We start from the raw sequence: 57,671 nt of genomic DNA on the forward strand, positions 1-57,671 counted from the left end.
CATATGTCAGCAATGGCAAGTATAAGATCAGATAAGGAATTAAAAACTTATTTCCTAAGAAAAGTAAGTGAAGGAAAAAATAAAATGAGTGTCCTGAATGCGGTAAGAAATAAATTAGTACACAGAATAATGGCTGTCATCAATAGAAAACAGCCATTTTTACAAAAAGAAGAATTTGTGTCAATAAAAAATTCAAATTTCTCTTGTGTATTAACATAGAAATCTTTGCGAACAAAAAAATGAAACAGATCTTAATAGAAACTTTGCGAACTTCCCGTTTAAATAAAAAACGGATCCAAAAAATTGAATCCGTTTTCTTTATATTTCTATTTTGAAATTAAATCTTAGTTAGCTTTGCATATTTCAGAATTAGGTTTTTCTCTCCTTCATGGATGAAAATGACTTTTGCTTTGATATTCTGAGGATCTGTTCCGTCCAGGAAAGAAACTTCCCCTATTCCGAAACGGTCGTGTCTCACCTTATCTCCTACTTCAATATCCTGAGAAGAAGCTCCGCTTGGATTGATAATTTTAGCTGTGCTTACAGGTTTCAGTTTTCTGGTTTCCGGAGCTGGTTTCGAAGTATCACCTCTATCAATTGTCTTCTTTTCAACCTTTTTGAAGGATTTCATTTCGGAAGGATGTTCATCAAAGATATTGGACTTCACTCCCGAATTATTAATAAACCTTTTTTCCAAAGCAGGATTAAGGAATTCAATATATTCATCATCAATTTCACTTAAGAATCTTGAAGGTTCCGCATCCGTAATTTTTCCCCATTGGAAACGGGAAACAGCATAGGAGAAAAAGACCTGTTTTTCAGCTCTCGTCAAAGCCACGTAGAATAATCTTCTTTCTTCTTCAAGATCTTCTCTGGTAGCCGAACTCATAAAGCTAGGGAACAGATTTTCTTCCAATCCTACCAAATGTACCACCGGGAACTCCAATCCTTTTGAAAGGTGAATGGTCATCAAAGAAACCATATCATCTTCCAGTTCTTTATCCTGAGTATCTGCAGAAAGAGCAATATTTTCAAGGAAATTGGAAAGACTCGGATCACCATCTTCAAGCTGCATCTGCTCTTCAATGAATCCCTGCATAGAGTTCATCAATTCCTGTACGTTTTCAACTCTGGAAATCCCTTCCGGCGTCTGATCATCTTTTAAAAACTTGATTAAACCGCTTCGCTTCGCCACTTCCATAGCAACACTGTAAGCTGTATCTGTTTTCAGCAATACCTGAAAAGCCTTGATCATTGACCAGAAGTCATTCAATTTGTTTAAAACTCCGTTGTTCAGACCTAATTGCGGTGCATACATCGGAAGATTTTCCAATACTTTTGAAACGGCAAGATTGTGGGCATCTGCAAAAACGATCAGTTTATTCTGAGTTGTTTCTCCGATTCCTCTTGCAGGATAATTGATAATCCTCATCAACGCCTCAGAATCATTTTCATTGATCAGAAGACGAAGGTAACCAATAAGGTCTTTTACTTCTTTTCTTTGATAGAAAGAAAGTCCTCCATACACTTTGTACGGAATATTTTTACGTCTCAGCGCGTCTTCAAAAGCACGGGTCTGAGAGTTCGTTCTGTATAAAATAGCAAAATCACTGTATTTTCTCTGGTCACGGTTACGAAGTTCCCAGATATTTCCTGCTACAAAGTTGGCTTCATCAGCATCAGAAAGAGAGCGGTAAATTTTAATCTTGTCCCCTTCTTCATTATCACTGAATACATTTTTCTTAAATTGCTGAAGGTTTTTAGCGATAACTACATTGGCAGCATTTACAATATTCTGCGTAGAGCGGTAATTTTGTTCCAGGGATACCGTTTTGGCATCCGTATAATCTTTTTTAAAGTTTAAGATATTATAGATATTCGCTCCACGGAAAGAGTAGATAGACTGCGCATCGTCTCCTACTACACAGATATTTTCGAATTTTGAGGCCAAAGCTTTTACAATAAGATACTGTGAGTGGTTCGTATCCTGGTACTCATCCACCATGATATATCGGAATCTGTCCTGATATTTGGCCAATACTTCCGGAAAACGGGTCAACAGTTCATTGGTTTTCAACAAAAGGTCATCAAAATCCATAGATCCGTTTCTAAAACACTGATCTACATATTTCTGATAAATCTGCCCAATGAATTTCATATTCGCTTTTTCATCCGCTTCCATCAATTCTGGATTGTTGAAATAAGCTTTCACGGTAATCAGGTTATTCTTATAGGTTGAAATTCTTGCCTGAACTTTTTTAGGTTTATAAAGATCAGCATCAATGTTCATATCCTTCAGAACCTTTTTAATCACGTTCAGTGCATCCTGCTGGTCATAAATGGTAAAATTGGAAGGATATCCAAGATAATGGGCCTCAATTCTCAGAATTCTTGCAAAAACCGAGTGAAATGTTCCCATCCAAAGGCTTCTTGCATTACTGTCCCCTACTACTTTAGCGATACGGTCTTTCATTTCACGTGCCGCTTTATTGGTGAAGGTAAGAGCCAGGATATTGAAAGGGTCTATTCCGTTGTGTATTAAATGGGCAATACGCATGGTCAATACACGCGTTTTCCCGGAACCAGCTCCGGCAAGCACCATCAGAGGTCCCTGTAAAGAGGTAACGGCTTCATATTGTGATTCGTTGAGTCCTTTCAAATAGTCCATACAGCAAAAAAATTTTGGGAACACAAAATTAAGGTATTCGGAGGAGAATTCAAACTTTCGTATGGAAGTTAGGAATTTGAGGGATTAAGATTGTATTAATAGTATGTGTCAATGGTCAATTTTGCTTCACAAGTGAATGGTCAATGGTGAATAATTAACCACCAATTAGAAAATTTGTCTGCAATAATTATTCGTAAGCTCAAACCACGCAACCCGAATCCCGTAAAAATTCACAAGCGAAGCGGATTGACTATTCACCATTCACTTTTACTCTTCTAAAAATTTCCCTTTTTCAAACATATATTTCTATACATTCTGTAACATTTAATTCACTTTTCGTACTAATTGATAAACAATTTCTAAAATTTTATGAAAAAGCGACTTCTTTCTGCTGCTGCCGTAGCTTTCTTCGGGCTAATGCTGAATGCACAGCAAATCAAATTCGAAGAGTATGACCTTCCCAATGGTCTTCACGTAATTCTTCATCAGGATAACTCAGCACCGGTTGTGACAACAGGTGTTATGTACCATGTAGGTGCAAAAGATGAAGTAAAAGGCAGAACTGGTTTTGCTCACTTCTTTGAACACCTTTTATTTGAAGGAACTCCTAACATCAAAAGAGGAGACTGGTTCAAAATCGTTTCTTCAAACGGAGGACAGAACAACGCCAACACCACCAATGACAGAACTTATTATTATGAAACGTTCCCTTCCAACAACGAACAGCTTGGGCTTTGGATGGAGGCTGAAAGAATGCGTCACGCTGTAATCAATCAGATTGGTGTGGATACCCAGAGAGAGGTTGTAAAAGAAGAGAAAAGATTGAGAATGGATAACCAGCCTTATGGAAATCTTTTCTCTACTATTCAGAAAAATTTATTTACGAATCACCCGTACAATTGGCCAACAATTGGTTCTATGGAGGATTTGAACTCTGCTAAGCTAGAAGAATTCCAGGCATTCTACAAAAAGTATTACGTTCCGAATAACGCTACTTTAGTGGTTGCAGGAGATATCAAACCTGAGCAGACCAAGAAATGGATTGAAACGTATTATGGAGGAATTCCAAAAGGAACGCTTTATCCAAAAGATTTCCCGAAAGATGCTCCTATCACGCAAGAAAAAGAAGTTACTGCTACGGACCCGAACATTCAGCTTCCGGCCTATATTTTCGCATACAGAACTCCGGCTAACAAAGAAAAAGATGCTTATGTATTAGATATGCTTTCTTCTTATTTGAGTAACGGTAAATCTTCAGTTTTATATAAAAAATTAGTTGACCAGGATAAAAAGGCACTTCAGGTAGCTGCCTTCAACCAGGGACTTGAAGATTACAGTATTTTCGCATTCTTCGCAATTCCGATGGGACAAACTACGAAACAGGCTTTACAGACTGACATTGATGCTGAAATCAAAAAAGTTCAGACTACTTTAATCTCTGAAGAAGATTATCAGAAACTTCAAAACCAATACGAAAACCAATTTGTAAATGCTAATTCAAGCATTCAGGGAATTGCTGCTTCATTGGCAACCAACCACGTATTGATGGGTGACACGAATTTGATCAACAAAGAAATCGACATTTACAGATCTATCACCAGACAGGATCTTCAAAATGCGGCTAAAAAGTATCTTAATTCCAACCAAAGAATAATCATTAATTACGTACCTGAGAAAAAGTAATCATTTCAACTTTTTAGGTTTAAATATGATTATTAAAAATTAAATTTTTACAAATGAAAAAGCAATTAACATATATAGCTGCAGCATTTTTCTTTACAGGAATGGTTTCAGCACAAAAAATAGATCTTAATGCAATGCCAAAACCAGGACCTACTCCTGCGATTAATATTGCCAAGCCAAAAACTTTCCAGCTAAGCAACGGTCTTACAGTAATGGTGGTTGAGAACAACAAACTACCAAGAGTAAATGCAAGCCTTTCTATGGACAGACCTCCTTACAACGAAGGCGCTGTAACCGGAGTAAGCGGAATTATGGCAGAACAGTTCGAAAATGGAACAACCAATATCAGCAAAGATGATTTCAACAAAAAAGTAGACTACCTTGGAGCCAATCTTAATTTCTCTTCAGGAGGAGCTTCTGCTAATTCACTTTCAAAATATTTCCCTGAAGTTTTAGGTTTGATGGCTGATGCCATCATTAATCCTAAATTCTCTGCGGAAGAAATTCAAAATTCTAAAGAAAGAGCGATCGAAGGATTAAAGTCTGAGGAAAAAAATGCTTCCTCTATTGCAGAGAAAGTTTCTAATGCTTTGATGTATGGAAAAAATACATCAAGAGGAGAATTTGAAACAGTTGAGTCTATCAACAAAATTCAGCTTGCTGACGTTCAGAATACTTACAAAAAATACTACGCTCCGGATAATGCTTACTTAGTAATCGTTGGAGATGTAAAATTTGATCAGGTAAAACCTTTGATCGAGAAGGCTTTCAGCGGCTGGAAAAAGGCCAATACACCTATTGCACCATTAGAGCCAGCTTCAAATGTTGCTAAAACAGAAATCAACGTAGTAGACGTTCCTTCTGCAGTACAGTCTGTTGTTTCATTAAACAACCTGAACACACTGAAAATGAAAGATGCCAACTACTTCCCTGCTACCATCGCTAACTACATCCTTGGAGGGGGTGGTGAAGCTAGACTTTTCATGAACCTTCGTGAGAAAAACGGATTTACGTATGGAGCTTATTCAAGTATGGTTGCCAGCAAATACTCTCCGGAATTCTCAGCCAGTGCAAGCGTAAGAAATGAAGTTACTGACAAAGCGGTGAAGGAATTCATGAATGAACTTAACGCTATTTCTACGGTAAAACCAGAAGAACTAGCCAATGCTAAAGCTAAACTGAAAGGATCTTTCATCATGTCTTTAGAACAGCCTGCTACGATTGCAAGATTTGCTTTAAACCAAAAAGTTCAGGATTTACCAGCTGATTTCTATACGAATTACTTAAAATCTATCGATAAAGTAACTGCTGCAGATGTTTCCAATGCTGTAAAAGCTACGATCTTACCCAACCAAAGCAGAATTTTCATCGCTGGTAAAGCGTCTGATATTTCTGAAGGATTGGAAAAATTAGGTTATCCTGTAAAATATTTCGATAAAGAAGCGAACTCTGTTGCAAAACCAACGGTACAAAAAGTGGATGCTAATGTAACGGTTGCTTCTGTAGTTGACAAGTACATCAATGCTATCGGAGGAAAAGCTAATCTGGCTAAAATTACTTCTTATACAACGAATGCTTTCATGTCTATGCAAGGGCAGAATATCGATTTTAAAATCATTAAAGCACAAGGTGGAAAGGAGCTTACTACGGTAACAGCAATGGGACAGGTAGTTCAAAAGCAGGTATTTGACGGAAAAACCGGTTACTCTATGCAAATGGGGCAAAAAGTTGATGTCACTCCGGAAGAAATTGCTGAAAAGCAAAAGAATCCTGAACTTTTTGAAGAATTAGGTTTTGCAAAATCTGCTGATTATAAATTAAGCGGAATTGAGAAAATCGGAGGTGAAGATTCTTATGCAATCAAAGGTGGAGATACTACGTATTACTACAGCGTTGCAACAGGATTAAAGACCGGAGAAACCAAAAAAGTAAAAAATAAAGGTCAGGAGATGACTATTCCTACCACATTCTCTAATTACAAAGATGTAGAAGGGGTAAAAATGCCTTACACCATCGCTGTAAGCCAAATGGGAATGGACATGACGATGACGGTAAAGTCTTATGAGATCAATAAGGCTACTGATGCTGATTTTAAATAATAACATCCTATTTTTATAGAAAAAACGGCAACAATTGTTGCCGTTTTTATTTTTATCAACATTTGGCGACATCTTTTTTTGTCATTCAGTAAAAAAAGATTAAATTTGCCCATTCAAAAAGATATCAGAATTAATGGATACTATATTTACACTATTGATGGTTCTTATTATGGTTGCCAGTGTTTTATTGGTAATTATCGTTATGGCACAAAATCCAAAAGGAGGAGGCCTTTCCAGTACATTCGGAGGTGCATCATCTGCACAGTTCGGAGTACAGAGAACCAATGATTTCATGGAAAAAGCAACATGGACTCTAGGCGGAACTATCATCGTTCTTATCCTTTTAAGCGTTGTTATTACAGGTAAGCCTTCTCAGGTACTTCCTACACAACAGCAGCCAGCGAAGAAAGAAGCTCCTGCAAAACAATCAGCTCCTGCTTCTAAAACGGCAACTCCGGCACAGACTCCTGCTGCTCCGGCTAAATAAGAAGAATATCATCTTATATAAAACAAAAGCAACTCAAATTGAGTTGCTTTTTTATTTTAGCTTGATCTTTTCAATCTGATGGCGGAGCTTCAATCCTGCCTTTAAAAATGAATACTGTACAGGCTTCGATTCTTTATAATATTTATCAATAAAGATCTGCATGGCTCCATAAAATCTGTTGAGATAAACTTCATCCTTTATGGTACTTTCTCCTTTGTGATGAAGGATAGAAACTTTACCGTAATAGAAATTTTTATATCCGTTTCTTAAAAATGTATAGCAGAGATCAATATCTTCTCCATACATAAAGTACGCTTCATCCAGTCCTCCTATTTTCTCGTAAACTTCTTTTTTAGCCAACAAAAATGCTCCGGTGATCACTTCTACTTCTGCCACAGTATTTTCTTCTATATCGTTTCTGTAATAGGATTTAGACGTGTTCTTTTTAAAGTTGGTAAACAGCTTTTCAAAAGAGTTAAACATATCCGGAACAGAACGCTTGCTTTCGGGTAGGAAAGCTCCTGCTGCGTCATGCATTCTTACCCCCAAACATCCGAAAGAAGATTGAGCATCAGCAAAATCCAGCAGTTCTTTCATATAAAACCCTTCAAATTCCGTATCAGGATTTAAAAGCAATAGGTATTCACCTTTTGCAGCTTTGATTGCCTGGTTATTGGCTTTTGAAAAGCCTCCATTAGTTTCAGACGATATAAAATGTACGTTGGGAAATTCTGGGATAAGATCTCCCCAAGACGTATCTGTAGAAGCATTATCAATGACAATCACTTCATATTCTACTTCCTGTATGTATTTCTGAAGTGACAGGAGACAGCTTCTGAGTAATTGGGTAACATTATAATTAACAATAATAACAGACAGCTTCATATTAATCCTTTTCGTTATATGGTAATCTGTTGATAATAGACCTCCCTAAAGAAATTTCATCAGCATATTCCAGTTCATCTCCTACTGAAATTCCTCTTGCAATGCTCGAAAAATTCACATGGGAATTTTTAAATTTCTTGTAAATATAATAAGCTGTGGTATCTCCTTCCATCGTAGCACTCAAAGCGAAAATAAATTCCTTTACCTGCCCTTCATTCAACTTCTTTTCAATGCTTGGAATATTCAATTGGCCTGGCCCTACTCCTTCCATGGGAGAAATTTTTCCACCAAGAATAAGGTATTTCCCAGTGTATTTTCCAGTATTCTCAATAGCAATAACATCCCTTACATCTTCCACGATACAAATCAGTTCTCCATTTCTCTTTTCATTGCTGCATATTTCACAGATGTCAAAATCTGAAAAATTATGACATTCTTTACAGTATTTTATTTCGTTGACAAGATTAATCAGTGAGTTTCCAAGACTTACAGCTCTGGAATTGGGCTGCTTTAACAAATGTAATGCTAATCTTAAGGCCGTTTTTCTACCAATCCCAGGCAGTCCTGAAATTTCATCTACTGCCTTTGCCAACACTTTACTTGGGTAATCCATAGGTACAAAAATAAGGATTAAAGTTGATAATTAATAGTGAATAATGAATCGTCAATTCGCTTCGCTTGTGAATTTCTGTATAACATAAATAAATTTTAACGCAGTGCCCGCTAGGGAATTTTTATATTTCTTAAAAACGATCGCAAGGGCGTTGCACTCAGCAATAGACAAAGCTGATACCCTGGCTGAATGAAGTGCCCTTGCGATCGAAATAGATAAAAGTAAATATCAGCCTTGCGAACATAGCGTTTATTTTTTGACCAAAAGCATTTTCTGTATAATGTCTCATTATGATATTTTACATTTCTCCCTTGTCTGAGAACTCTAAAAAAACCTCTATATTTGCGGCTTTAATTAAATATGAAAAAAATTAACTAACATGGTACTTAACAATCTCAATTATCCTCTGGATTTCAAATTCAAAATCACTACTTTAGCAAGCGACTTCAACATTACGGACAGAAATGGAAATTATGTAGCATATGTTCGTCAGAAAATGTTCAAGTTGAAAGAAGATGTTATCGTTTTTAATGATGAGAGCAAGGCTAAGGAACTTTTCAGAATCAGAGCCAATAAATGGATTGATTTCAATGCTTCTTATTCTTTAAATGATCTTATTGACAATAAAAACTTTGGTAGATTAGCCAGAAAAGGAATGCGTTCTATCTGGAAAGCAAGTTATGATATCCTGGATGCACATGATCAGCCTAAGTTTAAAGTTCAGGAAGACAGTGCATGGGTAAGATTCTGGGACAGCTTTGTAGGAGAACTTCCTATCATCGGAATGTTCACCGGGTATTTCCTTAATCCATCATATACTGTAACAGGGATTGATGGAAAGGCTTATTTTAAACTGAAAAAAATGCCTTCATTCTTCGGAAGAAGATTCCAGCTGGACAGACTGATCGACATTGATGATGAGGAAGAAAGTCTGGTGATCCTTTCTTTATTAATGATGACTCTTCTTGAAAGAGCAAGAGGATAAACAAATAATAAAACCACAAAAACATGAAATATTTAATCATTGTATTTTCCGCATTTCTACTGGTAGCTTGTAAAAAGGAAAAAGAAACGGTTTCAGGTTCCACTGCTGCAGATTCTTCGCATGTTGCTAAGGATACGGCTTCAGCAGGTTCTTCTTCAGGAAATATTCTGGTAGGAACCATTCCTTTTCCAAAAGAAATTAAAGAATGCTCATGCTATTTTGCTGTGAGCAAAGCTGATTTTGAAAATGAGAGATACATTTATGCAGATGATGCCGGAAAAACAGCTTATATGATGCTGGATGGTAAAAGACTGGCTATGAATCTTATTTCATCAAGTGATATGGAAGTAGATGAATTGCTTACCAAGGAAATAGAAAATGACGATTACAAAATTTCTGTAAAAGGTAAAAAAATAAAAGGTGAAGAAGCTTTGCTGTTTGAAGGTACTCTGACTATAGAGAAACCAGACGGAACTACATTTACCACTCCCATCTATGGAGAATGCGGATGTTAATACAAGCAAAATCATACAAAAATGCTTCTGTAACTCAACAGAAGCATTTTTTATTTCGTAAATTTGAGAAAAATAAAATTCAATGGAATTATCTAATATAGAACCGCAGATTATCTGGAAAAATTTCTCCAAATTAAATGCAGTTCCAAGACCTTCAAAAAAAGAGGAAAAAGTGATTGCTTTCATCAAAGGATTTGGTGAAGATTTAGGACTGGAAACTACGGTAGATGAAGTAGGAAACGTTATTATTAAGAAACCTGCCACTGCAGGAATGGAAAACCGTAAATCTATTGTGCTTCAATCGCACCTTGATATGGTTTGCCAGAAAAACAATGATGTGAATTTCGATTTTGAAACAGAAGGAATCAAAATGGAAATTGATGGTGACTGGGTAAAGGCAAAAGGAACTACTTTAGGAGCTGATAATGGTTTAGGAGTAGCTACCATTATGTCTATCCTTGAAAGCTCGGATATTCCACACCCTGCATTGGAAGCTCTTTTCACCATTGATGAAGAGACAGGAATGACAGGTGCTCTAGGATTAAAACCAGGACAATTGACAGGACAAATTCTATTGAACCTTGATACTGAAGAGGATGACGAGATTGATATCGGCTGTGCAGGAGGCGTAGATGTAACCATCACTCAAACTTACGCCACAGAAGCTTCAAAAGGACAAATTGTAAGAATTGAAGTAAAAGGTCTTCAGGGAGGACATTCCGGAATGGATATCCATAAAGGGTTCGGAAATGCTAATATTATTTTAGGTAGACTTCTTTACAGCGGACTGGAAAACCAGAATATTGAATTAATTTCTATCGACAGCGGAGGGTTGAGAAATGCTATTCCAAGAGAAGGAGCAACTGTTATTTCTGTGAGAAATGCTCAGGAATTTATAGAAAAGGCAACGGCTCTTAAAAAAGATATCTTAGAAGAATTTGCGACTGTAGAACCGGGACTTCAGATCAATATTGAGAACTCTACTTCTTCAGATAAAGCTATTTCAGAAGGTGATTCTAAAAAAGTGATCTTTACTTTAAAAGCTCTTCACAATGGAGTTTACAGAATGAGTCCTGATGTGGCTGATCTTGTAGAAGCATCCAACAATGTAGCAAGAGTAGAATTAAAAGGTGGAGATCTTAAAATCTTAAACCTGACGAGATCTTCCGTAGATTCTTCCAAATATTCAGTAGCAGAGCAATTGAAATCTGTAGCAGAACTGGCTGGAATGAATGTTGAATTCAGTGGATCATACCCGGGATGGAAACCAAAACCAGGTTCAGAGATTGTACAGCTGATGGAGAAGCTTTATACTGAAAAATTCAGCGAAAAACCTCATGTAGTAGCCTGCCACGCAGGTCTTGAGTGTGGGATCATCGGTGCCAACTATCCTGAAATGGAAATGGTAAGCTTTGGGCCAACCATCAGAGGAGCACACTCACCTGACGAGAAGGCAAACATCCCTTCTACTCAGAAATTCTGGAGCTTCCTGAAAGATATTTTAGCGAATATTCCTCAGAAATAGAACATTAAAATAACTATATTGAATATCCAAAGTCTTATGATTTTGGATATTTTTAGTTTTAATCTAAATATATTTAATTGAAATAAAAAATGCTTCGACAGGCTCAGCATGGCATCTCTAATACTAATTGCTTTTTTAGAGGTCAATTTTTAGCAGCGTCATGCTGAGCCTGTTGAAGCATCTCAACAATAGCATAAAAAAATATTATACAATGAAAAGTATCACCGTATTCTGCGGCTCAAGTTTTGGTTCGCATGACATTTACAAAGAACAGGCATTTTTATTGGGACAAACTTTAGCTCAACAAGGTATACAGCTTATATATGGCGGTGCTGATGTTGGTTTAATGGGAACCATAGCAGACGGAGCATTGACCGAAGGAGGTAAGGTCATTGGAATCCTTCCCCAGTTTTTACAGTCTAAAGAAATTGCCCACAAAAACCTAACAGAGCTCATCATCGTGGAAACCATGCACGAAAGAAAAACCAAAATGAATGAACTTTGTGATGGAGTCATTGTTCTTCCCGGCGGCTACGGAACGCTGGAAGAGTTTTTCGAGATGGTCACATGGGCACAGCTAGGGCTTCACAAAAAACCTATCGGAATATTGAATATAAGCGGGTTTTATGATGACCTTATCAAACTGGTACAGACTATGGTGGATAAAGGATTTTTAAAGCAAATAAACAAAGATATGCTGCTGATCAGCAATACCATTGAAGAGCTGTTAGAAAAAATGAAAAATTATCAGGCTCCTACGGTTGGAAAGTGGATTTCTAAGGAGGAAATCTAAGTTTTATACTCATTTACATGAATAACTATAATGTTAATAAAGAGATGCTTGGAGTTGCTACAGTATTTGGAACTATGCTCTTTATTGTTCCTGCTCTTTCTTCTTATTTTATGGAAGATTGTAAGACTGCGATGGAAAGAGTCAAGAAGCAAAAATGTAAAATTAAAGTCGAAAGTATTGAAGGTATAAAATCTCTTAAATTAAAGGGAACTGCTCCTGAAAGCATTCAACCTTGTGAATGTTCTGAAGATGGCCAATGGTGGATTTTCTATAAAGATGAAATAGAACCAGGAGATTACTTTATAAAGAATGAAGGTGAAAGTTACTTAGAAATCATTAAAAAGGACACTCTAATCAGACACGAGTATATATGTTCTCCGAAATAAATATAAAAAACAAAACCCGTCCGGAAAATTCGGGCGGGTTTCTTATTAAGATTAAAAATATTTTCTAAGGATAAGGAGCAATTTCCATTTCGAGCCCTTCCATGAGGTCGGCAATATGTAAGTACACTTTTTGGGACTTTGAACAAACCAGAGCATTAAAAACTAACATGAATTGGGATAAAAAAGCAATAATAACCAATAACTTAATATACTATTTTAACACTTAAATAAAAAAGACACATTATTATTGATATCAACATAATTTGATTTTTATGATGCTGATATAAAATATCTATCCCAAACTCATGTTATATTGTTTTAAAATAATCACTAACTTGAATGGTTATGAACCAACCTCAAAATCTGCTCCGTATTTTTTAAAACCCTTTTACCGGCATTCCTGAGTAGTGTAAATGTATTAACTTCCATTTTCCGTCCTCCTTTCGATAAACATGCGTTTCTCTCCCAGCCATATCTACAGGTTTATCCCCTGCTTTAAGTTTTGCATTAAGCTTCCAATAAAACTCTACAACGGCAGTATTATCAAAAATATAAACAGCAGGCTCACGTTCATCTGTTATCATCCGCAGATTCCGGTCTTTCAGAACTTCAAATATAGGTGCATAGAAATTTTTCTTAATTTCTTCAAATCCCTTCTGGTGTCCACGGATATTAATATTAGAAACTTCCGGACTATGCTCCCAGAGCTCATCAATAATTTCCGGATGAACATCTCCTTCATTAACACTTTGGGTATACCTCTTAACCCTGTCTAAAATTTGTTGTTTTTCGCTTGCATTTGCAGGCGATATTTCATTATTTTCTTTCTTACAACCTGAAAATAACAGAAGGAAAGATGCAAAAATAAAAAGGCTTATAGATTTCATTGTCTTATATAAATTTTTATAAATTAATTTTACTTATTATCCTGAATATCATATTATTTTGAATAATAAGAATGATGTCAAAAATGCAATACATCGGAAAAATTAACAATTGAAAGTCAAACTATTACTAACAGAAATCATTTCACTTAATGTTCTATTTTCTCCATTATCCTACTTTCCAAAAATTCCTTTTGCAGCAGGCTTAAATCTGAATATACGGTATGGTGGAACTGTTTTATCCTGCCCGTTATTGAAAGCTCCTCCCAAAGGAAGTTGCGTTGCAGGCACATACATATAACCGTCCTTATTACAACTGGCTCCATCCGGCCATATCAAATCGGGATGCGAAGCATAGCGATAAGGCTTTCTGGTACCCGAAGGTATTACTTCTATACTTTTTGTTTCCAGATAAGTCAAATAAATATTTCCCGCTTCATCAATACTTGCCCCGCCATTATTTTCCTTCGATGAATAGGTTTCTACTTTACTTTCCAATACAGAAGAAGGAAGAGACTCATTAAGTACATCTTGTATTCTGACTCTGTATAATTTGGATCCGTTTAATGGGGCATAATACAACCATTCATTATTTTTATCTGTTGTAATACAGTCGGCGCCTACTAAAATAGGGGTATTAGTCCCGGGAATATTCAGTTGCCTGCCATCCACTACAATAGGTTTATTTTTTTCAGGCATCGTGCTATAATGGCTCTGTAATATCCGTCGGCTTTTTCCTGTGGTAATATCCACAATAATTAATGCTGCTTTACTGCCATTTCCGTTAGGCCCAATATCTTCATCAGCTATAATAAAAGTTTTTCCATCATTCAATATCGTAAAATCGTTAAGCTGGGAAGAAGGCAGGCTGGCTGGGGCAGGAATTTTCACTATTTTTTCCAATGTATTGGAGATCGTATTCCATCCAACAAATTTTGGGGTAATATTATTTCTGAAACCCATGTCCAGCATCCATACCACTCCTTTATGATCACTTCTAATGCCCAATACCGTACTTAAAAAATTTTCATTATCCGCTTTTGGAGTATTCCAGTCCACATTGGGAAATGCTGAAGTTTGTCCGGTAGCTGCATTATATTGCATTACTCTGATCTGTGGGTCAAAAAAGGATGATTACTAAAGACCAATTCTCCGGAATTTTTATATGCAATGTTCCCTACAGGACTTGATACTTCCGCAAATAATTCTATTTCAGCAGTGGGTAGCTTTTCAGATATATTCTCCTTTTCATTGTTACAGCTCCACAGCCAAATGGAGAGAATTGACATGGTAATGAGGTATTTCATTTTTAAATATTTAATGCATTATAACTAATAGGTTTAAAAATCAGATTCTTTTTTGTAAGTATAAAATTATCTGATATTTCATCCCATAATCAGTATATAACCGTCATATTTTAGTATATTTTTTCGTTTTAAAAATATATACATCATGAAAAAACATTCAAAAACAAAAAACTCCTGAAAAAATACATCTTCAGGAGTTTTCTTATTAAGATTAAAAAATATTTTCTAAGGATAAGGAGCAATTTCCACTTCGAGCCCTTCCATGGCATCGGCAATATGCAACTGGCATCCCAATCTGCTGTTGTCTTTCACATGGAAAGCTTCAGCCAACATGGCGTCTTCTTCATCTCCCATCGATTCCAAACCGGGATCATTAATTACATATACTTGGCATGAAGCACACATCGCCATTCCTCCGCATACCCCAATAGTACCTTCTTCTGCCAATTCATAGGCACGGATAATTTCCATTAGGTTCATGGACATATCCGTAGGAGCTACGACATCGTGGGTTACACCTTCTCTATCGGTGATTTTAATATTAACGTCTGACATAATTCTGCAAAATTAGTCAATTTTTTTCACAACCGCCTTCTCTGCTTCTTTACGGCTTCCGTCAAATCCGTCTACACCACTTACGGTTGTATATTTTAATACGAATTTTTTGCCTGGGTTTAATCTGTTATAAACACTCTGACACATTAAAGTAGCTTCGTGGAAACCACAAAGGATCAATTTCAGTTTTCCAGGATATGTGTTGATATCCCCGATCGCATAAATACCATCAATGTTAGTCTGATAATCAAGTGCATTGTTTACAACAATAGCATTTTTCTCGATATTTAATCCCCAGTTTCCGATCTCACCTAATTTTGGTGTCAATCCGAATAATGGAATAAAGTAATCTGTTTCAATATCATAAGCTTCCTGCCCTTCCACTTCTACTGTGATCGCTTCTACTTTTCCGTCACCTTTAATACCAGTAACTTCAGCAGGAGTAATTAATTTAATTTTTCCTTGATTTTTCAAATCCTGAACTTTCTCTACAGAATCCAGAGCTCCTCTGAACTCATTTCTTCTGTGGATCAAAGTCACTTCGCTGGCAACATTAGAAAGAAAAACACTCCAATCCAAAGCAGAATCTCCTCCTCCGGCGATCACTACTTTTTTGTTTCTGAAATGTTCAGGTTCTTTAACGAAATATTCAAGGCCTTTTTCTTCATAATCAGCAAGATTGTCAAAAGTAGGTTTTCTAGGCTCAAATGTTCCTAATCCACCTGCAATAGCAATCGCTTTACATCTGTGAACAGTTCCTTTGTTTGTGATCACTTCAAACCACTCATCATCTACTTTTGTGTAAGAAACTGCTGTTTCTCCCAAAGTAAATCCAGGTTGAAACTGCTTGATCTGCTCCATCAAATTATCCACCAATTCTCCGGCATTCACTGAAGGATAACCAGGGATATCGAAAATAGGTTTTTTAGGATAAAGTTCCGCTAACTGCCCTCCCGGTTGTGGAAGCGCATCTATAATATGGCACTTCATTTTTAATAAACCAGCTTCAAAAACTGCAAAAAGTCCTGTAGGTCCCGCACCTATGATCAATATATCAGTGGTTATCATAATCTTTAAGATAATTTAATTATACATGTAACTGCAAATTTACTAATTTTAATGCGAAGCATATTTAATTGATTCTAAATAAAAACCTGAGATTTGTCAAATATCTATCAATTAAGATTTTAAATTTGGCAATATTTTTGTAAATGTCTTGTTATGAAGAAAATTTCAATCCTTTTTGCAGTATTAATATTCTTTTTTGGCTCAGCCCAGATTGATAATATCGCGGACGGCGAATCCATCACTCTTAGGATCCACTACGGCTTCCTTAATGCAGGAACCGCCAACCTTACTACAAAACAAACCACTTACAAAGGTGTACCTCATTTGTACGTAAAAGGTACAGGACAGACTACCGGTGCCGTAAAAGCATTCTTCAAAGTGGAAGATTTATATGAAAGTTTCATCAATACACAAACAGGATTACCCAGTTTCTATGTCAGAAATGTGCGTGAAGGAAGCTATCGCCAACATTTTGAAACGGTTTTTAATCACGATAATAATACTTTAATTTTAACAGATAAAAAAACTCCAGCCAATGGCTCAAAGGTTTTAAAATCGGTAAAAGGGGTTCAGGATATGCTTTCCTGCTTTTATTATTTAAGAAGTAAAAGCCCTGATGAGCTGAAAGTAGGAACTATCATCAATATGAATGTATGGATTGATGACGAAATGTTTCCTTTCCAGCTCAAAGTAGTGGGAACCGAGAATTTAAAAACAAAATTCGGAACCATCAACTGCTTAAAGATAATTCCTTCTGTAAAAAGCGGAAGAGTATTCAAAGAAAAAGAAGGGGTAACCATGTGGGTTTCCAATGATGCCAACCATGTTCCTATGCTGTTGAAAGCAGAACTTGCAGTAGGTGCACTGAAAGCCAGCATTGATGATTACAAGAATGTAAAATATCCTTTAAAATTCAGTAAATAACAATATAAACTTTTAAAGATAAAGCCTGTAATTTTTACAGGCTTTTTTATATTCAATGTAATAGAATGTTAACATTAATTGTCCTTATAATAGAGGCAGACAAAGAGCTGCAGCATGTCAATACTTCAATTCAACAGCGGTTGATCCAAAGTATGGGCATAAGAAACAGACACGTGTAAATTTTTCAATAAGATCAGTTTTTAATTACGTTTTGTTTCTTAGGTCAGTAATTAAAAACAAAAAACCTCCGGAGCTCCGGAGGTTTGATTTTTTATAGTGTTTTGAACTGTTCCAGTGTTCTGATATCGTTTTCAAAGAACATTCTGATGTCACTCATCTGGTAAAGAAGCATCGTGATTCTTTCAATTCCCATTCCGAATGCATATCCTGAATATTTCTCAGAATCAATATTTACATTTTTCAGTACGGCAGGGTCTACCATTCCACATCCCATGATCTCCAGCCATCCTGTTCCTTTCGTAATTCTGTAATCTGTTTCAGAGTTTAATCCCCAATATACATCAATCTCAGCACTTGGCTCTGTGAACGGGAAGAATGAAGGTCTCATTCTGATTTTAGATTTTCCGAAAAGCTCAGTTGTAAAGAACTGAATAGTTTGCTTTAAATCTGCAAAACTTACATTCTCGTCAATATATAATCCTTCAATCTGATGGAAAATACAGTGAGAACGTGAAGAAATTGCTTCATTTCTGAAAACTCTTCCCGGAGATAAAATTCTGATCGGCGGCTGGTTTTCTTCCATATAACGGGTCTGTACGGAAGAAGTATGTGTTCTCAAAAGAATATCAGGATTCTGTTCAATGAAGAATGTATCCTGCATATCTCTTGCCGGGTGATATTCCGGAAGGTTAAGCGCCGTAAAGTTATGCCAGTCATCTTCAATCTCAGGACCATCTGCTACTGCAAAGCCAATAGATTTGAAGATTTCAATAATTCTGTTTTTTACCAGATTGATCGGATGTCTTGAACCCAATTCCAATGGAAAAGCGGGTCTTGTAAGATCTTCTTTTTCAACCACAACGGAAGATGCTGAAGCATTTTTCAAATCCTCCAGTTTTACAGCAACTGCCTGTTTTAAAGTGTTGATCTTCTGTCCGAATTCTTTCTTTTGGTCGTTAGGAACTTCTTTAAATTTTTCAAAAAAATCATTAAGAACACCTTTTTTACCATTGTACTTGATTCGGAAGTTTTCGATATCTTCCTTAGAGGTAGCATTGAAGCCATTTACTTCGACCAGTAGTTCTTCTATCTTTTCTATCATTATTTTACCCTTTCAAAATGTTTTGCAAAAATACGATTTTAAGTTGAATAATAAGTCTGTCAAAAAAAAATCTGCCTCTTTTTCGGGAGGCAGACTTCAATCACTTATTTCACTTAAATAAAAAAATTATTTCTTTTCTAAAGCTTTAACGCTGATCTGAAGAGTCACCTCATCTTTAATCACACCGTTTTCAGCAGGAGCCTGGAACTTTACCCCAAACTCTTCTCTTTTGATATCTTTTGGCTCAGTAGCTACACTCACTTCTCCATTTTTTACAGAAACATTAGCTTTAAACTGAACAGGTTTTGTAATTCCTTTAATGGTTAAATTACCCTCCAAAAGAGTATTGTAATCACCTTCCGTAGCAGGAGTAACCTTTGTAATCTCATAAGAAGCTGTTGGGAATTTTTCAACTTCAAAGAAATCACCGCTCTTCAGGTGGCCATTTAATTTTCCTAAATCTTCCGGGCTGTCTTTCAGATCCACAGAAGTTAAAGAGTTCATATCAGCAACGAATTTTCCGCTTTCCAGTTTTCCGTCTTTCACCGTCACATCTCCACTTTCAAACCTGATTGTTCCAAAATGACTCGTATTTTCAGATTTAAATACTTTATATCCCTTCCATTCAACCTTACTGTTTAGCGTATCCAAAGTGAACTGGCTACCTTCTTTTGTAGTCGTCACCTCATTACTCTCACTGGTAAGCGGTTTATCTTTTTTACAAGAAACCATTACAGCAGCAACGAATAAAGCAGGAATAGCTAACGAAAACAGTTTTTTTCTCATTTTTGATTTATTTTTATTACTCCCGCTAATATAATAAAAAAAATTGTGTTTTCATAAAAACCTTACATTTGTAATATGCTATTAGAAATAAACAATTTATTTTTCTCCCATAATAAAGAAAATCCCCTGTTTCAGAACCTTAATCTGAGGTTTGAAGAAAACAGAATCATCGCTCTTGCCGGTGAAAGCGGATGCGGAAAATCTACTCTTCTCAATCTAATCTATGGTCTTTTGGATTGGGAAAGCGGAGACATTATTTTTAACGGAACAAAGCTTTTGGGACCGAAGGGAAATCTTGTTCCCGGAGAACCGGAAATGAAATTCGTAGCACAGAATTTTGATCTTATGCCTTACGCTACGGTTGCCGAAAACGTAGGAAAATTTATTTCAAATATCAATTTAAAACAAAAAAAAGAAACCGTAGCAGAACTTCTTGAAGTGGTAGGTCTGCAGGAATTTGCTAACATACTTCCCAAATATTTAAGTGGGGGACAGCAACAGAGAGTAGCAATCGCCAGAGCATTATCAGTACTCCCAAAGCTCCTTATTTTAGATGAGCCATTCAGTAATCTGGATTTTCCGAGAAAAATTGAGCTCAGGGAAAGACTTTTCAGATATGTAAAACAACATGGAGTTTCTTTAATTATTTCCACTCATGAACTTCAGGATATCATGCCATGGCTGGATCAGATCGTCATTTTGCAGGATGGAAGACTGATTCAAAATGACAGTCCGGAAGAAACCTACAGAAACCCTTACAACTCTTACGTAGCCAAATTATTTGGAGAAGTGAATATTTTCAGTGAAAGCGAAGCGGATGATTTCAAGCTTCCGAAATTTTCTTTTTATCCGAAAGAAATCAAAATCACAGAATCCGGTCTGGAAGCCGAAGTACTTGAAAGTAGATTTGCAGGAAATTATTATTGGAATAAACTCAGAGCAAAAGGAAAAGAGCTGGTTGTGTATACTGATGAAAAAATATCAGGTACAACATTTATTTCTTTTGTTTAAAGGCTTAATCCCAAAATAGTAAAATTGCTCAGCAAACTCATAGTTTTACCTTTTCGTTATTTCACGTATAACTTATACATTCACTTACACTTATCAATAAAAAAAATACAAACATAAGAATCAGTTGTCAAACTTTTTCTTACATTTGTATCTCCAAAGCTTAAGGAAATTTTTGGTTATTTCTCTTTCTGCCTTCCAGACGGACATTAGCAATCTCGCAATTAAGTCTTATGAAAGATTACACTGTCCAATCTTTTCCTTTTCTTATTTATAGGACATAAGAAAAACAATGTTTTCTTACGCTTTCTTTACAAATTCTGATTTAAGAGCCATCGCCCCGAAACCATCAATTTTACAGTCAATATTGTGATCACTTCCTGGTCTTAAACGGATATTCTTCACTTTTGTTCCAGCTTTTACCGGTTTTGGAGCTCCTTTTACAGGAAGATCTTTTACTACCACTACAGAATCTCCATCCTGAAGTTCGTTTCCGTTTGAATCCAATATTTTCCCTTCATTTGCTGCTTCAGAAGCTGCTTCTGCTGGATCCCATTCGTAGAAACACTGGGAACATACCATCATATTATCGCTTGGGTAGGTAAACTCAGAGCTACATTTTGGACAAAGTACTGTATCACTCATATTTTTATTTTTTGCAAAGGTAGAGCTTTTTGGAGGTTGAAGTCAAGAGGGAGTAACAGGACTGTCAATAAGTCAATTTTTGCTTCGCAAAGTGAATGGTGAATTCCAACCCGGAACTTAACCCCCGAACCTCGCATCCCGAAATCTAAAATAAATTCACAAGCGTAGCGAATTGACAATTGACTATTCACCATCTTATTCATCAACTCTCCCACCCCAAATTCCATACTCTCAATTAAAAGTCGTATTTTTGCAGATTCAAACAGCGAAGCAAACTTATGGAACTTATTCACAGAAACTTGGCGATCGGAATTCACGATGCCCTACAGGAGACATTTTTTGAGAAAAACAAATATGCAGATAAAGTTATTGAAAGACTTTTGAAAGCAAACAGAAAATGGGGAAGCCAGGACAGAGCCGTTGTTTCTGAAATTTTTTACAATATTATCCGTTGGAAAAAACGTCTTGAATACTACATGGGTGAAGGCGTAAAACCCAACAATATCTATAAACTGATCATTGCATATTTACTTTGGAGTAAAACCAATTATAAAAAATTTGAAGAATTTGACGGAATCAAAATTGCCGATATTCTTACCAAACTTAAAAAGAATACCGTTCCAACAAAAGCAATAGAACACTCTATTCCCGACTGGCTGGCTGAAACTCTTGAAAAGGAAATAGGTGCCAACTGGGAAAGAGAAATGGCAGCTTTGAATGAGCAGGCTCCTACAGTTTTAAGAGCAAACTCTTTAAGAACAACACCCAAAGAACTTATTTCTGACCTTGCAGATGAAGGAGTTGTTTCCTACCCTATTAAAAACTATCCTGATGCTGTTCAGCTGGAAGAAAAGAAAAATGTTTTCCTTACCACAGCTTTCAAAGAAGGATTATTTGAAGTTCAGGATGCCTCTTCTCAGAAGATCGGTTATTTCCTTGATGTACAAGAAGGACAGAGAGTAGTGGATGCATGTGCTGGTGCTGGAGGAAAAACCCTTCATTTGGCAGCCATCATGAAAAACAAAGGTCAGATCATCGCATTAGACATCTTTGAGTGGAAACTAGCCGAATTGAAGCGTCGTGCCAAAAGAGCAGGTGCCCACAATATTGAAACCCGTATGATTTCTGACAATAAAGTGATCAAACGTCTTCATGAAAAAGTAGACAGACTTTTGATTGATGCACCATGTTCAGGTCTTGGAGTTTTAAAAAGAAACCCGGACAGCAAATGGAAAATTGACCAGGACTTTATTGACAGAATTAAAAAAGAACAGCAGCAAATCCTTCAGGACTATTCTAAAATGCTTAAAAAAGGAGGAAAAATGGTATATGCTACCTGTTCTATGCTTCCATCAGAAAATAATCTGCAGGTAGATGAATTCATCAAAAACAATCCTGGATTCAAGATGATTAAAGATGAAAAAGTAATGCCTAGCCAAGGCTATGACGGATTCTATATGGCTTTGATTGAGAGAATTTCTTAATCTAAATCCAATAAACAATACATTAAACTACTCTACTTTCTGGAGTAGTTTTTTTTTATTTAAAAACCTTTCTGAAAAAACTGTAACAAATTTTGTAACATTTCAACTCTATTGTCTACTAACTGTATAGATTAAAACCGGTTTGATGCTGTGGAAAGTTTAGAATACCTTTGCAGCAAACTCATTTATTTATGCATACAAGAATTGTTTTCAATTTTCTGGCTGTTTTCTTATACTGTCTGTTTTCTGCACAGACGTACGAAATTCAGTTCGCAAGTTCTTATAATGGAAAACCAGTAACAGATCAACCCTCTACTATTGTTTGGGTTAATGAGAAAGAAAACTTCATTCTCAACAGCACGATCAAAGAGCAGAAAAGCAGCTATCCTTATGAGATCACTAAAGTAGAAAAGCCCTCCAACACTATTGTTTCTTATGCTTTTTTAAAACCGGGATCCATTATTTCAGCATCAGATACAGAGTCTGTGGGAAAACAGGACTTTGAGCTCACTAATGAAACCAAAAAGATTTTAGGATATAACTGTAAAAAGGCAGTCACAAAAGTCAATTCAAATACGATTGAAGTCTGGTATACGAATGATCTGAAGCTTAAAGGCGGACCTTCTGTTTTGGGACAGAATTTAGGACTGGTTCTGGAAGTAGAAAGAAATAAAAATTCTTTAATTACAGCCGGATCTATTAAAAAAATCAAGAATACCGGAATTGAAAACATTCTAAAAGGAAACATCCAGACAACCGATCAGCTTGGATACAAAGATTTACTTTGGAAAAGCAGGTTTACCACTTTGAATGTTTTTGACAATGAAACCATCAATTTCTCTGATGCCTCAAAATCTGACGACCAGGTTAAGAGATATGCTAACGGAACCATCATTCTTAAAAAAGTGAAATTCCCAACGATTACAGAAGGGGAAAATATTTTTGTAGAACTGAAACAACAATCCAATGGGGATGCTTATGACAGAACCGGAACTGTATTTTTCATTCCACAGGATAAAGAAAAGTCTTTTTTTGACGGATTGGAAAAAGGAGCAAAAACTCTTCCTGTCTACGAAAACGGAAACGGAAAACAGTATTACGGAGTAACCGCTACCGAAAGCTACAATCCTGCTATGGAAATGATGAGATTCTTTACTGCTTTTGGTATTCAGAAGTTCAATCATATTCAGCTTAAAGGAAAAAACTGGCAGACTATCAGTCCTTACCGACAGGATATCACAGAATTGAAACCCGCTTTATCAGGAAAAGAACTTTGGATAGGGACATTTATTGGCAACTATGATAAAGGAGGACATAAAGTGAGCCTTGACATTACCATCCATAAAAGCGATCAAAATATTTACAAAAATAATATCGCCATTCCTTTATTCAATACTTTAAATATTATGGAAATGGCAGGACAGGACTATTCTACGATGTTCAATCAGGACAAAGGACTTCTTGTTAATTTCACTTTAAACAAAGATGTGAAAAACGCACAGCTAAGATATACCACAACAGGACATGGCGGCTGGGAAAACGGAGACGAATTCGTTCCGAAAGCTAATTCTATTTTAGTTGATGGAAATCCTGTATTCTCATTTGTACCATGGAGAACAGACTGTGGTTCATACCGTTTATACAATCCGGCCTCAGGAAATTTCCAGGACGGACTTTCCTCATCAGACCTCAGCAGATCAAACTGGTGCCCGGGAACGGTTACCAATCCGAACTTTATTCCTCTTGGAGATTTGAAAGCAGGGAAACATACGATTCAGGTAAAAATTCCACAAGGTCCTACAGAAGGCACAAGTTTCAGTTCATGGAATGTCTCAGGAACATTACTGGGAGTACAATAAAAACAAAACCTTCTTGCATGAGAATTGCAAGAAGGTAAAAACACAAATGATGAAAAAAAATTATTTCGAGCCACAAAGTAAGGGGTAAAATTTATATAATTAATTACCATAGATTAATAAATATGTCATTTTTATTTCGTATAGAAGTTCTTCTATTTTTCAGCTCAACGAAAAAAATTAATCAAACACCTGTCAATTCCAATAATTAATTAAAATTTTTAACTTAAAAAATCAAATTGATTAAAATTTTTCGTATTTAAATATTTTTTATTGTGTTTTATCAACATCCCTTCTACATTTGTCACATAAATAATAAAAATCATGTGTGGAATTGTATGTTTATTCGACGCCAAACAAAAAACTGAAGTATTAAGACCTCAGGTATTGGAAATGTCAAAAAAAATCCGTCATAGAGGACCGGACTGGAGTGGAGTTTTTCAGGACGAGAAAGTAATTTTTTCTCATGAAAGACTTGCCATTGTAGATCCTACCTCCGGAAAACAACCTTTATTTACAAAAGACGGAAAAGTAGTATTAGCTGTAAACGGTGAAATCTATAACCATAGAGAACTCAAAGAAGAATTTCCGGATTATGAGTTTCAGACCCAATCTGATTGTGAAGTGATCCTTGCACTTTACAGAAAATACGGAAAAGATTTCGTAGAGAAATTAAACGGAATTTTCGCATTCGCATTATACGACACTGAAAACGACACCTACCTTATCGCCCGCGATCACATGGGTATCTGTCCTCTTTATCAGGGTTGGGATAAAAACGGAAACTATTATGTAGCTTCGGAATTAAAAGCTCTTGAGGGTATCTGTAAAAAAATAGACACGTTCTTACCAGGATATTTCATGTACAGTCCGGACGGAACTGAGCTTCAGCAGTGGTATACAAGAGACTGGGATAGCTTTGATCATGTAAAAGAGAATACAACAGACATCTCAAAAATAAGAAAAGGCCTTGAAGATGCTGTTCACAGACAACTGATGAGTGACGTTCCTTATGGAGTCCTCCTTTCCGGAGGTTTAGATTCGTCTGTCATTTCAGCCATCACTGCGAAATTTGCCCGTCAGAGAATCGAAAGTGGAGATACACAGGAAGCCTGGTATCCGAGACTTCACAGTTTTGCGGTAGGCCTTGTTGGTTCTCCAGATCTGGCAGCCGCTCAAAAAGCGGCAGAACACATCGGATCTGTTCACCATGAAGTTAACTTTACAGTTCAGGAAGGACTGGATGCTGTACGTGACGTGATCTACCATCTTGAAACCTATGATGTAACAACCATCAGAGCATCTACCCCAATGTATCTTCTGGCAAGAGTCATCAAATCTATGGGGATTAAAATGGTTCTTTCAGGGGAAGGTTCTGATGAATTATTCGGTGGATATTTATATTTCCACAAAGCTCCTAACGCAAAAGAATTCCACGATGAAACAGTAAGAAAACTTGGTAAACTTCACTTATACGACTGTTTAAGAGCCAACAAAGCACTGATGAGCTGGGGTATTGAAGGCAGAGTCCCGTTCCTTGACAAAGAATTCATGGATATCGCAATGACCATTAACCCTCAGGATAAAATGATCAACACTGCTGAAGGAAAAATTGAAAAATGGGTATTGAGAAAAGCTTTTGAAGATTTACTTCCGGATTCTATTGTCTGGAGACAGAAAGAACAATTCTCAGATGGTGTAGGATATTCATGGATTGACACTTTAAAAGCAGTTGCTGAGAAAGAAGTCACAGACGAAATGATGACAAACGCAAAATTCAGATTCCCGTTAAACACCCCTCAAAACAAGGAAGAATACCGATACAGAACTATTTTTGAAGAGCATTTCCCAAGTGAAACCGCAGCAGCTACCGTTCCATCGGTTCCATCTGTAGCCTGCTCCACTCCTATTGCATTAGAATGGGATGAAGCGTTCAAAAAAATGAATGATCCAAGCGGAAGAGCTGTTAAAGTGCATGAAACTTCGTATTAGATAGGTATGTTGGTGAATGGTCAATCGGCTGCACTGGTTAATTCGTTGTGGGATTCGAGATTTCGGGTTTCGGGATATTTTAACGCAGAGTACGCTAAGATATTTCTTAATATTTAAGATCGATCGCAAAGGCGTTTCACTCAGCAATAGACAAGCCGATTTCTTAGCTGAACGAAGTGCCTTCGCGAACAAAAATAAAATGTTACTAAACAAACCTTGCGCACATTGCGTTTGATTAATATAAATTTTAACGCGGAGTGCACCAAGATATTTCTTAATATTTAAGATCGATCGCAAGGACGTTGCACCCAGCAATTGACAAGCCGATTTCTTAGCTGAACGAAGTGCCTTCGCGAACAAAAATAAAACGTTAATAAACAAACCTTGCACACATTGCGTTTGATTAATATAAATTTTAACGCAGAGTGCGCCAAGATATTTCTTAATATTTAAGATCGATCGCAAGGACGTTGCACCCAGCAATTGGCAAACTGATACCCTAGCTGAACGAAGTGATTTTGCGAACGAAATAGATAAGATGAAAGATAAACCTTGCGTCCATTGCGTTTGTTTTTTAATTATTTACCATAATAATTAGCTATTGACATGTATATTTTTCTCATTCAAACATTTAACTCCCTCAGTTATAATTTATCAATCCTTTAGCAATACAGGATTTTTTTTTGAATTAACAATAACAATATGGCATAATTTAACTGACAATCCAAAATAATATCTAATAAATAATTATATTTGGAAAACGAAAATATCAATTATAAAAAATGAGAAGAAACCTTACTGTTTTATTTGTCTTATTATCCATAAGTTTTGCTTTTGGACAGGGGAAATACGGCAAATATCTGAATTCAAAAAAGCTTGCTTTAGCTTATAAGAGTGTGAAAGATGCAGATAAAGATGACTACTATCAACAATTCTACTGGCTTGTAAAAGCAGAGCAGCTGAAAACGTATCCTCACCTTAAGGATATAAAGCCTATCGTTTTATATGAATTTGTAAAATATGTAAATCCTCAGAATCCAACAAAAAAACTGGATGCAAGAGGTAAAGAATTGAGAGCAACCGCAGAATTATCTTTGAATCAATATTTTAAAAATAAGAATTTTGAAAACAATTCTGTTTTAATGTATAACCTTGAAACTTATGTAGACCCATCTAAAGGACAATTCTATACGAAGGTAGATCCTGAAAAAATCAAAGAACTGGTTCCGAAAGAACTGTTTGCTTTCAACTCATTCAACAGAAATATAGGAGAAGAAAAAACATATTACCTTTGGGTGGATAAGAAAAAAGATGATCTGAACATTGTAGATATCATTCCTAGCGAAAAAGAAGATAAAGCTTTCTATACAAGACTGAGACAATATCTTCCAAGCTACAAGTTCTCGAAATATGTACCTTCTGTAAAAAAAGGAAACAAATCTGACAAAACAGACATCGAATACTACTACATCATGCCGTTTGAGCAGAACACTGATAACATCGAGTACAAAACAAAGGATTTCAAAACTTTCACTTTAAGCCAGTACAGAAAAGCCGGTGACGAATGGAAAGGGGTAGAAAAACCTAGAAAATAATTAAAAAAGTCCTGTGAAATCTCGCAGGACTTTTTTAATTTTATATGGATTTCTTTATCTAAGGATCAATCTGCTTAAAGAAAGCAGATTTTTTCAAACAAAAAAGCCTGGAAGTTTTTATACTCTCCAGCCTAAAACCAAATGACAGAAGCAAATACACAACAGACATCCATTAAGAAAATCCTTCCCCTGATTCTGGCTACCGCTATTTTTATGCAGATGCTGGATTCCACCATTTTGAATACTTCGCTGCCTTCAATAGCAAAAGACCTGAAAGAGTCTCCTCTTAACATGCAAAACGCTATCATCAGTTATGTTTTGACACTGGCTGTTTTCATGCCTGCAAGCGGATTTCTGGCAGACCGGTTCGGAACAAAAAAAATTTTCATTTTCTCACTGGTACTGTTCAGTTTAGGATCATTGTTTTGCTCCATGTCTCAAAATCTTACCCATTTGGTTATTTCCAGAGTGATTCAGGGCGTTGGAGGGAGTCTCATGACTCCTGTCGGAAAACTGGCTTTAATTAAGACTTTTGATAAAAATGAACTACTCAAAGCCATGAACTTTGCCATTATTCCTGCTCTTATCGGTCCTGTACTGGGACCTTTAGTCGGAGGTTATATGGTAGATTACCTTTCATGGCATTGGATCTTTCTGATCAATATTCCCATTGGTATTTTAGGAATTGTTTTAGGTTTAAAGTTCATGCCCAATTACAAATCCGATGATGTTGATTTTGATTTAAAAGGCTTCCTGATTTTTGCGGCAGCTTCTCTCCTGCTTTCTGTTTCTCTGGAACTTTTTGGAGATATGCAGAATATTACTCCAGTTCTTGTAGTGTTTATCCTTGGTTTCTTATTCCTTTATTATTACTATAAACATGCAAAAAAGGGAGGTCATCCTATTTTTCCTTTAAACTTGTTTCAGGTAAGAACTTTCCGGGTTGGTATTGTAGGAAATCTAGCTACCAGATTAGGAATAAGCTCTGTTCCGTTGTTGCTTCCACTGATGATTCAGATTGCGTATAAACAGTCTGCAGTAACATCAGGCTGGATTATTGCTCCAATGGCTTTAACAGCTATCTTCGGAAAATCTTCTGTTATTAAAATTTTAGATAAATATGGCTATCGTCAGACGTTAATGGTGAATACCTTCATTATCGGAACACTCATCTGCCTTCTTGCCATACCAAATATCCACACTTCATTATATTGGTTTGTTCCCATTATTGCAGTATTAGGCTTTTTCAACTCTATACAGTTCACCTCCATGAACACAATTTCTATCGCTGATCTTCGAAATTTTCAGACCAGCAGCGGAAACTCATTAATCTCTGTCAATCAACAATTAGCAATCGGTTTTGGAATTGCCTTCGGATTGATTGTTTTAAAGCTATTTGAAAATACAGATCTCATCAAAGGGGAAATTCATAATGCTTTTCGATACACTTTTCTAACCGTAGGAATATTAACGATTCTATCCGGATTTGTTTTTAGAAGGCTGCACATTTCGGATGGGAAGAATATGAAGTCGAAGGAAGATTAAGCAGATTGGATTAAATACCACTCTATCTACTCATATTCTCTCTATCCAACACAGGCTACGAACTTAACACAGATCAATGCTTTTCGCATATAACAATGGTAATTTTGTTTACATAAATTAACAATGTGATGGCAACTAAAAAAATAGAAATCGTAGTATCTCCAAAACCTGCACACTTTGTAGGTGATGGATTCAGGGTTCATAATTTTATTCCGGGTGTACCTGGATTGGATATGAAAAGAATGGATCCGTTCATTATGCTGGATTACAATTCAAAATTTCACTTCAATGGATCAGATACACCAAGAGGTGTTGGAGTGCATCCGCACAGAGGTTTTGAAACTGTAACCATAGCGTATAGCGGAAAAGTAGAACACCACGACAGTGCTGGCGGAGGCGGCGTGATCGGAGAAGGTGATGTACAGTGGATGACTGCGGCCAAAGGTGTTCTTCATAAAGAATATCATGAAACAGAATGGGCAAAAGAAGGAGGAATTTTTCAGATGGTTCAGCTTTGGATAAATCTTCCTGCCAAAGATAAAATGAGCTGCCCGAAATACCAGGCTATAGAAAACTCTAAAATGGAAAGAGTTGATTTGGGTGAAAATGGTTCTGTAGAAGTAATTGCCGGAGAATATGATGGTCATAAAGGACCTGCGAGTACTTTTACTCCAGTTCATATGATGAATGCAAAGCTAAAAGCAGGAGGAAAAGCGGAATTTAATTTCCCGGCTCATTTCAACACTGCAGCTTTAGTGATTGAAGGAAGTATTATCATTAACGGAGAAGAGACCATTAAAGCAGATCATTTTGCCCTGTTTAAAAACGAAGGCGAAACCTTCACTATTGAAGCAAAAGAAGATGCTGTTGTTTTGATTATCAGTGGAGAACCCATCAACGAACCCATCTATCCTCATGGACCTTTCGTAATGAATTCCAGAGAAGAAATTATGCAGGCTTTCGAGGATTTCAATACAGGAAAATTCGGATACCTGGAAGATTAAAAGAATTAAATTTATCTTAATCTTTGATTATTCCTTTTTTTATTAACTTTATATAATGGCAAACCTTATAGGTTTTAAAAACCTATAAGGTTTAATTATCTTAATGAGCAATTTCCTATTTACAGGAACCCTACACCCTTAGTACAAATATTATGAAAACAGAATTTGAAAATATACCTCTTATAAAAGCAGAAAAAAGATTCGAAATAGAATTCAACGGATATTACGCATTCATTGATTATCGGGAGACAACACATCAGATTTCTTTGATACACACTGAAGCAGATTCTGAACTGGCGGGAACAGGTGCAGCGGCAGCTGTAGTAGAGAAAACCTTGAATTATATTGAAGAAAGCGGAAAAAAGCTTCTTCCATTTTGTCCTTATGTTTTCGCTTTTATAAAGAAGCACCCTGAATGGAAGCGTATTGTGGATGAGAAATTTGAAGGATATGACAAACTTTAAGCCTTCATCAGAACTCATCAATTTATTTAAATAACATTTTAAAAAGTATCACATCATCATGTCAAATATTGGACTTATTATAGAAGAAAAAGCAGCAGATATCGGAAATTTCCTGGTAGGAAGACTTCTTCCTTTTCGTGAAAAAAGAGCGGTTGGCCCTTTCGTTTTTATTGACCACATGGGACCTTCAGAATTAAAAGATTATCAAAATCTTGATGTTCCGCCACATCCGCATATCGGTTTATCTACGTTAACGTATCTGTTGGAAGGTTCTATTTTCCACAGAGACAGCATTGGAAGTGCTATAGAAATAAAACCGGGTGCCGTCAACTGGATGACGGCCGGAAAAGGGGTTGTACACTCAGAAAGAACCCCTGAATATCTGAGACACAGTGATAAAAGACTTCACGGATTTCAGATCTGGGTAGGTCTTCCGAAGCATCTTGAACAGTCTGAGCCTACTTTTCACCATATTGAAGCGGATGAGATTCCGGTTTGGGAAGAAGATGGCATTCAGTATAAATTAATTGCGGGTGAAGCCTTCGGTAGAACATCTGCTGTTCCTGTACACAGCAAATTGTTTTTCATCGAAATCAAAACAAAAGAGGCGAAGAAAATAAGCATAGGGAAAGATCTTTACGGAGAAGCAGCGATGTATGTTCTGGATGGAACAGTGACCACAGAAGGAAATTCTTATGGTTCAAAACAGCTAATGATCGCCAAAGACACTAAGCTTTGCGAATTCGATATGAGTGAAAACGGAACGGTTTATCTTTTCGGTGGTGAACCCTTTGATGAAGAACGTTTTATATTCTGGAACTTCGTCAATTCTGATAAAGAATTAATTGATCAGGCAAAAGTAAACTGGAATGACCAGAATCACGAAGCATTTCCTTTGGTTCCGGGCGATGAGAACGAGTATGTTCCCCTTCCTAAGGCTATTTTAAACAGAAAATAATTTCAGTTCAGCGTATTAAATATGAAAATATTAGCATTTGCAGGAAGTTCATCTTCCACTTCTATCAACAGAGAACTGGTAAAATTTGTTCTGAAAGATTTTCAGGATGAGGAAATCAATCTGATTGACCTCAACGATTTCACGATGCCTGTTTTTTCTGTAGACCTTGAAAAGAAAGGTTTTCCGGATGAAGCCCATCAGTTTTTAAAAACTATTGAAGAATGTGACGTCATCATCTGCTCTCTTGCAGAACACAACCGTTCTTACAGTTCAGCCTTTAAAAATGTTTTTGACTGGTCTTCAAGGATTAATGTAAAAGTATTTCAAAATAAACCAATGCTTTTAATGAGTACCTCTCCCGGAGGTTATGGCGGCGGAAATGTGATGAATACAGCAAAAACATTTTTCCCTCAGTTTGCAGCAGATATCAAGGATACTTTTTCGTTACCGAAGTTTTACGAAAATTTTGATATGGAAAGCGGAATCATCAATCCGGATATGCTGAATGATCTGAAAGATAAGATACAGAACTTTAAAAATCAGGTTAAAATAAATGACTAAAGGAAGACTGGAGGCGTTCAGTGATGGTGTCCTTGCTATTATTATCACCATTATGGTACTTGAATTGAAAGTACCGGAAGGAAATAGCTGGGCCAGTCTCAAACCTCTTCTTCCTAAATTTCTGGCCTATATTTTCAGTTTTATTTATGTAGGAATCTACTGGAACAATCATCATCATCTGTTTCAGACCGTAAAAAAAGTAAATGGCAGCATCCTTTGGGCTAATCTTCATCTTCTATTCTGGCTTTCTCTGATGCCTGTGGCTACAGAGTGGATCGGAACTACAAATTTCGCCAAAAATCCTGTTGCAGTGTATGGTATCGGGCTTATCATGTCCGCCATTGCTTATACCATTCTGGAGCATGTGATCATCCGGTGCGAGGGAGAAGATTCAAAGCTGAAAGAAGCTATCCATTCGAAATATAAAGAATATATCTCTATCGTATTTTATGTCCTGGGAATCGCTACTTCATTTTTTTATCCTTATATTGCCATAGGTTTTTATTATCTAGTGGCTCTTATATGGCTGATTCCCGACAGAAGAATCGAAAAAACATTAAAAGAAAATTGATATGGAAACACACGAATATCCTAACGGAAACATCATTGTTATCTGGCAGCCTCAGAAATGTATTCACTCTGCCATATGTGTAAAAACACTTCCAAAAGTTTATAATCCCAAGGAAAGACCTTGGATAAAAGCAGAAAACGCAAGTCCTGAAGAACTTAAAAATCAAATAGATCTATGCCCGTCAGGTGCATTAAGCTATAAATTCAACACAGCAAAATAATGGCGGTAACGGTAAAAGCAAGTTTAAGAAAAACAAAATATTATACAGAAGTAACTGCCGGCGAAAATACTATCATTACGGATGAGCCGATTGATAAAGGCGGACAGAACAAAGGTCTTAACCCTATGGAAATTCTGGCTACGTCACTGGCAAGCTGTACAGCAGCTACTTTAAGAATGTATATTGAAAGAAAGGAATGGGATGTGGAAAACATCAATGTAGAAGTAGAACTGGAAAATTTTCCTTTAACAAAAAGAGCGGTTTTCAAAAGAGATATCAGCTTTGAAGGTATTCTGGATGATGAGCAGCTTAAAAGACTACACACCATTGCGGATGCATGCCCCGTTCACAAAATATTAACCAACGATATAGAAATACTAACTAAATTCTCATAACATGATCGAAGTAAAACAAAACAACGACGAAAAACACGGAAGTTTTGAAGCTTTCATAGATGGAAGACGCGCAGGAATGATGACCTATACCTGGGCCGGAGAAGAAAGATTTATTATAGACCACACCGAGGTGGAAGAAGCCTACAACGGAAAAGGCGTAGGCAAGGAAATGCTTCTGGCAGCTGTAGATTTTGCCAGAAAAATGATAAGAAAATTATTCCCCTCTGCCCTTTTGCTAAGGCAAGTTTCCAGAAAAGTGAGGAACTTCAGGATGTTTTAGTGAATTAGTCACTGTATTCTAACCTTACCATACAACCCTTTCAGAGAGATTTCTGAAAGGGTTTTTTATGCAGCTATTTTATGATTCTTTATTAACGCAAAGCTTATTTTACATTATATTAAACTTTAAGCATGCAAAGAATGAATCAATTTTTAATTGATTTGATGAAGCAAACTGTTATTATTAACTCAGAAAATAGCACCCAGCTTTAAGACAGAAGAGTAAAGTTACTTTTTACCCGTTGTCACTATAAAAAGATGAAAATATAGAGAATAATTTCTTTTATCAGCTTTATAACTTCCTGCTTCCAGCTCCTAGCTTCAAACCTTTCTGAAAATACAGGTTTTATCCCGAACTTAGATCAATTTCAAAAAAGTAATTGTTTAAAAATTGTGTCTGAACTAAATTCATCATTCACGACTGATCTTTTTTATATATTTGCTAAAATTTAAAAATCAGGCATGAATTCAGGAACGATCCTTTTGCTATTTGTTTTCATCTATTTTATTGGTCTTTTGGTCATTTCATATTTCACCAGCCGGAATTCCGATAACCAGTCATTCTTTATCGGTAACAAAAAGAGTAAATGGTGGCTCGTTGCATTCGGCATGATAGGAACCAGCCTAAGCGGGGTTACTTTTATTTCCGTTCCGGGAACGGTAGGAAAAATGACAGGCTCCGAATATATCTACGGAGGTTTCGAATATTATATGATGGTCATCGGGTTCTTCATTGGTTACTTCATTGTAGCAGCAATATTATTACCACTTTACTATAAAATGAATCTGACCTCTATTTATACCTATTTGGGAAAAAGATTCAATGTAGAAGCTCATAAAATAGGTTCTATCTTTTTTATCATTTCAAGAGCAATTGGTGCTACAGCAAGATTATATCTGGTGGTGAATGTCTTGCAGATATTCTTACTTGAAGGATTGGGAGTTCCGTTTTGGGTAACTTCTCTTGTTCTTTTGTTGATGGTACTTCTGTATACTTTTGAGGGAGGTGTAAAAACTATTGTTATTACAGACACCCTGCAGACTTCTTTCATGATTATCAGTCTTGTAGCCTGTATTGTTTATATTTTATCTAATCTGAATTTATCATTTGGGGAAGCTTATACGATTCTTGAACAGAAAAACTATACGCACTTCATCAATTTTGACCCAAATTCCAAAACCTTTTTCCTGAAAACCATTTTGGGAGGAATTTTTATTACGATTGCTATGACAGGTCTGGATCAGGAAATGATGCAGAAAAATATCTCCGTAGATAACCTTAAGAATTCAAAGAAAAACATGCTGACTTTTGCAGGAACACTTCTTATCGTAAATCTTGCATTCTTATTCCTGGGAGGATTATTATATCTTTTTGCATTGCAGCATGGTGCAGAATATGGAACGATAAAGGCTGAAACTGTAACGAATATTTTTGGATTTAAAGACTCAGCAGGAAATATTAAAAATATCATGGGAGATGACCTTTTCCCGGCATTATCGCTTCAGGGATATTTCCCAATGGCTATTTCTGTTATTTTTATCATTGGACTGATCTCTGCATTATTCCCTTCTGCGGATGGTGCTTTAACCGCTGTAACAAGTTCGTATTGTGTAGATTTATTAAACCTTAATGAAGATAAAACCAAAACTGAAAAAGAAAAGAAGCGTCTTCGTATGAAAGTACATTTAACTTTCACCGTAGTTTTCTTTATCCTGATTATGGTTTTCAAAGCATTGAATGACAAATCTATTGTTTATCTGATTATGGAAATTGCAGGGTATACTTACGGACCACTTCTAGGGCTTTTTGCTTTTGGAATTTTCACCAAGTTTCAGATTTCCAGAAAATACTCCATTCTTACAGTTACTCTTTTAGCACCGGTATTGACTTATTTCATCAATACAGCGGTTACCACTTATACAGATTATAAAATTGGAGTTGAACTGATTGTCTTAAATGGATTGCTAACCTTCATAGGTTTATGGCTGGTAAAAAACAAACAACATTTAAAAGTTGTTTAGTTCTTTATAAAATAAATAAAAAGACTGTCCTCCATTGAAGACAGTCTTTGTTTATTGGGTCAATAAAATGAATTGATTATTCTTTAATCCATTTTACGGTTTTCTCTAAACTCTTAGATTTAACCTTAATCAGATAATCACCTTTAACCAATTGAGATAAGTCAAAAGTACCTGTTTTCTCATGGTTCAGTTTGTTATTAGTCTGAGTGAATACTAATTTTCCGCTTACGTCATACACTGTAATGTCATACACATCATTGGTATTAGTAAATTTAATATTCAGAAATCCTTTACTTGGATTTGGATATACTACAAATACATCTTTATTTGTTGCCGCTTCATTTACACCTAATGTTTGGGTAATAGTGAAATTAATAGGGTTAATATTGTAGAAAACGTTTGTTTCTGCAGCCACCATAATTCTTGCCTGTGTAGTATTGACGTTAGGAATGGTAACTGTTTCAGAGCCATCGTTCGGAGTGGAAGCCAGAATCAAACTAGGATAAGTAAGTCCTCCATCTGTTGAAAGATAAATATTTACCGTAGCAGCATTTACCGGAAAAGCAGTTGTATTGGCTACATTCCATGTGATAGTCTGAGTAGAATTACCCGCCCAGCTTACCGCTGTAGTAGGTGCCGTTACAGTGAACGGCCCTGAATTTCCATCAACGGTAATGATTGCATCATCATTGGAAACTCCTGCACAACCTGCATTATTATCTCTTACCGTCAGTCTGAACTCCATCGTTCTTGCGTAAGATGGTAAAATTTCTCCCTTAGACGTAATATTATTGATAACATCTGTAATTTTCGGGAAGTATCTGTAAGGAACTGTTACAGGCATAAATGATCTGAATATCGCAGCATTTCCTGTAGGAACATTCCAGTCACTTGCCGGGCCTACATCATTCTGTTCCCAGCAGTAAGTAAGTGGATTATTATCTATATCTGAAGCAGATCCTTCTAATCTAAATGGTGTACTCTTAGGGATCGTATAATCACCTCCCGCATTTACAGTGGGTGCAAAATTGTTGGAAGGAATAGTTACCTGACACGTTGTTGACTGAACTTTTGTTGTTATAGACTGATATGATTTGGTATGGAAGATAGCAATACTGTTGGCTGCAAGGTTATTGACACTACCGCAAATTCCGGCATAAGCCATAATCGTAATTCCACTTCCCGGTTCTACAGCGTTGGCTGCACTACGGTTTCCACTACAATTTCCTGTAGTTGCGTTAAAAGTATGTGGCCCTCCAAACTGGTGTCCTACTTCATGAGCTACATAATCAATATCATAAGGATCCCCCACAGGGTTAGGTGAACCTGTTATTCCTCTTCCTTTGTTTGAATTATTACAAATTACTCCTAATCCGGCTAATCCACCACCTCCGGTACTGAAGGTATGCCCGATGTCATAATTGGCATTTCCAATCAATAAATCAATCTGAGTCTGGCTTTCATTAATCAGTGTATTGGCGTTATTATTTCCATTAAACGGATCTGTAGTAGCATTCGTAAAAACTACATTTGCTTCGTTATCCACTAATACTAATCTTGAAGCTACTTCCTGCTCATACACTCCGTTTACTCTGTTTACAGAAGTGACAATGGCTGAAAGTGTCTGTGCAACAGTAGGAGTCGCTGTACCCGTTGCCGCTACCGCATATTCTCCTGTACACGCAACAGCAAGCCTGAAAACTCTAATTTGAGTTCCTACGCTTGGAGCTGTGGTTTTTTGAGCGTTTTTTTTTCCTAATGGAGAATCATCCTCGTCATTTACTCCACATGATCTCGGATTTTTATCAATCAGATCACTTTTCTTATAAACGATATAGTTATTAATATCCAGTTTTGCATAAGGATCAATATAGATATCACCAGCTACTACAGATTTGATCTGCGCATGGAATCCCATTTCTGTAAAATCCAGTTTGATAGTGGCATATTTATCATCAATACCTTGTCCTGTAAAAGTAACAATCTGAGGAAACTGGCTTGCTAATCCCGGAGCCATTACTGAAGATTTCCAGATTCTGAACTTTGCTTTCGTACCGTCTGGCATTGGCAGAACAATAATCGGAGCATTATCTTTACGATCACTGTCTTTTAATTCCGGAACAGAATTAAAATAACTTTTCATTCCAGCCACATCCAATGTGTAGGTCATAGACTTTTCCGGTTGCACTGTCCTATTTTTAGGATCTGCTTTAATGGACCTCTCACTGATTACCGTAAAAAAGTCCTGGGCTTTCCCTGAGGAAATGGATATCACAAATATCCCCAAATAAAATAATTGTTTAATTTTCATATATAATGGTATGTAATTTTTACTATTGTAATTAATATGACCAAAAACCAAAGAATAATTAGTTAAATGGTAATAATTCAAATAATCTGGAATTATAAAATTAGTTAAATTAATTCAATTATCACATATGAAAATTCAAAAAAAAGCAAAGTTATCTTGCAAAAAAACAACGATCCTGCTACTATAAAGCATTACCCTCAATAAATATTTTTCTTTTTTTCTTTTCCGTAAAATAACTGATTTTATAGACTTTTCGTTTTGATTATCTTTGGCATGAAAAATATCAACATCATTCCAAAATTTATCAAAACAAATAATAGAAACTTAAAAACTATGAAAAAACTAATCTCAATTCTCCTGTTTTCATTAACATTTGGATTCATGAGTGCTCAGGAAAATTTTGAAGTATCAACCTTACGAATCGGGCCCTTTAAAGTTTTCATGCCTAAAGTTGAAGCCGAAAAGATAGCCGGAACAAAACTGGTAAATTCTAGCGGAGAAAAGAAAAACCTGGTACAATATAATGGAGAAACTATTCAGATTGATCTTTTTGATAATTATATTAATGAAGCCAACCCAAGTGTTCCTTCCATTACTTATATGACCACTTCGAGTAAAAAATTTAAGACCAAAAGCGGAATCGGTGTGGGAAGTACAAGGGATGATCTGATCAATGCCTATAGAAATTATGCTAACTTCAGTGTACGTCCGGACTGGGATTCTAATGGCAAACCGATTAAAGATACCGGTTATTTTAATCTTGAAGATAGCCAGGCTGGAACGCTGTTAAGTTTTAAATTTGTTAATAATATCGTGACGGAAATTTCCGTTTACCTTAATGAGGGCTGTTAAAAACGGAAAAATATTCAAATTAATCAAAATCCGGGTTTTTACATCCGGATTTTTGCATTTCCATAAGCCGGTAAAAAATTGTAAATTCGCATGCAAATAAATCAGATATAATGAGTAAAAGTATTGAAGAGTTGAAAACTCTTACTACGCAGATCAGAAGAGACATTTTAAGAATGGTTCACGCTGTGAATTCAGGACACCCGGGTGGCAGCTTAGGTTGTACAGAGTTCTTTACAGCTCTTTACGGAAAGGTAATGAACTATAAACTTCCTTTCACAATGGAAGGCAAAAATGAGGATCATTTTTATCTATCAAACGGACATATTTCTCCGGTATTCTACTCTACTTTAGCAAGATTTGGTTTCTTCCCTGTAGAAGAACTGAGTACTTTCAGAAAATTAGATTCAAGATTACAGGGGCATCCAACTACTCACGAAGGTCTTCCGGGAATCAGAATCGCTTCAGGTTCTCTTGGACAAGGACTTTCTGTTGCACTTGGAGTAGCTCAGGGTAAAAAATTAGATGATGATCAGTCTCTTGTTTACTCTCTTCACGGGGATGGTGAGCTTCAGGAAGGTCAGATCTGGGAAGCATTGATGTATGCTTCTGCTAAAAAGGTAGATAATATCATTTCTACTATTGATTACAACGGACGTCAGATTGACGGAGATACAGATGATGTATTAAGTTTAGGAAATCTTCATGCAAAACTGGAAGCATTCGGATGGATTGTTTTAGAGGAAAAAATGGTAATGATCTTGAAGCTGTAATTGCAATCCTTGAGAAGGCAAAAACAGAAACAGGAAAAGGGAAACCAGTAGCAATCCTTCTTCACACAGAAATGGGTTACGGAGTTGATTATATGATGGGATCTCATGCTTGGCATGGTAAAGCTCCTAATGATGAGCAGCTAGACACCGCATTCAAGCAATTGTACCTGGAAGCTCCGGCTGATTACTAATATCTTAACATCTCGATTAATACAATAAAAATGAAATATACATATACAGAAAAAAAGGATACTCGTTCAGGATTCGGAGCAGGACTAGCAGAACTAGCGGACAAAAATCCTAATGTAGTGGCACTTTGTGCAGACCTTATCGGTTCTTTGAAAATGGAGAAATTCATTGAGAAAGCTCCTGAAAGATTTTTCCAGATAGGTATCGCAGAAGCGAACATGATGGGAATTGCTGCAGGTCTTAGCATTACAGGAAAAATTCCTTTTACAGGAACTTTCGCTAACTTCTCTACTTCAAGAGTATATGACCAGATTCGTCAGTCTATCGCTTATTCTAACAAAAATGTAAAAATCTGTGCATCTCACGCAGGTCTTACGTTAGGAGAAGATGGAGCTACTCACCAGGTTCTTGAAGATATTGGTATGATGAAGATGCTTCCTGGAATGACAGTGATCAACACTTGTGACTACAACCAAACAAAAGCTGCTACCCTTGCGATTGCAGATTTTGAAGGTCCTGTATATTTAAGATTCGGAAGACCTGTAGTTCCTGTTTTCATTCCGGAAGATATGCCTTTCGAAATCGGAAAAGGAATTATGCTTCAGGAAGGTACTGATGTAACGATTGTTGCAACAGGACACCTTGTATGGGAATCTCTTGTTGCTGCGGATGAGCTTGAGAAAGAAGGTATTTCTTGTGAAGTTATCAACATTCACACCATCAAGCCTCTTGATGAAGAGATCATTTTAAAATCTGTTGAAAAGACAGGTAAAATTGTAACCGCTGAGGAGCACAACTACCTTGGAGGTTTAGGAGAATCTGTTGCAGGTATGCTTGCTAGAAAAAGACCTACAAAACAGGAGTTTGTAGCGGTAAATGATACTTTCGGAGAGTCTGCAACACCAGCAGAATTGATGAAGAAGTATAAAATTGATGCTGCGGCAGTAAAAGAAGCTGTAAAAAGAATTTTAGCTTAATATAAGCTATTCCAGATAGACAAAGCTCGGCGGTTTCTTCGAAACCGCCGAGCTTTTTAATTGCGTATAAACCACCCCGTCAAAAATTCTTTGAATTTCTGCCACCCCTCCAGAGGAGGGGGAATGGTTATCCTTCAATTCTTCATTGTATTAGTTTTTACCCTGCTTTTCGATACTTATTTTATTGTTCTTCCTGATTCAATGGAATTCCCACGGCAATCAGAACCGGACATAAGATTTTTTCTACATATTCATCTTCTCTTTTGTTGGAAGCTTTTGACCCTGAAAAATAATTGCTGATTCTATAGTTTTTCACAAACTGATTTCTTTTTTTTCCGATAGAATAATAATATCCACCTCTTTCATCATTCACGAAATAGGTCATTTCATCAAAATTCATCAGCTTTTTGGAGAGTAAAAGTTTTCTGTAAATGCACTTCTCAGATTTATCAAAAATAAATTTCACAGGAATTCTGAAAAAGAGGTCAAACAGAAAGTAGATTATATAAACACTCCATAATCCTATAGCAATTTTGAACTGATCTCCGGACATTTTATCCATAAAATAATAGATGATCACAGGAAGTGCAACAATTCCCAATGCCAGCCACCACACCAGAGTACGCAGGAAGCTGTAATTGGGCATAAAGCTTATTTCGCTTCCGTTTTCTTCAAACTTATAGCGGTCTCTGATGTCCATTTTCAGGAGTATTGACGTTCAAAATATCCTCTGTTTCGTTGACCATCTTCTGAATTCCTTTTTGAGTAAGCGCCTGGCCTATCGTAAGTTGTTTTTCTTTACCATCAACCTCAAAATACATAGACAGCATTACATTGGTGGTGATAAAGCCCATGTATTTTGTTGCTATCACATGAAAATTTCTGAAATTCTCAATAGGATATGTTCTTGCGGGAACAAAAATGGAGTGCTTTCCGGTAATTGTTTTTCTGTCCATATCAATGATGAATTTCTTGGTGAAGAAGTTGAGGACAATTAATGCTACTACAGCAAAAATAACATAGCTTCCGATTCTTACGCTATTAAAAATTAATCCTGCAACGACAAGAAAAATAATGCATAATACGGTTATAAATACCGGCTGATTTTTAAAGATATATTGGTTTCCTTCCTGTTTGTAAAAGTTATAGTTGTTCATAATTAAAGTGATGGTTCTTTATGTCTTGGTGTGAGATAAATTATTAGTGAATTGATGAAATTTGTACTTGATAAAAGGCTTCTGAGACAATTATTTTATCTGGCTTCATATGTATATTTAAAGTGTCTTTTTAGTTCCCCATTCTTTTAATTGCCCCAGGTAGCCATCCAGTCCAGATATTCACTTTTGTATTCATTATCATTAAGTCTGATGATGAGATCCTGCAGATCTTTTTTCTCAAACTCATAATCTGAAACTGTAAAAATCAGGAACACCTCTTTCCCTGTAATATTGGTAAAAAAGTTTTCGTTTTTAAGCTTTTCCAACACTTCAATACAGATGGAAAATAGCTTCATCTGAAAACCTTCAAACCAATGGTCATCGTCATCATGTTTATAAAGTTCTGTTCTCAACTGAGTACAGATTTCATTGAAATCTTCATCGGCACCCTCCATTTCATAAGTCCATTCTGCCGGTTCATATTTATAATAAAGAGCATCATCTTCATCAGCATTTTCCATTGCCTTTATTGTATTGGCTGCGGGACATACCGTCATTGCCCCTTCGTCACTGTACAGTGCAAAACTGTATACTCCTTCTGCTCCATGCTTTTCATACACTTCTAAAAAAGCTTTCTTAGCAGCATTTTCTATCTGCTGTTTCAAAATTTCAAAATCCATGCTTCTTTCTTTTTTAAAATGGGCGGTAAAAATACCTTTATCCTGTCAAATCAGCACCTTATATTCTTAGAAAGGCTGTTCAATTTCATGATTATGGCTATCTGTTTTTATTATACAAGATCAATCCGGGAATCAAAATAACTGCCCCAAGCAGTATGGGAGGCAATTCTCCATATTTGAACAACCAGGAAGTTTCTCTGGATGGCCCTATTTTAATAACCACAACAAGGCAGAATCCTATCACAATAAGAATAATCCCAACTATTTTTTTCATAATATCAAGTTTTAATTGTTGATAAATCAGTCTACAAAAGTGTTATAACGGTCCAGGATATAGCCAGCTTCTCTTTCCAGATCATCAAGATTATTGTTTAGTTCCTGGTTATTTTCGTTCAGGCTTCGCTGTACAATCCGCATTTTACCCAGAAAATCGTTCACAGAATTATTGAATGCCTGATAACTGCTTTCCTTTTGTTTTTCTGAAGACGGAATCTTTTCATTGATATTCCTGTTGTATAATTTTTCCATCTGTTGATATTGCTGGGAAAATTTGTTTTTGTAGGCATTCATATCTGTTACATCATAAGAGTCATCAATGATTTTCTGAGCCAGCTCCATGGTTTCTCTGGATTGAAGGATCTGTGTTTTAAGCGGATGGTCTTTAAGGATTTCTATTTCAGCTTTGTCTGCTCTTGGGGACAGTTTTGCAAACAGCTCGGTAGCTGCAGTTCGGTTTTCCTGAATAAGTTTTTTTGCTTTTTCAGTAATCTCTGTTACTTTTTTCCCTTTATCATCCTTCCAATCCTCGGCTTCTTTATAGGTTTCCAATTCTTTCTTTAGATTTTCAAGCTGAGTTGTTGTATCTTTCATTGTATCAACCCAACCTTGAAATTCTTTTCCCAAGACGTCCGGAGCCTTCAGTTCCTGATGGGAATACATCATGATGGAAGGAGTGAAAATGGGTGAAATTCCTGAAAACTGATGATTATCAGTTGCTTTCTTCACAAATTCTTCCATCTGAATTAATGAGTTCTGGAAATTTTTGATAAAATCCGATTGAGCATCATCCATTTTTACTACTTTATTATTAAAGGAAATAATATCTCTGTTTGCATCTCCGGAATTGACACTGAAAGGGTTTACCTGTTTGGTATCAGTCTGCGAAAGTTTTTCTTTCATCTTTTCCAGTTTATCACATGAGGTGACAGAAAAGCTCAGGAAAAGCATTCCTGCAATAATAATTGATCTTTTCATAGTTCTGTATTAATTTGTAATAGGTGTTTTATCTGATTTTTACATTCACATCTTCAAGTTCATTGGTGATTTCCTGCATCATTCTTTTGCTGAAAGACTGGGATATTAAAGGACGTTTAAAATTGGATACATTTTTAAAATTAGCATACAGATAACATCCTATAGGAATAAATCCGACACGAAATGCCTGCAGCTCAAAGCCTTCAAAATTTTCCATTTTATAAATGAATTCCTTACGGTTCAAACCACTATTCGTTACGGTAAGAATCTGATTTTGTAAATCAAAATTAACTTTTGGTGGAATAAAAGAAACAATGGTGAGCAATAATGAGAAGATAAGCAGAACAATTCCTGTTTTCAGATAGCTGGTATTGATGATCAGAAATACAGAAATACAAACCCATGCTACTACTATAATGTGCTGAAATGACATATACTGCTTCACCCGATATCCTGAACCTTCTTTTTTTAAATGTTTAAAATCATTCATATCCAAAATTATCCGATGAAAGAGAATTTGTCTTCAAACATTTTTCCAATCATTGGTAAAGGTTTTTCAACATTATTGGCTGCATTAATGATTCCGATGATCATTAATACCAAAGGGATAAATCCAAATATTCCCAGGACTCCAATTTTAGTGACCATCATCAGAACATTCAGAATAATAGATAAAACAATGGAAAAAATAAGCAAGCCTAATGACTGCTTCAAATGATATTTTAAAAGACTGTTCGATTTTTCTTTTCCGATGACGAAGGAAATCAACCATCCGAAAAGGGTAATGTAAGAAACGACAGATAGTGTTTTGTTGTCCATAGCTGTAAAATTTTAAATTAATATTCTTTGATTTTTTCTGGTTCAAAGTTGCATCAGAAAAATATTCCAATCTCCATTTCTGCAACTACAAAACATCTTCAACCTGAAATATCAGTGACTACAAAACGTCTACAAAAACAAATAACACATTAATTAACAATAACTTAAACAAAACTCATATTTTCATTTTTTTATTTTGGAAATTGACGGGTGTCTACAATTTTTGTACTTTCACCTTATGAAATTAAAATTCTCTCTTATCTATTGTATACTTTTTATCTGCTCCTTATATCCAGCACAGAATACATTCATTGATGGGCTTAAAAACCAGTTAAGCGGAGACCATATTTCCACTGCAGAAAAATTCAGAATTTACAATGAGCTTACCGAATATTACAGAGTCAGTGATCAATATCCTACAGCTGAAAAATATGTTCAGCAGCAGCTGGAACTTGCTCAAAAGGAAAAAATTATGCTGAACAGGTAAAAGCTCTTACCCAAAAAGGAATCATTAAGCTTAACCAATCTGAATACGATAAAGTTTCTTCTATTATAGATGCAGCCAATGCCATTGTTCAAAAGAGTAATGATAAAACGGCTTCATTATATGCCAACTATCTGAATATTTATTATAACAACGCTTTAGGCAAGTCTGAAAGCACCATTAAACTCATTCAGAAAACACTTCCATTTGTTGAAAAACAGCCTTCAGAAATTCTCCTGAATGCCAAGCTTAATTATCTTCTTTACGGAATTTATACGGAATGGAACGATGCTGAAAATGCTACCAAATATGCTAAAAAAGCCATCGAGCTTGCTGAAAAATCAGATAACAAAAATTTATTAAGCTCTGCCTATTCTGCTCTTGCTGTATGTTATTCTTTTAAACATGAAAAAACAGGTGACCTGAAAGATCTGAAACCCGTAATAGAAATGTGCAAAAAGGCAGTAGCCCTGTATCATCAGTTTCCGGGACATGTTTCAGCACATGTGCATGCCATGGCATTGTTGAATCTTATTAATTATTATCTGAGTTATCCTGTGATGACCCCGGAGATCCGTTTGGAAATTCAGAATAATGCCAACGAAATACTGACTCTTACCCAACATACAACCCTAAATCAGGGTATGCAGGCCGGTGCACTTGGCATTTTGAGCAATCTTGCAACACGGGATCAGAATAATACTTTAGCTGAACAGTATCTTCTGAAAGCTGAACAGATTCTTCTTACTCAACAGCCGGTTTATTACCATGTGATGGTTAATGTAGTGAAAGATCTTGCTCAGCTTTATGCCAAACAAAGAAATTACCAGAAAGCATTTGAATACGAGTCGAAAGTATCGGAATATAGCAATCTTCTTTTTGACGAAGGGCAAGCTGAAACTGCCAAAAGACTGGAAGCTCAATATCAGTCCCAGAGAAAAGAATCGGAACTTAAAGCTCTCACCGAGAAAACCGCCAGCCTGAAAAAAGAAAAACTTCTGTATATCGGTTTAGGAATTATCGGATTGATTGGGGCATTCTTTATGTTCCGTTCTTATCATTTTAAGCTCCGGTATTCTATTGAAAGAGAAAATAAGCTTGACACGGAAAAACATGAGGCCGAAATGCAGATTAAGCTTCAGGAAGAAGAACAGGCCAGATTAAAGGCAGAACAGGAACTTCTTACACTTCAACAACAGAAACTTCAAAGCGAGGTACTGGCAAGCCAGCTTCATATCCAGCATAAGAATGAGGTTCTTCAGCAGCTCCAGACCCAGCTTTCTGATACAGATATCAATATTCAGAAGGTTGTAAAGGGAGAAAACCGGGTGGATAATGATTTTGAAAAAATAAGATTCACCATTCAGGAGCTGCATCCGGATTTCTTTAAAAACATCAATGAAAAAGCAAAGCAAAAACTGACTGCTCTGGATCTGAAATACTGTGCTTACATTTATCTGGGTATGGATACAAAACAAATTGCCAATCTACTTAATGTAGAACCTAAAAGTGTAAGAATGACCAAATACCGTCTGAAAAAGAAATTCGGGCTGGATGAAAATACAGCTTTAGAATCTTTTTTTCAGGGTGTATTTTCAGAGTAAATAATAAGAATATTTTTTACTTTCATCTCAATCCTTAAGCTTTTTAGCATCGAGCTAGAAAGCTTCTTTTTTATAAGTCGAATTCATTTACCAGGATCTATACTGTTACAAAAAAACTTTTTTGTGAAAATTCACAAGATATTCACTTCTTTTTTGAAGTAAAAAGTGCTCTTTTTTCATAAGTAATACTACTGAAAGCATGCAAATTCTGATCAAAAAAAACTCTTTATTATGCAGCTTAATTAGCAATTCTTATTATTCTCAGGTATTGTACAATAGAATATATTACCGTACAACCTACCATTATAATCTGTTCTTTTCTTAAGATTATCATTATTTAATTTATACTTTTTCAAATTTCAGATATTTCACTCAATCTGATTTCTAAACTGCTGTAAAAATTGCATCTGTGTACAAAGTAAAATACAAATCATTTACACATTATATCTCTTTGAAGTGAACCGAATATTTATAGTTTTATCCCATCAACGTTGAAGAAATACATTCTTTCAATTTAACAGCATGTGTACAGTGCATGATAAAAAGAAAGAATTATTCAACCCAATGTCAGGGTTTATTTGACAAATATGATTTTATGCAACACAACAACATTACAAACATGAAAAAATTAAATGGAATGAAGAGTAGTTTCTCTTCTTTGGAAAACAAAAAATTGGCCAATACAAGAAGTATTATTGGTGGAGGAGCAACAAATGAAAAGTCAACTTGCGAAACCGGGCCTAATGGACAGCCAGGTAATACAGGTGATACAATAATTTGTATCGATGGAAAACAAGTCGCTACGATGACTATTGATTAGATATTGCGGAGGGGAACATACCCCTCCTTTTCAACAATAAACGGAATATAAATTTCAATAATGAATAGAAAAATAAATTTCATACTGCTTATACTTCTGTTTTTCTTTTCCTGCAAAAGTAAAAAGCTAAACTATATTAATTATTATCACGAAGTATATGCTATAGACAGTATTCATAGTGTAAATAAGGATACATTGGCTACGATTAAAAAGTATAAAAGGTTATTTAGAAAATACCCACCTGTTCAAAATGAAAGAATAGAAGAGTATGAAAAATATATTAAATATGCTGACCGATATAATAAAAACTTCGGAGGGCATAAAAGTTTAGACAAACTAATAACACAGGTAGGCCCCTACTGGAAATATAAAAGACAAGATGCAGAATTTTTTAAACTCTATAAAAAATATGGCATTGATAGTATAATTGTAGAACAGAAAGTAAATGAATGGAAGAGAGGGCTAAATAAAACATTGATTGATTCTTTCAGCATCGCATTTGAAAGAGATCAATATAATGAACGAAAAGGGCCATCCGTTGAAACCAATGATAGAAAAAATGCTAATCTTCTCTTATGGACATTTAAAAATTACGGTTTTCCATCAAAGCAAAAAATTGGATTGGTAGGAAATAATAATACATTTATGCCTATGGGTGTGCTGCTTAATCATATGGCAGGATCTCAGAATTATGAATATTTTAAAGTAAAGTTACTGGAATATGTAAAATCCGGAGAATGTACTCCCAGAGAATACATCGAGATGGTGGACAAACATCAGTATATAAACTCCTCCGAATCAACTTATGGGATATTTCTCCACTATTCTACCCCAACTTTCAATGCTTCGGATTCATCACGCATTAATAGAAACCGGAAGGCTGTTGGATTTCCCAGTCTAAAAGAATCGTCCAATATCACTAAAGATTTTCAAAAGAAGATAAAACAATAATACGCTCCAGCATTCAGAATTTCAAATGATTTACAAATTTTTTCCAGAAAAACACCTATGATACTTATTCTTTCCCAGAAAAATGAAACAGCTACTATAGAAGTAATCAGAGGCTTGATAGCTCTGAAAAAAAAGTTTATCCGGGTTCATGAAGATGAAGCATTTGAGATAAAAACGATAGAAAAAAGAATTCTAATTGAAAGCAGCCGGAATAGATTTTTTATTGATGAAATTGATAGCGTTTGGTACAGAAGAGGCGGATTAAACTTCAGGCGTTTGAAATACAATAATCATTCAATCCTTCTTAATATGAATGAAACCCAATATTGGCTTGAAGATTATATACAAAAAACACTCGAATCTAAAAAACATATCAATAAAGAAAGAACTTCACATGTCAACAAACTTATTGTACTTGATAAAGCCAAAGAACTGGGCTTTGACATCCCAGAATACTTCTTGGCAGATAATACCAATCAGGTTGAACTCAATAAAACAATTCTAAAAACAATTAATGGAAATGTGATTTTAGACGAAATCAAAAAAGATTTCAGTGGGTTCATGTATACAATGGTAGTTGAAGAACATGAAAATCATGATTTTTCATCACTTTTTTCAGGAAAAAATTGAAAAAGATTTTGAAATAAGAACTTTTTATTTGAATGGCCATTGCTGGTCTATGGCTATTTTTTCACAGAATGATGAACAAACAAAAACAGATTTCAGAAAATACAATAAAAAGAAGCCCAATAGAAATGTACCCTATCTTCTTCCAAAACATATAGAGGACAAAATAGAATTATTAATGAAATCTTTAGATATTAATTGCGGGTCTCTAGATTTTATAAAGGCAGGAGAAAAATATTATTTTCTGGAAATCAACCCCATTGGTCAGTTTTCAAGCTTATCCCGAACATGTAACTATGCATTGGAACAAAAATTAGCTGAATATTTATGAAAAGATTATATAAAGAAAAAAATAAATTACCCTTAACATTTAAATACCTTGATTTATTTAAAACCAAGAACACCAGCAAATTAAATAGTGACACCTTATACTATTTAAATTCAGACAAATTTCAGACAGTCTATTATCCTAGAGAAAAACCCTTAAAATCTCTACATCGGCTATTATGAAATATTTTTAGATATCAGATGTACCTCCTATTGAATTAAATGACAAACTCAAAATAGATAATCACTATAAAAATGAATAAATTAATCTTAATATTTGTATTTCTAACTTCCTTTTGTTTCGGGCAGCAAATGAGTTTTATTTATGAAGTAAGTTACCGGTTAAATCATAAAACACCCGATGTGTTTACTACAAAAACAATGATTTTAGATTTTGTAGATAAACAATCTATCTTCAGAGAAAGTATGGATCGGAAATCAGATTCATTAAAATTGAACAATGCCTTTCCTATGCTTTCTTCAGGTTTTGAAAACCAATTTTACATAAAGAAAGATTTTTCAAATCATAAAATATCAAAAATAATTACAAATGGTCAATTCTGCTATCTTCTCCCTATTGATGAAACCATGCAATGGAAGATATCCTCAGAAAAGAAAAAAATTGGAATTTATAATTCTCAAAAAGCTGTGGTTACTTATGGGAATCGAGAATGGACAGCATGGTTTTCTAATGATATTCCCATTAATGAAGGTCCCTATATTTTCAGTGGTTTACCTGGGCTCATTATTTCTATAACAGACCGCAGTGGAGATTATAAGTTTGATTTGGTACAAGTTAAAAAATCCGCAAGCTTATTCAATGCCAGAACAAAACCAATATTGATTGATTGGAATAAATATGATCAATTGGCTAAATCATATTATGATAATCCTAATGCAGAAATGGAACAGAAAATCAGAAATGCTAAAAAAGTTGTTATGCAAGATGCTCACGGAAATGTTATTGATATTGATTTTAGGCAAATGAATAAAGAAGAGCAAGACAATATAAGAAACAACAACAATCCAATCGAACTTAATCATCAGATTATATATAAGCAGTGACTCTAAACAGGAATATTCCAAATTCTAAGTTCCAAGTAATAAAATACTGAAAATAATCTCCATTTTAAACCATAGACTATGAAAGCTTTGAATTTTTACCGGTTCTTTTTTCTATTCATTATTTCTACATCTTTAAAGGCGCAAAACTCAAGTTTTATATATGAACTCAATTATAAACCTAATTCCGATAGTTTAAAAACTGAAAAAATTATTTTCTATTTAGATGTTAGAGGTAAAGAATCTTCTTTCCGGTCACATCAATTTCGTAGGTCAGATTCATTAAGGGCAAAGCAAGGCTGGGGAAATGGGTTTGATATGGAATACAATAATAAACAGCTGTACATTTATAAAAAAGAAGGAAATCGTGAAGCTTTTAAATATGTCTTTGTTCCTTTGATTTATAATACCTACGCTATTCCTATTCAAGAAGAATTTCATTGGAAAATTATTGAAGAAAAAAAGAAAATTGGACAATACAATTGTCAAAAAGCAGAAGTAGAATACGGGGGAAGAAAGTGGATCGCTTGGTTTACAACTGAAATTCCACTACAGCAAGGCCCTTATATATTTTGTGGATTGCCAGGCCTGATTGTAAAAATTTCTGATGAAAATTTTGATTATGATTTTGAACTCACTCAAGTAAAAGACTTTAAATGGAAAGCGCTTTATATAGATACATATCAAAAGAAAATTAGTTGGGAAGACTTTCAAAAGCTCCAAAAAAATTATTATACCGAACCATTGTCTATGATTAATAAATCTGATATAACATCTCACGATGAAAGCGGAAATATAATAAAAACCAATTTTAAACAAATGAAAGAGACTATCAAAAAAAGAATTCGTGAGAATAACAATCCCATTGAACTCAATCACAAAATTGAGTATAAGTAACTTTAAGATCATTGGATTATCCAGAAAAACAATTAGTCTCAATATAATTTATTACCTCATGACCTATTTCAATCTATTCAGCAACATTCTAGCCACTAAAGGCTCAACCCGGATACTTATCTCGGATCTGCAGAGAAACACGTCAGAATTATATCCTTTGGAGCTGTATGAGATTATTGTAGAGCTCAAATCTCATTCTATTGAAGACATGATGAGAAATTATGATGCAGAGTCCCAAGAAATTATTCAGGAATACCTCAACCTTTTGTTAGAAAAAGAATATGGATTTATCAGTAAAAATGACTGGGACCGGAATTTCCCTCCCCTTTCTTATGAATATTATGAGCCCAGTACCATCACCCATATCTTTATAGAACTGGAAGAAATAAGCGTACTCAATACAATAAAATCTTCAATAGAAAACCTGGGAATCAAGCATTTGGTTATTTATTATTTAAAAGCACTCACTGCACAGGAATTAATAGAAATTGACGAAACCTTCAAAACCTCAGTTTTATCCGGCATAGAAATATTTTCTCCTTTTCATCGGGATGTGGATCTGTCTTTTATACAGGTTATTCAACAGAATACAGTCAGAATTTACAGTCTTATTTTCTACAATTGTCCCCAATCTCCTTTCAAAGCTAAAAATGAATTCAGATTCTCATTAAGGTTCCTTAAAGATGAGCTGCAATTATCTGCCTGTGGAAAAGTGGAACTGAAATACTTCAATACCAACATCAGTAAAGTATTGGAAGCCATCAACCACAACTCCTGCCTGTATAAAAAGATAGGTATTGACAAAAACGGTACTATTAAAAACTGTCCGCTAATGGCGGAAAGCTTTGGAAATATTCATATCAGTAATCTTGAAGAAGCCATCCATCAGCCCGGCTTCAAAAAATATTGGGATCTGACCAAAGATTATATAGAAACTTGCAAAGACTGCGAATTCCGCTATGTCTGTACAGATTGCAGAGCCTATACGGAGGGCAACGAGAAAAACAAAGCAGATCTTGACATCTCCAAACCTTTAAAATGCGGCTACAATCCTTATACAGGAGAATGGAAAGATTGGACAAAAAATCCTTTAAAGAAGAAAAGGTTCAATTCGTTGGCGCTTAAATAGTTTTTTTACTCCTTTTATTATTCAAAAACCGCTTTTAAATTCTATTTAAAAGCGGTTTGTTATTTTATAATAATTAATTATATTTTATTTAAAAAACTTCCATTTCGGGATAATGGCAAGCATACCAAATCCTGTGAACAGGAAAAGATTGGTAACATCCGTATACAAAAATGTAGACAGATAGTAATTGTGCATAAAGAAGTGCAGTACCAATAAAACAGGAAACATAAAGATTCCTATTTTTCTGTAAAAAAACATGAGCACCAACCCAATCATCATCAGCACGTCAATTGAAAAAATAACATAGAAATACCACCTTGGAATCTGCAGATATTCATGCTGCAGATATTCATCCACATCTATTCCCAGTCCCATTATGGTAAACAACATTAAGGCTGCAAATGCCAGTACAAATCCCCATCCTTTCTTCGGATCTTCGTCAAAATAGCTGTATTCTTCCATACCTACAAAAATAAAGAACTTATGAGAGATTTCATAAGTTCTTTTATAATTATTCGTTTAAAATTTGACTTACACAGAGATAGCGTTGATCAGTCTGTTTTTGTCACTTAAGAATTCTTCCATAGAAATCATACTTTCAGTTCTCATCACATCCTGAATGTCATCTATTTGGTAAATAATTCTTTTAGCATCATCAGTATTCTTAGCTCTTACTTTACAGAAAATATTATATTTTCCTGAAATAACGCTAGCCTCGATTACGTTAGGTAAAGTTGACAATTCTTTCAATACTTCCTGAGTACGGTTTGATTTTGTCAAAAGGATACCTATGAAAGCTGTGAAATGATAATCAAGCTTACCATAATCGATATTAAGAGATGATCCCAAAATAATACCTGCATCTTCCATCTTTTTCACTCTTACGTGAATTGTTCCAGCAGAAACATCCATCTGCTTTGCAATTTCTGTAAAAGGCATTCTTGTGTTTTCTACTAAGAAATCAAGAATCTTCTTGTCTATTTCGTCCAGTTGATAGTTCATATTAGTTAAATTACAATTTCTTTAAAAAATCTATGTATTTTTTGCAAATTTACGAAAAATAATTTAACTAAAAAATATATATCAAATATTAACAATAATTAACACAGATGATAAAAATCATTAAAATATTCTAATTATTTAGCATTTGATTTTATAGAATCTGTTTTTATTTCACCTTTTGCATCCGAAGTTTTTTTGTCTTTTTTCTTCTTTTTAAACAAAGAATTGAAGCTTTTACTCCACACTACCCCTCCTCCATAGGCTTGATTAGCAGAACCGTTTGTACTCACCATCCCGATGTTTGTAGGCTTAGAATAAGCACGTATAACCAATGTACCGTCATTCTTTTTAGATAAATCATATTCTACAGAACCTTCCGTAGACAAATAATTGTTCTGCGCACCATCTGTTTTGGATAATGGTATACCCAAACCGGTTTTTATATTAACTCTTGGAGAAAGGGCAACGCTTACTCCGGCATTAGCTCTGTCTCCAAAATTGGAATTCTGATCTCCTTTTACATAATTCAGGTCAATCTGGAATTCGTTACTCATTGTATTAAGAACAGATCCCAACTGTTTAAGAAGCATATTATAACCCTGTGATTCTGCAACATTTCCTACATTTACTTCTACTCCGCCGCTATTGGACACGTTAAATGTGCTCAGCAAAAGAACAGAACCGAACTGGAGTACCTTCTCACCTTCCTGGCTCATTTTTGCAGCAAGGGTTTCTCTTACCTGGCTGGATACATCCATCGCCGTCACATTCAGATCAATCTGAGGGTCTACCAACGACTGGGTAATGTGGGCCTGCAGCAGGATACTGATAGGTTGTAATTTACCCATACTCAAATATTCTCCGGCATTAGAAACCATTCTTATGTAGTTGGCATTGATATCCAATGTGGGTTTCATGGCATCACCATCCCATCTGATGCTGCTGTTTCTTTCAATCTGGAATGTTTTATTAAGAATTGCCTTAGAGACAAATGTTCCGTTATCTACTTTATAAGTACCGCTCATGGCAATATTCCCCTGTCTGTTCATATGGAACCTCAGCGGATCTGCGGATCCTTTTACGGTAATATTTCCTACATCATCTCCTACCAGTACATTTACGGTAGTCCCTTTATCTACAGCCAGATTGAAGTCAATATTCATATTCGCTCCGGTTTTCTTTTTTTCTTCCAGGGTAATAAGACCGTCTTTTCCTTCTTTCAGGAACCTCAGCATCTTAAATTCTTCTACATTGGAAGTAGAACTGGAATTAAAAGTAAAGGTACTTCCATTAAGTGCCTTCATATTAGGAGTCGTGATACTCAATCCTGAGACAGGTCCATCCACATATAGATCTCCCTGACCATACACTCTACCCCAAAACAGGTCAAAATCTTTTTGCGTGGTATTCAGCATCAGCAGATTATCGGCTCTCATTACGAGAGATACCCCCATTGAAGAAAGGGTTTCAAACTGAATCGCCCCGGAAATATTCCCTTTGGAATTGGTTCTTCCGTCATGCACTTCAATATTGTTGAGGATTGCCAACCCTTTGGTCAACTGAATTACAGTATCATCAAATGAGTAATCCACCCCTGTAAACAAAAGTTTTAATCCAAAATCTTTTAAAGCAATATCTCCACTATAATCCAGATTGCTCAGCTTTCCGTTGATTTTAAGATCTCCGGTAGCTTTCCCACGAAGATTTCCGAAAATGGTCTGTACAAACTGTTGGGTAAACGACAGATCAAAATCACGCATTTCTGCCGTAAGATCAATGATGGGAGAAGAAGTGTTATTATTAACTGTTCCTGTCAGATTAAGACTGTTATTTCCTAAAGCTCCGGCAGAATGTACTTTTACATCAATATCATAAACGTTCAGAGAGAAACCGTTGGTAGCAGAAATAGAGATATCTCCCATATCATTTCCATTCATCTTAATAGCATCAATATTAAGATCTACCAATGGCTGCAGGGTACTTTTATCCATTTTGATCTTGACGCTTCCGTTCGCAAGACCTTTTATATCCATTGTATTTCCTCCGGACTGCATTTCCAGGAGTTTTTCTATAGCGAAGTCATTGATATCGGCATCTACATAAAAATCTTTTGCTGATTTAAACTGCGCTTCTTTAATAAACAAGGCACTTTTATCAGAATACACCCGCAGATTTCGGATATCAAAGTCTCCGGTGTTCCTTCTATAGGTAATAGAGTGATTCAGTTCCGGGCTTGTATCTATTGCCCAGGTCACCTCATTGAATTTTACCTCCGTAGGTTCAAACCTGAATACATAGTCGCCAGCTGCATCAGTAGACTGATCCACATTGATAGCATATTCTTTAAGCTTCTCATTAATCTCGTCATCAGGACTTCCATGCTTAAATACAGTAGCTAAATGAAGTGTATTTCCGTTTTCATTATTCCCTTTAAGCTCAAAATCTTTGATTACATTTTTATTATAAATGACTCTGTTGATCTTAGCATACAATTGCTGGTTAAGATCTGCAGTATTAATTCTAACTTTAACACTATCTACCATGGCGCTGTCTCTGCTGAGATTCTTACGGTCATTAATTTTATAATCAGGATTTGAAGACGCCAGCGCCTGATCAGCATCTGTAATCTCTTCCTCCTTATTCATAATATATTTTAAAGATGCCGCATCAAGGTTCAGAATCAGGTTGTTTGAATCTCCGCTATATTCCCCTTCTACAAGAGCTCCTTGTGGCAATCTCAATTCGGGTAAGAAATAATTGATTAATCCTTGCTGAACATCAAACTTCAGCGCAAAATTCTGCCCGCGGTATAGTTTTCTAGGCGGTGGTCCTACAAGGATTCTTCCTACTCCGTTTTCTACCATTCCGGCAAGGTCTGCAAGACTGTATCTTCCTGATATCTTACCAGTAGCTGCACCTGGAGCATCTACATCAATTACACGTCCTCCTGCTTCTACAAAGGTTTTTAATTTGGCATTCGGAATATTATATTTTTGAGTAGCTGAAGCAAAATGAAGGTTATTGGCATTCACATCCAAAGTAAGATCATTGATGGAAGACATCGCCATTTTACCTTCAACCTGACCACTTACTGCCTGAGTACCTGGCTTATTGGTAAAATAGTTCATATTCAGATAGGTAACATCTGCATTCACATCCATGGATATTCTCGAAGTACTGAAATCTATCAACCCTTTAACAGTAGCTTTTGCCTGCTCATCATTAACCGTAATAAGTCCGTTATATTTTTTATGATCTAATAATCCGTCGAGGTATAGATTATTGATGGTTTTATCCATTATTTCAACGCTTGCAATCTGAGATTTTGTGGTCAGACGCATGGTATTGACATCAAAACTTTGTCCGTTAAGATCAAATTTACCGGAAATCAATCCAACGGTTTTATTTTTTGTAATAACTGAGGTATTGAGATCTTTCACATCAAGATAACCGGAATATTTCGGCATAGCGGTACTATAGCCCGTCAAAGTAAGCTTAGAAATTTTAGCCTGACCAATCCCGGTCATTAGATTTCCGCTGTCTACGTAGATCTGATCCGGGTTTACTTTTGCTGTTCCATTATACTTTAGTTTCCCAAAATCGTCTGCGAAGTTCTTCATCTTTTTGGAGATAAAGGAAGGCATCATTGCTTTTAAATCTTTGTAGGTAAAATCTGTGGAAAGGTCTTTTGTTTCAATGGAAAAATGTCCTTTCA

56 protein-coding genes and 3 pseudogenes (1 of these 59 running past the window's edge) are annotated in these 57,671 nt (G+C 35.7%); 37 read left to right on the forward strand and 22 right to left on the reverse strand.

What is annotated here, in order from left to right; genetic code table 11:
* Positions 1–219 (forward strand): annotated as a pseudogene (locus tag BOQ62_RS18345) (hypothetical protein); the annotation flags it as partial.
* A 118-nt stretch (positions 220–337) separates the two neighbouring features.
* Here the strand turns inward: BOQ62_RS18345 and BOQ62_RS18350 are convergent.
* Positions 338–2,668: an ATP-dependent helicase gene (locus tag BOQ62_RS18350; RefSeq protein ID WP_129041784.1), complete on the reverse strand. Its 2,331-nt coding sequence runs from the start codon at positions 2,666–2,668 to the stop codon at positions 338–340.
* Positions 2,669–3,037: 369 nt separating this feature from the next.
* Here BOQ62_RS18350 and BOQ62_RS18355 point away from each other — a divergent pair, with 369 nt between their 5' ends.
* The 3 genes from BOQ62_RS18355 to secG all read left to right on the forward strand — a co-directional run bounded on the left by BOQ62_RS18355 (position 3,038) and on the right by secG (position 6,937).
* Positions 3,038–4,351: a M16 family metallopeptidase gene (locus BOQ62_RS18355; RefSeq protein WP_129041787.1), complete on the forward strand. Its 1,314-nt coding sequence runs from the start codon at positions 3,038–3,040 to the stop codon at positions 4,349–4,351.
* Between the two features lie 53 nt (positions 4,352–4,404).
* Positions 4,405–6,450: a M16 family metallopeptidase gene (locus tag BOQ62_RS18360; RefSeq protein WP_129041789.1), complete on the forward strand. Its 2,046-nt coding sequence runs from the start codon at positions 4,405–4,407 to the stop codon at positions 6,448–6,450.
* A 133-nt stretch (positions 6,451–6,583) separates the two neighbouring features.
* Positions 6,584–6,937 (forward strand): preprotein translocase subunit SecG, encoded by a 354-nt coding sequence (gene secG / locus BOQ62_RS18365; RefSeq protein ID WP_129041791.1) that lies wholly within the window; start codon positions 6,584–6,586, stop codon positions 6,935–6,937.
* 51 nt (positions 6,938–6,988) lie between these two features.
* On the opposite strand, the gene BOQ62_RS18370 is transcribed toward secG, so the two are convergent.
* Together BOQ62_RS18370 and recR are read right to left on the reverse strand one after the other, a co-directional pair.
* The gene (locus tag BOQ62_RS18370; protein ID WP_129041793.1) at positions 6,989–7,828 is read right to left on the reverse strand and encodes a glycosyltransferase family 2 protein; all 840 of its coding nucleotides are present in this window, start codon (positions 7,826–7,828) and stop codon (positions 6,989–6,991) included.
* Positions 7,824–8,435 carry a recombination mediator RecR gene (gene recR, locus BOQ62_RS18375; RefSeq protein WP_129041795.1) on the reverse strand — a complete coding sequence of 204 codons (612 nt, stop codon included), beginning with the start codon at positions 8,433–8,435 and terminating at the stop codon, positions 7,824–7,826. The genes BOQ62_RS18370 and recR overlap by 5 nt, the downstream gene beginning before the upstream one ends.
* 379 nt (positions 8,436–8,814) lie before the next feature.
* On the opposite strand from recR, the gene BOQ62_RS18380 reads away from it, so the two are divergent.
* The 5 genes from BOQ62_RS18380 (at position 8,815) to BOQ62_RS18400 (ending at position 12,639) form a co-directional block, all read left to right on the forward strand.
* A complete protein-coding gene (locus tag BOQ62_RS18380; RefSeq protein WP_129041797.1) occupies positions 8,815–9,420 on the forward strand; it encodes a hypothetical protein in 606 nt (201 codons plus the stop codon).
* Positions 9,421–9,443: 23 nt separating this feature from the next.
* Positions 9,444–9,935, forward strand: coding sequence for a hypothetical protein (locus BOQ62_RS18385; RefSeq protein ID WP_129041799.1), 492 nt, complete (start codon positions 9,444–9,446; stop codon positions 9,933–9,935).
* Between the two features lie 82 nt (positions 9,936–10,017).
* On the forward strand, positions 10,018–11,460 hold the full coding sequence (locus BOQ62_RS18390; RefSeq protein ID WP_129041801.1) for an aminoacyl-histidine dipeptidase: 1,443 nt from the start codon (positions 10,018–10,020) through the stop codon (positions 11,458–11,460).
* Positions 11,461–11,671: 211 nt separating this feature from the next.
* On the forward strand, positions 11,672–12,253 hold the full coding sequence (locus BOQ62_RS18395; RefSeq protein ID WP_129041803.1) for a TIGR00730 family Rossman fold protein: 582 nt from the start codon (positions 11,672–11,674) through the stop codon (positions 12,251–12,253).
* A 17-nt stretch (positions 12,254–12,270) separates the two neighbouring features.
* Positions 12,271–12,639 (forward strand): hypothetical protein, encoded by a 369-nt coding sequence (locus BOQ62_RS18400; protein ID WP_129041805.1) that lies wholly within the window; start codon positions 12,271–12,273, stop codon positions 12,637–12,639.
* A 377-nt stretch (positions 12,640–13,016) separates the two neighbouring features.
* On the opposite strand, the gene BOQ62_RS18405 is transcribed toward BOQ62_RS18400, so the two are convergent.
* The 5 genes from BOQ62_RS18405 to BOQ62_RS18420 all read right to left on the reverse strand — a co-directional run bounded on the left by BOQ62_RS18405 (position 13,017) and on the right by BOQ62_RS18420 (position 16,453).
* Positions 13,017–13,526: a YybH family protein gene (locus BOQ62_RS18405; RefSeq protein ID WP_129041807.1), complete on the reverse strand. Its 510-nt coding sequence runs from the start codon at positions 13,524–13,526 to the stop codon at positions 13,017–13,019.
* A gap of 171 nt (positions 13,527–13,697) precedes the next feature.
* Entirely contained in the window at positions 13,698–14,627 is a 930-nt protein-coding gene (locus BOQ62_RS18410; protein ID WP_228414325.1) for a major royal jelly family protein, read from the reverse strand.
* Positions 14,627–14,830 (reverse strand): hypothetical protein, encoded by a 204-nt coding sequence (locus BOQ62_RS23570; RefSeq protein ID WP_228414326.1) that lies wholly within the window; start codon positions 14,828–14,830, stop codon positions 14,627–14,629. The genes BOQ62_RS18410 and BOQ62_RS23570 overlap by 1 nt, the downstream gene beginning before the upstream one ends.
* A gap of 225 nt (positions 14,831–15,055) precedes the next feature.
* A complete protein-coding gene (locus BOQ62_RS18415) occupies positions 15,056–15,385 on the reverse strand; it encodes a 2Fe-2S iron-sulfur cluster-binding protein (protein ID WP_129041809.1) in 330 nt (109 codons plus the stop codon).
* 12 nt (positions 15,386–15,397) lie between these two features.
* On the reverse strand, positions 15,398–16,453 hold the full coding sequence (locus BOQ62_RS18420) for an NAD(P)/FAD-dependent oxidoreductase (RefSeq protein ID WP_034697025.1): 1,056 nt from the start codon (positions 16,451–16,453) through the stop codon (positions 15,398–15,400).
* Positions 16,454–16,606: 153 nt separating this feature from the next.
* Between BOQ62_RS18420 and BOQ62_RS18425 the strand changes: the two genes are divergently transcribed.
* Positions 16,607–17,377 carry a DUF3108 domain-containing protein gene (locus tag BOQ62_RS18425; RefSeq protein WP_129041810.1) on the forward strand — a complete coding sequence of 257 codons (771 nt, stop codon included), beginning with the start codon at positions 16,607–16,609 and terminating at the stop codon, positions 17,375–17,377.
* A gap of 271 nt (positions 17,378–17,648) precedes the next feature.
* On the opposite strand, the gene pheS is transcribed toward BOQ62_RS18425, so the two are convergent.
* Complete coding sequence (gene pheS, locus BOQ62_RS18430; protein WP_129041812.1) at positions 17,649–18,659, reverse strand: phenylalanine--tRNA ligase subunit alpha; 1,011 nt, start codon at positions 18,657–18,659, stop codon at positions 17,649–17,651.
* 126 nt (positions 18,660–18,785) lie between these two features.
* Positions 18,786–19,445 (reverse strand): YceI family protein, encoded by a 660-nt coding sequence (locus BOQ62_RS18435; protein WP_129041814.1) that lies wholly within the window; start codon positions 19,443–19,445, stop codon positions 18,786–18,788.
* A 75-nt stretch (positions 19,446–19,520) separates the two neighbouring features.
* On the opposite strand from BOQ62_RS18435, the gene BOQ62_RS18440 reads away from it, so the two are divergent.
* Positions 19,521–20,456 carry an ABC transporter ATP-binding protein gene (locus BOQ62_RS18440; RefSeq protein ID WP_129041816.1) on the forward strand — a complete coding sequence of 312 codons (936 nt, stop codon included), beginning with the start codon at positions 19,521–19,523 and terminating at the stop codon, positions 20,454–20,456.
* A gap of 297 nt (positions 20,457–20,753) precedes the next feature.
* On the opposite strand, the gene BOQ62_RS18445 is transcribed toward BOQ62_RS18440, so the two are convergent.
* Positions 20,754–21,098, reverse strand: coding sequence for a zinc ribbon domain-containing protein YjdM (locus tag BOQ62_RS18445; RefSeq protein ID WP_047373671.1), 345 nt, complete (start codon positions 21,096–21,098; stop codon positions 20,754–20,756).
* Between the two features lie 278 nt (positions 21,099–21,376).
* On the opposite strand from BOQ62_RS18445, the gene BOQ62_RS18450 reads away from it, so the two are divergent.
* From BOQ62_RS18450 to BOQ62_RS18515, 14 genes and pseudogenes are all read left to right on the forward strand, one after another.
* Positions 21,377–22,582, forward strand: a complete 1,206-nt coding sequence (locus tag BOQ62_RS18450) for an RsmB/NOP family class I SAM-dependent RNA methyltransferase (RefSeq protein WP_129041818.1) — start codon at positions 21,377–21,379, stop codon at positions 22,580–22,582.
* 191 nt (positions 22,583–22,773) lie between these two features.
* Positions 22,774–24,441, forward strand: a complete 1,668-nt coding sequence (locus BOQ62_RS18455) for a GLPGLI family protein (RefSeq protein ID WP_129041820.1) — start codon at positions 22,774–22,776, stop codon at positions 24,439–24,441.
* A 321-nt stretch (positions 24,442–24,762) separates the two neighbouring features.
* Positions 24,763–26,430 (forward strand): asparagine synthase B, encoded by a 1,668-nt coding sequence (gene asnB, locus BOQ62_RS18460; protein ID WP_129041822.1) that lies wholly within the window; start codon positions 24,763–24,765, stop codon positions 26,428–26,430.
* 782 nt (positions 26,431–27,212) lie between these two features.
* Positions 27,213–28,025: a hypothetical protein gene (locus tag BOQ62_RS18465; protein ID WP_129041824.1), complete on the forward strand. Its 813-nt coding sequence runs from the start codon at positions 27,213–27,215 to the stop codon at positions 28,023–28,025.
* Between the two features lie 141 nt (positions 28,026–28,166).
* Positions 28,167–29,570 (forward strand): MFS transporter, encoded by a 1,404-nt coding sequence (locus BOQ62_RS18470; RefSeq protein WP_129041826.1) that lies wholly within the window; start codon positions 28,167–28,169, stop codon positions 29,568–29,570.
* Positions 29,571–29,698: 128 nt separating this feature from the next.
* Positions 29,699–30,574 (forward strand): pirin family protein, encoded by an 876-nt coding sequence (locus BOQ62_RS18475; RefSeq protein ID WP_129041829.1) that lies wholly within the window; start codon positions 29,699–29,701, stop codon positions 30,572–30,574.
* Positions 30,575–30,726: 152 nt separating this feature from the next.
* Positions 30,727–31,038, forward strand: coding sequence for a GNAT family N-acetyltransferase (locus tag BOQ62_RS18480; protein ID WP_129041831.1), 312 nt, complete (start codon positions 30,727–30,729; stop codon positions 31,036–31,038).
* A gap of 58 nt (positions 31,039–31,096) precedes the next feature.
* A complete protein-coding gene (locus BOQ62_RS18485; protein WP_129041833.1) occupies positions 31,097–31,996 on the forward strand; it encodes a pirin family protein in 900 nt (299 codons plus the stop codon).
* Between the two features lie 21 nt (positions 31,997–32,017).
* On the forward strand, positions 32,018–32,557 hold the full coding sequence (locus tag BOQ62_RS18490; RefSeq protein ID WP_129041835.1) for an NADPH-dependent FMN reductase: 540 nt from the start codon (positions 32,018–32,020) through the stop codon (positions 32,555–32,557).
* Positions 32,550–33,128 carry a TMEM175 family protein gene (locus BOQ62_RS18495; RefSeq protein WP_129041837.1) on the forward strand — a complete coding sequence of 193 codons (579 nt, stop codon included), beginning with the start codon at positions 32,550–32,552 and terminating at the stop codon, positions 33,126–33,128. Before BOQ62_RS18490 ends, BOQ62_RS18495 begins: the two co-directional genes overlap by 8 nt.
* Position 33,129: 1 nt before the next feature.
* A complete protein-coding gene (locus BOQ62_RS18500; protein ID WP_129041839.1) occupies positions 33,130–33,348 on the forward strand; it encodes a (4Fe-4S)-binding protein in 219 nt (72 codons plus the stop codon).
* Positions 33,348–33,743 (forward strand): OsmC family protein, encoded by a 396-nt coding sequence (locus tag BOQ62_RS18505; RefSeq protein WP_129041840.1) that lies wholly within the window; start codon positions 33,348–33,350, stop codon positions 33,741–33,743. Before BOQ62_RS18500 ends, BOQ62_RS18505 begins: the two co-directional genes overlap by 1 nt.
* A 1-nt stretch (position 33,744) precedes the next feature.
* A pseudogene (locus tag BOQ62_RS18510) lies at positions 33,745–34,031 on the forward strand (GNAT family N-acetyltransferase).
* Between the two features lie 453 nt (positions 34,032–34,484).
* Positions 34,485–36,044 (forward strand): sodium:solute symporter, encoded by a 1,560-nt coding sequence (locus BOQ62_RS18515; RefSeq protein ID WP_129041842.1) that lies wholly within the window; start codon positions 34,485–34,487, stop codon positions 36,042–36,044.
* A gap of 76 nt (positions 36,045–36,120) precedes the next feature.
* Here the strand turns inward: BOQ62_RS18515 and BOQ62_RS18520 are convergent, their stop codons facing one another.
* Positions 36,121–38,355, reverse strand: coding sequence for a reprolysin-like metallopeptidase (locus BOQ62_RS18520; protein ID WP_129041844.1), 2,235 nt, complete (start codon positions 38,353–38,355; stop codon positions 36,121–36,123).
* 333 nt (positions 38,356–38,688) lie between these two features.
* Between BOQ62_RS18520 and BOQ62_RS18525 the strand changes: the two genes are divergently transcribed.
* From BOQ62_RS18525 to BOQ62_RS18535, 3 genes and pseudogenes are all read left to right on the forward strand, one after another.
* Positions 38,689–39,207, forward strand: a complete 519-nt coding sequence (locus BOQ62_RS18525) for a hypothetical protein (protein ID WP_129041846.1) — start codon at positions 38,689–38,691, stop codon at positions 39,205–39,207.
* A 110-nt stretch (positions 39,208–39,317) separates the two neighbouring features.
* Positions 39,318–40,168: pseudogene (locus BOQ62_RS18530) on the forward strand (transketolase).
* A 30-nt stretch (positions 40,169–40,198) separates the two neighbouring features.
* The gene (locus BOQ62_RS18535; RefSeq protein WP_047382572.1) at positions 40,199–41,143 is read left to right on the forward strand and encodes a transketolase family protein; all 945 of its coding nucleotides are present in this window, start codon (positions 40,199–40,201) and stop codon (positions 41,141–41,143) included.
* A 181-nt stretch (positions 41,144–41,324) separates the two neighbouring features.
* On the opposite strand, the gene BOQ62_RS18540 is transcribed toward BOQ62_RS18535, so the two are convergent.
* The 7 genes from BOQ62_RS18540 to BOQ62_RS18565 form a co-directional block, all read right to left on the reverse strand.
* On the reverse strand, positions 41,325–41,843 hold the full coding sequence (locus tag BOQ62_RS18540) for a hypothetical protein (RefSeq protein WP_228414327.1): 519 nt from the start codon (positions 41,841–41,843) through the stop codon (positions 41,325–41,327).
* Positions 41,821–42,300, reverse strand: a complete 480-nt coding sequence (locus BOQ62_RS18545; protein WP_129041848.1) for a hypothetical protein — start codon at positions 42,298–42,300, stop codon at positions 41,821–41,823. The genes BOQ62_RS18540 and BOQ62_RS18545 overlap by 23 nt, the downstream gene beginning before the upstream one ends.
* 146 nt (positions 42,301–42,446) lie before the next feature.
* Positions 42,447–42,980 (reverse strand): DUF4303 domain-containing protein, encoded by a 534-nt coding sequence (locus BOQ62_RS18550; protein WP_129041850.1) that lies wholly within the window; start codon positions 42,978–42,980, stop codon positions 42,447–42,449.
* Between the two features lie 97 nt (positions 42,981–43,077).
* The gene (locus tag BOQ62_RS22600) at positions 43,078–43,254 is read right to left on the reverse strand and encodes a hypothetical protein (RefSeq protein ID WP_164976790.1); all 177 of its coding nucleotides are present in this window, start codon (positions 43,252–43,254) and stop codon (positions 43,078–43,080) included.
* 26 nt (positions 43,255–43,280) lie between these two features.
* Positions 43,281–44,234 carry a DUF3829 domain-containing protein gene (locus tag BOQ62_RS18555; RefSeq protein WP_129041851.1) on the reverse strand — a complete coding sequence of 318 codons (954 nt, stop codon included), beginning with the start codon at positions 44,232–44,234 and terminating at the stop codon, positions 43,281–43,283.
* A 28-nt stretch (positions 44,235–44,262) separates the two neighbouring features.
* Positions 44,263–44,724 carry a hypothetical protein gene (locus BOQ62_RS18560; protein ID WP_129041853.1) on the reverse strand — a complete coding sequence of 154 codons (462 nt, stop codon included), beginning with the start codon at positions 44,722–44,724 and terminating at the stop codon, positions 44,263–44,265.
* Between the two features lie 8 nt (positions 44,725–44,732).
* Entirely contained in the window at positions 44,733–45,053 is a 321-nt protein-coding gene (locus tag BOQ62_RS18565; protein ID WP_129041855.1) for a DUF4870 domain-containing protein, read from the reverse strand.
* 238 nt (positions 45,054–45,291) lie between these two features.
* Between BOQ62_RS18565 and BOQ62_RS23575 the strand changes: the two genes are divergently transcribed.
* The 9 genes from BOQ62_RS23575 (at position 45,292) to gwsS (ending at position 52,954) form a co-directional block, all read left to right on the forward strand.
* The gene (locus BOQ62_RS23575; RefSeq protein WP_228414328.1) at positions 45,292–45,540 is read left to right on the forward strand and encodes a hypothetical protein; all 249 of its coding nucleotides are present in this window, start codon (positions 45,292–45,294) and stop codon (positions 45,538–45,540) included.
* A 446-nt stretch (positions 45,541–45,986) separates the two neighbouring features.
* The gene (locus tag BOQ62_RS23580) at positions 45,987–47,141 is read left to right on the forward strand and encodes a helix-turn-helix transcriptional regulator (protein WP_228414329.1); all 1,155 of its coding nucleotides are present in this window, start codon (positions 45,987–45,989) and stop codon (positions 47,139–47,141) included.
* Between the two features lie 619 nt (positions 47,142–47,760).
* Complete coding sequence (locus tag BOQ62_RS22605; protein WP_228414334.1) at positions 47,761–47,961, forward strand: grasp-with-spasm system A modified peptide; 201 nt, start codon at positions 47,761–47,763, stop codon at positions 47,959–47,961.
* Between the two features lie 60 nt (positions 47,962–48,021).
* Positions 48,022–48,912, forward strand: a complete 891-nt coding sequence (locus tag BOQ62_RS18580) for a hypothetical protein (protein WP_129041859.1) — start codon at positions 48,022–48,024, stop codon at positions 48,910–48,912.
* Between the two features lie 57 nt (positions 48,913–48,969).
* Positions 48,970–49,542 (forward strand): hypothetical protein, encoded by a 573-nt coding sequence (locus tag BOQ62_RS23585; RefSeq protein ID WP_228414335.1) that lies wholly within the window; start codon positions 48,970–48,972, stop codon positions 49,540–49,542.
* Positions 49,508–49,870, forward strand: coding sequence for a hypothetical protein (locus tag BOQ62_RS23590; protein ID WP_228414336.1), 363 nt, complete (start codon positions 49,508–49,510; stop codon positions 49,868–49,870). The genes BOQ62_RS23585 and BOQ62_RS23590 overlap by 35 nt, the downstream gene beginning before the upstream one ends.
* 251 nt (positions 49,871–50,121) lie before the next feature.
* On the forward strand, positions 50,122–50,931 hold the full coding sequence (locus BOQ62_RS18590) for a GLPGLI family protein (RefSeq protein WP_129041861.1): 810 nt from the start codon (positions 50,122–50,124) through the stop codon (positions 50,929–50,931).
* A gap of 78 nt (positions 50,932–51,009) precedes the next feature.
* Entirely contained in the window at positions 51,010–51,825 is an 816-nt protein-coding gene (locus tag BOQ62_RS18595; RefSeq protein WP_129041863.1) for a GLPGLI family protein, read from the forward strand.
* Positions 51,826–51,883: 58 nt separating this feature from the next.
* Positions 51,884–52,954, forward strand: coding sequence for a grasp-with-spasm system SPASM domain peptide maturase (gwsS, locus tag BOQ62_RS18600; protein WP_129041865.1), 1,071 nt, complete (start codon positions 51,884–51,886; stop codon positions 52,952–52,954).
* Between the two features lie 84 nt (positions 52,955–53,038).
* Here the strand turns inward: gwsS and BOQ62_RS18605 are convergent, their stop codons facing one another.
* The 3 genes from BOQ62_RS18605 to BOQ62_RS18615 form a co-directional block, all read right to left on the reverse strand.
* Positions 53,039–53,416 carry a hypothetical protein gene (locus BOQ62_RS18605; RefSeq protein WP_129041867.1) on the reverse strand — a complete coding sequence of 126 codons (378 nt, stop codon included), beginning with the start codon at positions 53,414–53,416 and terminating at the stop codon, positions 53,039–53,041.
* Positions 53,417–53,485: 69 nt separating this feature from the next.
* Positions 53,486–53,956 (reverse strand): Lrp/AsnC family transcriptional regulator, encoded by a 471-nt coding sequence (locus tag BOQ62_RS18610; protein ID WP_034696982.1) that lies wholly within the window; start codon positions 53,954–53,956, stop codon positions 53,486–53,488.
* Positions 53,957–54,090: 134 nt separating this feature from the next.
* On the reverse strand, positions 54,091–57,671 hold the 3' portion of the coding sequence (locus BOQ62_RS18615; protein ID WP_129041869.1) for a translocation/assembly module TamB. The gene runs 1,210 nt beyond the window's last position; only the last 3,581 of its 4,791 coding nucleotides appear in the window; its start codon lies beyond the right edge, outside the window; the stop codon is at positions 54,091–54,093.

This window comes from Chryseobacterium sp. CH21, assembly GCF_004119445.1.
Classification (GTDB): Bacteria; Bacteroidota; Bacteroidia; order Flavobacteriales; family Weeksellaceae; genus Chryseobacterium.

Bases quoted from the DNA above. Each gene is read 5' to 3' on its own strand.
- BOQ62_RS18520 (WP_129041844.1), bottom strand. From the start codon at position 38,355: ATGAAAATTAAACAATTATTTTATTTGGGGATATTTGTGATATCCATT.
- BOQ62_RS18605 (WP_129041867.1), bottom strand. From the start codon at position 53,416: ATGGAAGAATACAGCTATTTTGACGAAGATCCGAAGAAAGGATGGGGA.
- BOQ62_RS18555 (WP_129041851.1), bottom strand. From the start codon at position 44,234: ATGAAAAGATCAATTATTATTGCAGGAATGCTTTTCCTGAGCTTTTCT.
- BOQ62_RS18490 (WP_129041835.1), top strand. From the start codon at position 32,018: ATGAAAATATTAGCATTTGCAGGAAGTTCATCTTCCACTTCTATCAAC.
- BOQ62_RS22605 (WP_228414334.1), top strand. From the start codon at position 47,761: ATGAAAAAATTAAATGGAATGAAGAGTAGTTTCTCTTCTTTGGAAAAC.
- BOQ62_RS18470 (WP_129041826.1), top strand. From the start codon at position 28,167: ATGACAGAAGCAAATACACAACAGACATCCATTAAGAAAATCCTTCCC.
- BOQ62_RS18445 (WP_047373671.1), bottom strand. From the start codon at position 21,098: ATGAGTGATACAGTACTTTGTCCAAAATGTAGCTCTGAGTTTACCTAC.
- BOQ62_RS18485 (WP_129041833.1), top strand. From the start codon at position 31,097: ATGTCAAATATTGGACTTATTATAGAAGAAAAAGCAGCAGATATCGGA.
- BOQ62_RS18405 (WP_129041807.1), bottom strand. From the start codon at position 13,526: ATGAAATCTATAAGCCTTTTTATTTTTGCATCTTTCCTTCTGTTATTT.
- BOQ62_RS23570 (WP_228414326.1), bottom strand. From the start codon at position 14,830: ATGAAATACCTCATTACCATGTCAATTCTCTCCATTTGGCTGTGGAGC.
- BOQ62_RS18475 (WP_129041829.1), top strand. From the start codon at position 29,699: ATGGCAACTAAAAAAATAGAAATCGTAGTATCTCCAAAACCTGCACAC.
- recR (WP_129041795.1), bottom strand. From the start codon at position 8,435: ATGGATTACCCAAGTAAAGTGTTGGCAAAGGCAGTAGATGAAATTTCA.
- BOQ62_RS18515 (WP_129041842.1), top strand. From the start codon at position 34,485: ATGAATTCAGGAACGATCCTTTTGCTATTTGTTTTCATCTATTTTATT.
- BOQ62_RS18415 (WP_129041809.1), bottom strand. From the start codon at position 15,385: ATGTCAGACGTTAATATTAAAATCACCGATAGAGAAGGTGTAACCCAC.
- BOQ62_RS18400 (WP_129041805.1), top strand. From the start codon at position 12,271: ATGAATAACTATAATGTTAATAAAGAGATGCTTGGAGTTGCTACAGTA.
- BOQ62_RS18610 (WP_034696982.1), bottom strand. From the start codon at position 53,956: ATGAACTATCAACTGGACGAAATAGACAAGAAGATTCTTGATTTCTTA.
- BOQ62_RS23575 (WP_228414328.1), top strand. From the start codon at position 45,292: ATGAAATTAAAATTCTCTCTTATCTATTGTATACTTTTTATCTGCTCC.
- BOQ62_RS18565 (WP_129041855.1), bottom strand. From the start codon at position 45,053: ATGGACAACAAAACACTATCTGTCGTTTCTTACATTACCCTTTTCGGA.
- BOQ62_RS18550 (WP_129041850.1), bottom strand. From the start codon at position 42,980: ATGGATTTTGAAATTTTGAAACAGCAGATAGAAAATGCTGCTAAGAAA.
- secG (WP_129041791.1), top strand. From the start codon at position 6,584: ATGGATACTATATTTACACTATTGATGGTTCTTATTATGGTTGCCAGT.
- BOQ62_RS18440 (WP_129041816.1), top strand. From the start codon at position 19,521: ATGCTATTAGAAATAAACAATTTATTTTTCTCCCATAATAAAGAAAAT.
- BOQ62_RS18525 (WP_129041846.1), top strand. From the start codon at position 38,689: ATGAAAAAACTAATCTCAATTCTCCTGTTTTCATTAACATTTGGATTC.
- gwsS (WP_129041865.1), top strand. From the start codon at position 51,884: ATGACCTATTTCAATCTATTCAGCAACATTCTAGCCACTAAAGGCTCA.
- BOQ62_RS18380 (WP_129041797.1), top strand. From the start codon at position 8,815: ATGGTACTTAACAATCTCAATTATCCTCTGGATTTCAAATTCAAAATC.
- BOQ62_RS18590 (WP_129041861.1), top strand. From the start codon at position 50,122: ATGAATAAATTAATCTTAATATTTGTATTTCTAACTTCCTTTTGTTTC.
- BOQ62_RS18395 (WP_129041803.1), top strand. From the start codon at position 11,672: ATGAAAAGTATCACCGTATTCTGCGGCTCAAGTTTTGGTTCGCATGAC.
- BOQ62_RS18545 (WP_129041848.1), bottom strand. From the start codon at position 42,300: ATGAACAACTATAACTTTTACAAACAGGAAGGAAACCAATATATCTTT.
- BOQ62_RS18500 (WP_129041839.1), top strand. From the start codon at position 33,130: ATGGAAACACACGAATATCCTAACGGAAACATCATTGTTATCTGGCAG.
- BOQ62_RS23585 (WP_228414335.1), top strand. From the start codon at position 48,970: ATGATACTTATTCTTTCCCAGAAAAATGAAACAGCTACTATAGAAGTA.
- BOQ62_RS18580 (WP_129041859.1), top strand. From the start codon at position 48,022: ATGAATAGAAAAATAAATTTCATACTGCTTATACTTCTGTTTTTCTTT.
- BOQ62_RS18410 (WP_228414325.1), bottom strand. From the start codon at position 14,627: ATGCAATATAATGCAGCTACCGGACAAACTTCAGCATTTCCCAATGTG.
- pheS (WP_129041812.1), bottom strand. From the start codon at position 18,659: ATGATAGAAAAGATAGAAGAACTACTGGTCGAAGTAAATGGCTTCAAT.
- BOQ62_RS18350 (WP_129041784.1), bottom strand. From the start codon at position 2,668: ATGGACTATTTGAAAGGACTCAACGAATCACAATATGAAGCCGTTACC.
- BOQ62_RS18595 (WP_129041863.1), top strand. From the start codon at position 51,010: ATGAAAGCTTTGAATTTTTACCGGTTCTTTTTTCTATTCATTATTTCT.
- BOQ62_RS18435 (WP_129041814.1), bottom strand. From the start codon at position 19,445: ATGAGAAAAAAACTGTTTTCGTTAGCTATTCCTGCTTTATTCGTTGCT.
- BOQ62_RS18455 (WP_129041820.1), top strand. From the start codon at position 22,774: ATGCATACAAGAATTGTTTTCAATTTTCTGGCTGTTTTCTTATACTGT.
- BOQ62_RS18540 (WP_228414327.1), bottom strand. From the start codon at position 41,843: ATGGACATCAGAGACCGCTATAAGTTTGAAGAAAACGGAAGCGAAATA.
- BOQ62_RS18390 (WP_129041801.1), top strand. From the start codon at position 10,018: ATGGAATTATCTAATATAGAACCGCAGATTATCTGGAAAAATTTCTCC.
- BOQ62_RS18560 (WP_129041853.1), bottom strand. From the start codon at position 44,724: ATGAATGATTTTAAACATTTAAAAAAAGAAGGTTCAGGATATCGGGTG.
- BOQ62_RS22600 (WP_164976790.1), bottom strand. From the start codon at position 43,254: ATGAAAAAAATAGTTGGGATTATTCTTATTGTGATAGGATTCTGCCTT.
- BOQ62_RS18505 (WP_129041840.1), top strand. From the start codon at position 33,348: ATGGCGGTAACGGTAAAAGCAAGTTTAAGAAAAACAAAATATTATACA.
- BOQ62_RS18535 (WP_047382572.1), top strand. From the start codon at position 40,199: ATGAAATATACATATACAGAAAAAAAGGATACTCGTTCAGGATTCGGA.
- BOQ62_RS18480 (WP_129041831.1), top strand. From the start codon at position 30,727: ATGAAAACAGAATTTGAAAATATACCTCTTATAAAAGCAGAAAAAAGA.
- BOQ62_RS23590 (WP_228414336.1), top strand. From the start codon at position 49,508: ATGATTTTTCATCACTTTTTTCAGGAAAAAATTGAAAAAGATTTTGAA.
- BOQ62_RS18360 (WP_129041789.1), top strand. From the start codon at position 4,405: ATGAAAAAGCAATTAACATATATAGCTGCAGCATTTTTCTTTACAGGA.
- BOQ62_RS18385 (WP_129041799.1), top strand. From the start codon at position 9,444: ATGAAATATTTAATCATTGTATTTTCCGCATTTCTACTGGTAGCTTGT.
- BOQ62_RS18465 (WP_129041824.1), top strand. From the start codon at position 27,213: ATGAGAAGAAACCTTACTGTTTTATTTGTCTTATTATCCATAAGTTTT.
- BOQ62_RS18495 (WP_129041837.1), top strand. From the start codon at position 32,550: ATGACTAAAGGAAGACTGGAGGCGTTCAGTGATGGTGTCCTTGCTATT.
- BOQ62_RS18420 (WP_034697025.1), bottom strand. From the start codon at position 16,453: ATGATAACCACTGATATATTGATCATAGGTGCGGGACCTACAGGACTT.
- BOQ62_RS18355 (WP_129041787.1), top strand. From the start codon at position 3,038: ATGAAAAAGCGACTTCTTTCTGCTGCTGCCGTAGCTTTCTTCGGGCTA.
- asnB (WP_129041822.1), top strand. From the start codon at position 24,763: ATGTGTGGAATTGTATGTTTATTCGACGCCAAACAAAAAACTGAAGTA.
- BOQ62_RS18425 (WP_129041810.1), top strand. From the start codon at position 16,607: ATGAAGAAAATTTCAATCCTTTTTGCAGTATTAATATTCTTTTTTGGC.
- BOQ62_RS23580 (WP_228414329.1), top strand. From the start codon at position 45,987: ATGTGCAAAAAGGCAGTAGCCCTGTATCATCAGTTTCCGGGACATGTT.
- BOQ62_RS18450 (WP_129041818.1), top strand. From the start codon at position 21,377: ATGGAACTTATTCACAGAAACTTGGCGATCGGAATTCACGATGCCCTA.